47 protein-coding genes (1 of these 47 running past the window's edge) are annotated in these 57,671 nt (G+C 70.7%); 23 read left to right on the top strand and 24 right to left on the bottom strand.

Annotation, left to right across the window (positions count from 1 at the left end; genetic code table 11):
- Window positions 1–408, bottom strand: partial view of a peptidylprolyl isomerase gene (locus tag MT347_RS15465; protein WP_243502196.1) — the 5' portion only. The gene continues 279 nt to the left of window position 1, outside the view; 408 of the gene's 687 nt are visible here — the first part of the coding sequence; its start codon is at window positions 406–408; its stop codon lies beyond the left edge, outside the window.
- A 156-nt stretch (window positions 409–564) separates the two neighbouring features.
- Window positions 565–1,257 carry a Pr6Pr family membrane protein gene (locus tag MT347_RS15460; protein WP_243502195.1) on the bottom strand — a complete coding sequence of 231 codons (693 nt, stop codon included), beginning with the start codon at window positions 1,255–1,257 and terminating at the stop codon, window positions 565–567.
- A 108-nt stretch (window positions 1,258–1,365) separates the two neighbouring features.
- On the opposite strand from MT347_RS15460, the gene MT347_RS15455 reads away from it, so the two are divergent.
- Both MT347_RS15455 and MT347_RS15450 read left to right on the top strand, forming a co-directional pair.
- A complete protein-coding gene (locus tag MT347_RS15455) occupies window positions 1,366–2,652 on the top strand; it encodes an adenylosuccinate synthase (RefSeq protein WP_243502194.1) in 1,287 nt (428 codons plus the stop codon).
- The gene (locus MT347_RS15450; protein WP_243502193.1) at window positions 2,652–3,851 is read left to right on the top strand and encodes a beta-propeller fold lactonase family protein; all 1,200 of its coding nucleotides are present in this window, start codon (window positions 2,652–2,654) and stop codon (window positions 3,849–3,851) included. Before MT347_RS15455 ends, MT347_RS15450 begins: the two co-directional genes overlap by 1 nt.
- A 206-nt stretch (window positions 3,852–4,057) precedes the next feature.
- Here MT347_RS15450 and MT347_RS15445 read toward each other — a convergent pair whose 3' ends face one another.
- The 4 genes from MT347_RS15445 to MT347_RS15430 are packed head-to-tail and all read right to left on the bottom strand — an operon-like array spanning window position 4,058 to window position 9,177.
- Window positions 4,058–6,010 (bottom strand): glycoside hydrolase family 127 protein, encoded by a 1,953-nt coding sequence (locus MT347_RS15445; protein WP_243502192.1) that lies wholly within the window; start codon window positions 6,008–6,010, stop codon window positions 4,058–4,060.
- A 2-nt stretch (window positions 6,011–6,012) separates the two neighbouring features.
- On the bottom strand, window positions 6,013–6,921 hold the full coding sequence (locus MT347_RS15440) for a carbohydrate ABC transporter permease (RefSeq protein ID WP_243502191.1): 909 nt from the start codon (window positions 6,919–6,921) through the stop codon (window positions 6,013–6,015).
- Between the two features lies 1 nt (window position 6,922).
- The gene (locus MT347_RS15435; protein ID WP_243502190.1) at window positions 6,923–7,828 is read right to left on the bottom strand and encodes a carbohydrate ABC transporter permease; all 906 of its coding nucleotides are present in this window, start codon (window positions 7,826–7,828) and stop codon (window positions 6,923–6,925) included.
- A 53-nt stretch (window positions 7,829–7,881) separates the two neighbouring features.
- A complete protein-coding gene (locus MT347_RS15430) occupies window positions 7,882–9,177 on the bottom strand; it encodes a sugar ABC transporter substrate-binding protein (protein WP_243502189.1) in 1,296 nt (431 codons plus the stop codon).
- A 147-nt stretch (window positions 9,178–9,324) separates the two neighbouring features.
- Between MT347_RS15430 and MT347_RS15425 the strand changes: the two genes are divergently transcribed.
- From MT347_RS15425 to MT347_RS15400, 6 genes are all read left to right on the top strand, one after another.
- A complete protein-coding gene (locus tag MT347_RS15425) occupies window positions 9,325–10,359 on the top strand; it encodes a LacI family DNA-binding transcriptional regulator (RefSeq protein ID WP_243502188.1) in 1,035 nt (344 codons plus the stop codon).
- Between the two features lie 136 nt (window positions 10,360–10,495).
- Window positions 10,496–15,982, top strand: coding sequence for an Ig-like domain-containing protein (locus MT347_RS18470; RefSeq protein WP_243502187.1), 5,487 nt, complete (start codon window positions 10,496–10,498; stop codon window positions 15,980–15,982).
- A 139-nt stretch (window positions 15,983–16,121) separates the two neighbouring features.
- Window positions 16,122–19,154: a family 43 glycosylhydrolase gene (locus MT347_RS15415; RefSeq protein WP_243502186.1), complete on the top strand. Its 3,033-nt coding sequence runs from the start codon at window positions 16,122–16,124 to the stop codon at window positions 19,152–19,154.
- 85 nt (window positions 19,155–19,239) lie between these two features.
- A complete protein-coding gene (locus MT347_RS15410; protein WP_243502185.1) occupies window positions 19,240–21,534 on the top strand; it encodes a beta-L-arabinofuranosidase domain-containing protein in 2,295 nt (764 codons plus the stop codon).
- Window positions 21,535–21,552: 18 nt separating this feature from the next.
- Window positions 21,553–23,550, top strand: a complete 1,998-nt coding sequence (locus tag MT347_RS15405) for an Ig-like domain-containing protein (RefSeq protein ID WP_243502184.1) — start codon at window positions 21,553–21,555, stop codon at window positions 23,548–23,550.
- Window positions 23,551–23,633: 83 nt separating this feature from the next.
- Window positions 23,634–24,656, top strand: coding sequence for a substrate-binding domain-containing protein (locus tag MT347_RS15400; protein WP_243502183.1), 1,023 nt, complete (start codon window positions 23,634–23,636; stop codon window positions 24,654–24,656).
- Window positions 24,657–24,777: 121 nt separating this feature from the next.
- On the opposite strand, the gene MT347_RS15395 is transcribed toward MT347_RS15400, so the two are convergent.
- From MT347_RS15395 to MT347_RS15355, 9 genes are all read right to left on the bottom strand, one after another.
- Window positions 24,778–25,563: a glucosamine-6-phosphate deaminase gene (locus tag MT347_RS15395; RefSeq protein WP_243502182.1), complete on the bottom strand. Its 786-nt coding sequence runs from the start codon at window positions 25,561–25,563 to the stop codon at window positions 24,778–24,780.
- Window positions 25,563–26,495 (bottom strand): ROK family protein, encoded by a 933-nt coding sequence (locus MT347_RS15390; RefSeq protein ID WP_243502181.1) that lies wholly within the window; start codon window positions 26,493–26,495, stop codon window positions 25,563–25,565. The genes MT347_RS15395 and MT347_RS15390 overlap by 1 nt, the downstream gene beginning before the upstream one ends.
- Complete coding sequence (locus MT347_RS15385; RefSeq protein ID WP_243502180.1) at window positions 26,492–27,220, bottom strand: copper homeostasis protein CutC; 729 nt, start codon at window positions 27,218–27,220, stop codon at window positions 26,492–26,494. The genes MT347_RS15390 and MT347_RS15385 overlap by 4 nt, the downstream gene beginning before the upstream one ends.
- Window positions 27,217–28,701: a M81 family metallopeptidase gene (locus MT347_RS15380; protein ID WP_243502179.1), complete on the bottom strand. Its 1,485-nt coding sequence runs from the start codon at window positions 28,699–28,701 to the stop codon at window positions 27,217–27,219. Before MT347_RS15380 ends, MT347_RS15385 begins: the two co-directional genes overlap by 4 nt.
- Window positions 28,698–29,639 (bottom strand): carbohydrate ABC transporter permease, encoded by a 942-nt coding sequence (locus tag MT347_RS15375; RefSeq protein ID WP_243502178.1) that lies wholly within the window; start codon window positions 29,637–29,639, stop codon window positions 28,698–28,700. Before MT347_RS15375 ends, MT347_RS15380 begins: the two co-directional genes overlap by 4 nt.
- On the bottom strand, window positions 29,629–30,552 hold the full coding sequence (locus MT347_RS15370) for a carbohydrate ABC transporter permease (RefSeq protein ID WP_243502177.1): 924 nt from the start codon (window positions 30,550–30,552) through the stop codon (window positions 29,629–29,631). The genes MT347_RS15375 and MT347_RS15370 overlap by 11 nt, the downstream gene beginning before the upstream one ends.
- Before the next feature lie 14 nt (window positions 30,553–30,566).
- Window positions 30,567–31,856, bottom strand: coding sequence for an alpha-L-fucosidase (locus MT347_RS15365; protein WP_243502176.1), 1,290 nt, complete (start codon window positions 31,854–31,856; stop codon window positions 30,567–30,569).
- Window positions 31,857–31,929: 73 nt separating this feature from the next.
- Window positions 31,930–33,189, bottom strand: coding sequence for an ABC transporter substrate-binding protein (locus MT347_RS15360; protein WP_243502175.1), 1,260 nt, complete (start codon window positions 33,187–33,189; stop codon window positions 31,930–31,932).
- 173 nt (window positions 33,190–33,362) lie between these two features.
- Window positions 33,363–34,535 carry an ROK family protein gene (locus tag MT347_RS15355; RefSeq protein ID WP_243502174.1) on the bottom strand — a complete coding sequence of 391 codons (1,173 nt, stop codon included), beginning with the start codon at window positions 34,533–34,535 and terminating at the stop codon, window positions 33,363–33,365.
- Window positions 34,536–34,672: 137 nt separating this feature from the next.
- Between MT347_RS15355 and MT347_RS15350 the strand changes: the two genes are divergently transcribed.
- Window positions 34,673–35,572: an amidohydrolase gene (locus MT347_RS15350; RefSeq protein WP_243502173.1), complete on the top strand. Its 900-nt coding sequence runs from the start codon at window positions 34,673–34,675 to the stop codon at window positions 35,570–35,572.
- A 13-nt stretch (window positions 35,573–35,585) separates the two neighbouring features.
- Here MT347_RS15350 and MT347_RS15345 read toward each other — a convergent pair whose 3' ends face one another.
- On the bottom strand, window positions 35,586–36,710 hold the full coding sequence (locus MT347_RS15345) for an AI-2E family transporter (RefSeq protein ID WP_243502172.1): 1,125 nt from the start codon (window positions 36,708–36,710) through the stop codon (window positions 35,586–35,588).
- 79 nt (window positions 36,711–36,789) lie between these two features.
- Here MT347_RS15345 and MT347_RS15340 point away from each other — a divergent pair, with 79 nt between their 5' ends.
- The 4 genes from MT347_RS15340 to MT347_RS15325 all read left to right on the top strand — a co-directional run bounded on the left by MT347_RS15340 (window position 36,790) and on the right by MT347_RS15325 (window position 40,957).
- Entirely contained in the window at window positions 36,790–37,095 is a 306-nt protein-coding gene (locus MT347_RS15340; RefSeq protein ID WP_243502171.1) for a chorismate mutase, read from the top strand.
- A 416-nt stretch (window positions 37,096–37,511) separates the two neighbouring features.
- Window positions 37,512–38,912: a glycine betaine/L-proline ABC transporter ATP-binding protein gene (locus MT347_RS15335; protein WP_243502226.1), complete on the top strand. Its 1,401-nt coding sequence runs from the start codon at window positions 37,512–37,514 to the stop codon at window positions 38,910–38,912.
- Window positions 38,912–39,916: a proline/glycine betaine ABC transporter permease gene (locus MT347_RS15330; RefSeq protein WP_243502170.1), complete on the top strand. Its 1,005-nt coding sequence runs from the start codon at window positions 38,912–38,914 to the stop codon at window positions 39,914–39,916. The genes MT347_RS15335 and MT347_RS15330 overlap by 1 nt, the downstream gene beginning before the upstream one ends.
- Before the next feature lie 135 nt (window positions 39,917–40,051).
- Entirely contained in the window at window positions 40,052–40,957 is a 906-nt protein-coding gene (locus MT347_RS15325; protein ID WP_243502169.1) for a glycine betaine ABC transporter substrate-binding protein, read from the top strand.
- 144 nt (window positions 40,958–41,101) lie between these two features.
- Here the strand turns inward: MT347_RS15325 and MT347_RS15320 are convergent, their stop codons facing one another.
- Entirely contained in the window at window positions 41,102–41,833 is a 732-nt protein-coding gene (locus tag MT347_RS15320; RefSeq protein WP_243502168.1) for a YqjF family protein, read from the bottom strand.
- Window positions 41,834–41,880: 47 nt separating this feature from the next.
- On the opposite strand from MT347_RS15320, the gene MT347_RS15315 reads away from it, so the two are divergent.
- On the top strand, window positions 41,881–42,141 hold the full coding sequence (locus tag MT347_RS15315; RefSeq protein WP_243502167.1) for a DUF3253 domain-containing protein: 261 nt from the start codon (window positions 41,881–41,883) through the stop codon (window positions 42,139–42,141).
- A gap of 203 nt (window positions 42,142–42,344) precedes the next feature.
- Here MT347_RS15315 and MT347_RS15310 read toward each other — a convergent pair whose 3' ends face one another.
- Both MT347_RS15310 and MT347_RS15305 read right to left on the bottom strand, forming a co-directional pair.
- Complete coding sequence (locus MT347_RS15310) at window positions 42,345–43,076, bottom strand: hypothetical protein (RefSeq protein ID WP_243502166.1); 732 nt, start codon at window positions 43,074–43,076, stop codon at window positions 42,345–42,347.
- 33 nt (window positions 43,077–43,109) lie between these two features.
- Window positions 43,110–44,099 (bottom strand): hypothetical protein, encoded by a 990-nt coding sequence (locus MT347_RS15305; protein ID WP_243502165.1) that lies wholly within the window; start codon window positions 44,097–44,099, stop codon window positions 43,110–43,112.
- Window positions 44,100–44,271: 172 nt separating this feature from the next.
- On the opposite strand from MT347_RS15305, the gene MT347_RS15300 reads away from it, so the two are divergent.
- Complete coding sequence (locus MT347_RS15300; protein WP_243502164.1) at window positions 44,272–44,592, top strand: YciI family protein; 321 nt, start codon at window positions 44,272–44,274, stop codon at window positions 44,590–44,592.
- A 453-nt stretch (window positions 44,593–45,045) separates the two neighbouring features.
- Here MT347_RS15300 and MT347_RS15295 read toward each other — a convergent pair whose 3' ends face one another.
- Complete coding sequence (locus tag MT347_RS15295) at window positions 45,046–45,183, bottom strand: hypothetical protein (protein WP_243502163.1); 138 nt, start codon at window positions 45,181–45,183, stop codon at window positions 45,046–45,048.
- Window positions 45,184–45,253: 70 nt separating this feature from the next.
- On the bottom strand, window positions 45,254–47,593 hold the full coding sequence (purL, locus tag MT347_RS15290; protein ID WP_243502162.1) for a phosphoribosylformylglycinamidine synthase subunit PurL: 2,340 nt from the start codon (window positions 47,591–47,593) through the stop codon (window positions 45,254–45,256).
- Window positions 47,594–48,053: 460 nt separating this feature from the next.
- Here purL and MT347_RS18465 point away from each other — a divergent pair, with 460 nt between their 5' ends.
- Complete coding sequence (locus tag MT347_RS18465; protein ID WP_243502161.1) at window positions 48,054–49,049, top strand: glycerate kinase; 996 nt, start codon at window positions 48,054–48,056, stop codon at window positions 49,047–49,049.
- A gap of 84 nt (window positions 49,050–49,133) precedes the next feature.
- Window positions 49,134–50,384 (top strand): FAD-dependent oxidoreductase, encoded by a 1,251-nt coding sequence (locus MT347_RS15280; protein WP_243502160.1) that lies wholly within the window; start codon window positions 49,134–49,136, stop codon window positions 50,382–50,384.
- A gap of 48 nt (window positions 50,385–50,432) precedes the next feature.
- Here the strand turns inward: MT347_RS15280 and MT347_RS15275 are convergent, their stop codons facing one another.
- Together MT347_RS15275 and fdhD are read right to left on the bottom strand one after the other, a co-directional pair.
- Window positions 50,433–52,736 carry an FdhF/YdeP family oxidoreductase gene (locus MT347_RS15275; protein ID WP_243502159.1) on the bottom strand — a complete coding sequence of 768 codons (2,304 nt, stop codon included), beginning with the start codon at window positions 52,734–52,736 and terminating at the stop codon, window positions 50,433–50,435.
- A 67-nt stretch (window positions 52,737–52,803) separates the two neighbouring features.
- Window positions 52,804–53,682, bottom strand: coding sequence for a formate dehydrogenase accessory sulfurtransferase FdhD (fdhD, locus tag MT347_RS15270; protein WP_243502158.1), 879 nt, complete (start codon window positions 53,680–53,682; stop codon window positions 52,804–52,806).
- A gap of 300 nt (window positions 53,683–53,982) precedes the next feature.
- Between fdhD and MT347_RS15265 the strand changes: the two genes are divergently transcribed.
- The 6 genes from MT347_RS15265 to MT347_RS15240 are packed head-to-tail and all read left to right on the top strand — an operon-like array spanning window position 53,983 to window position 57,196.
- Window positions 53,983–54,459, top strand: a complete 477-nt coding sequence (locus MT347_RS15265; protein WP_243502157.1) for an Asp23/Gls24 family envelope stress response protein — start codon at window positions 53,983–53,985, stop codon at window positions 54,457–54,459.
- The gene (locus MT347_RS15260) at window positions 54,456–54,644 is read left to right on the top strand and encodes a DUF2273 domain-containing protein (protein WP_243502156.1); all 189 of its coding nucleotides are present in this window, start codon (window positions 54,456–54,458) and stop codon (window positions 54,642–54,644) included. The genes MT347_RS15265 and MT347_RS15260 overlap by 4 nt, the downstream gene beginning before the upstream one ends.
- Window positions 54,641–55,030 carry an alkaline shock response membrane anchor protein AmaP gene (locus MT347_RS15255; RefSeq protein ID WP_243502155.1) on the top strand — a complete coding sequence of 130 codons (390 nt, stop codon included), beginning with the start codon at window positions 54,641–54,643 and terminating at the stop codon, window positions 55,028–55,030. The genes MT347_RS15260 and MT347_RS15255 overlap by 4 nt, the downstream gene beginning before the upstream one ends.
- A complete protein-coding gene (locus MT347_RS15250) occupies window positions 55,030–55,611 on the top strand; it encodes a DUF6286 domain-containing protein (RefSeq protein ID WP_243502154.1) in 582 nt (193 codons plus the stop codon). The genes MT347_RS15255 and MT347_RS15250 overlap by 1 nt, the downstream gene beginning before the upstream one ends.
- Complete coding sequence (locus tag MT347_RS15245; protein ID WP_243502153.1) at window positions 55,608–56,195, top strand: hypothetical protein; 588 nt, start codon at window positions 55,608–55,610, stop codon at window positions 56,193–56,195. Before MT347_RS15250 ends, MT347_RS15245 begins: the two co-directional genes overlap by 4 nt.
- A gap of 20 nt (window positions 56,196–56,215) precedes the next feature.
- Window positions 56,216–57,196 carry an Asp23/Gls24 family envelope stress response protein gene (locus MT347_RS15240; RefSeq protein ID WP_243502152.1) on the top strand — a complete coding sequence of 327 codons (981 nt, stop codon included), beginning with the start codon at window positions 56,216–56,218 and terminating at the stop codon, window positions 57,194–57,196.
- 220 nt (window positions 57,197–57,416) lie between these two features.
- Here MT347_RS15240 and MT347_RS15235 read toward each other — a convergent pair.
- Window positions 57,417–57,671 (bottom strand): ABC transporter permease (locus MT347_RS15235; protein ID WP_243502151.1); only part of this gene is annotated, 255 nt, incomplete at its 5' end.

Raw genomic sequence — 57,671 nt, 5'->3', positions numbered from 1 at the left:
CCCGCGTCCGGTGCCGGTGGGGTCGCCGCACTGCAGCACGAAAATGCCCGACGTCGTGAGCCGGTGGCATTCGGTGTTCGAGAAGTACTGCTGCTGCGCGAGCGAGACGAAGCTCTCGACCGTGCAGGGGGTGCGCTCGCCGTCGAGCGTCAGGGGGATGTCGCCGGCGGAGGTCTGCAGCACCGCCTGCACCTCGCCGGTCGGCTGGTCGGTGCCCTCCGCAGGGGGAGTGACGTCGACGGCGGGCTGACCCGACGCGGGGTAGGAGCACTCGCCCGAGACGGCGCCTTCGCTCGGCGCGTCGGCGCTCGCCGCGGGGGCAGGCTCCGTCGTCGTCCCACCGGCGCATCCGGCGAGGAGGAGCAGGGCGGAGGCGGCCAGAGCCGCGGACATCAGTCGCGTACGCACGCGCTCCAGGGTAGAGCGCCCGGGGTGCGGCATCCGTCTCCCGCTCGGAGGAATGCGTCGAACTCGCAGTTTCGGCTGCGATTGCTGCGAGGACGACGCGATTGCCGCGAGGACGACGCGTTTCTGCGAGGACGACGCGTTTCTGCGAGAACCGCGTCAGGACGAACGGATGCCGCGCCAGCGGCCGACCGCCACGGCGCCGACGGCGAAGGCCACGATGACCGCCGCGATCACGATGACGTACACGACCACGCTGCCCCACCCGCCGGTGTTCGGGTCGAGGAACGGGTAGGGGTACCAGTACGGCGCCCCGGTGTTGGGGTTCGTTATCAGCGGGGCGCGCAGCAGCGTGTACACGATCCAGGCGACGGGGAAGATCGCCGCCGTCAGAGCCGCCCTCCAGCCCAGGCGCCGTCGGCCGGGAGCGAGGAAGAGGTCGAGCAGCAGGAAGAGGGGTCCCCAGACGTGCAGGATCTCGTTCGACCAGGGCACCGTCTCGGGCTGCAGCGGGATGCCGCGCAGGAGCAGGTTGTAGACCACCCCGGTGACGAGCATGTACGTGGTGACCCAGGCGAGAGCGGTGGCCAGCACCACGGGCTCGGGGCTGAGACGGCGTCCGCGCACGAAGAACCGCAGACCCACGATCAGCAGCACCACCGCGGCCGAGACGTTCGAGAGGATCGTGAAGAAGCTGAAGAAGTTCGCGACGACCGTGGTGACGTCCCGTCCGGCCTCGAGGGCTCCCGCCACCGATGACGCGAACTGGGCGATGACGGCGACCGCGATCATCGCCGCCGCCGCGATGCGCGCGATGCTCCAGCCCGTGGCCCACCCGTTCGAACGCTGCATAGCGCCAGGGTAGTGAGCGAGGGGGACCGCGGGGAGGGTTGCGGGAGGCCGTGTCGGACCCGCTCGATAGGATGGGGTGTACCGCCGGACAACATGCGAGGAGCACTCATGCCCGGAATCGTGATCGTCGGCGTCCAGTGGGGCGACGAGGGCAAGGGCAAGGCCACCGATCTGCTCGGTGAGCGCACCGACTGGGTGGTGAAGTTCAACGGCGGCAACAACGCCGGGCACACCGTCGTCATCGGCGACGAGAAGTACGCGCTGCACCTGCTGCCCAGCGGCATCCTGTCTCCGGGGGTGACCCCCGTGATCGGCAACGGCGTCGTCGTCGACCTCGAGGTGCTCTTCAACGAGCTCGAGGCCCTCAACGCCCGTGGCCTCGACACCACGCGCCTGAAGATCAGCGCCAACGCGCACCTCATCACGCAGTACCACCGCACGCTCGACAAGGTCACCGAGCGCTTCCTCGGCAAGCGCATGATCGGCACGACAGGTCGCGGCATCGGCCCCGCGTACGCCGACAAGATCAACCGCGTCGGCATCCGCGTGCAAGACCTCTTCGACGAGAACATCCTGCGCCAGAAGGTCGAGGGCGCCCTCGACCAGAAGAACCACATGCTGGTGAAGGTCTTCAACCGCCGCTCGATCACGGTCGACGAGATCGTCGAAGACCTGCTCGCGTACGCCGAGCGCGTCCGCCCGATGGTCGCCGACACGTCACTGCTGCTCAACGACGCCCTCGAGGCCGGTGACGTCGTCGTCTTCGAGGGCGGCCAGGCCACCATGCTCGACGTCGACCACGGCACTTACCCGTTCGTGACGTCGTCGTCGGCCACCGCCGGTGGCGCCTCGACCGGCTCGGGGGTCGGGCCCAACCGCCTCGACCGCATCGTCGGGATCGTCAAGGCCTACACGACACGCGTCGGCTCGGGTCCCTTCCCCACCGAGCTGTTCGACGAGAGCGGCGACTGGCTGCGCTCGCGCGGCTTCGAGTTCGGCACCACCACCGGCCGCCCGCGTCGCGTCGGCTGGTACGACGCCCCCATCACGCGCTACGCCACGCGTATCAACGGGATCACCGACCTGGTGCTCACCAAGCTCGACATCTTGGGCGGGCTCGAGCAGATCCCCGTGTGCGTCGCCTACGACGTCGACGGCGTGCGCTACGACGACCTGCCGGTTAACCAGACCGACTTCCACCACGCCAAGCCGATCTACGAGAACTACCCCGGCTGGAGCGAAGACATCTCCTCGGCGCGCACGTTCGACGACCTGCCGCTGACCGCGCAGGAGTACGTCCTGGCGCTCGAGAAGATGAGCGGCACGCGCATCTCGGTCATCGGCGTCGGCCCCGCGCGCGACCAGGTCATCGTGCGGCACGACCTCATCGACTGATGCGGTTCTGGGTCGGCGCCTACGCCCCCGACACCGGATCGGCGGAGGGGATCGGCATCCTGCAGGCGGGCGAGGCCGACGCTCCGGCGGCGGGCGGCCCGCTCGGCATGGTGGGCACGGCCGTCGCCGCGCCGGGTTCCGCATCGTGGATCGCCGCCCACCCCACCAACGGCATGCTGTACGCGGCGCTCGAGGCCGATGGCACCGTGCAGGCGTACCGCCGCTCGGGAGAGACGCGGCTCATCCCGGTCGGGGCGCCCGTCGACGCCGGGTCGGCGGTGTGCCACGTCGCCGTGGCACCGGATGCCACGTTCCTGGTGGCGAGCTGCTGGGGCGACGGACGGGTCGTGCGCATCGAGCTCGATGTCGCCGGTCGGCCCACGCGGCCCGTGATCGCACCCGAGGCGTCCGACCCCTACGGCGCAGCGCCAGACGAGGAGACCCTCTCCACCGGAGCTCGGGTGTCGGGCGCCGTCGTCCCGGATCTCGCCGCCGCCGCCCGTGCGCTGCGAGAGGCGGCGGGCGCGGAGTTCTCGCACCTCGTCCCCGACTACGACGAGGTGCCCGAGACCGACGCCGAGTCGGAGGAGGCCGCCGCCGGCGACCGCGTCTCGCGCGCGCACCAGGCCGTCTTCCTTCCGCACGGTCTGATCGCCACGACCGACATGGGTTACGACCTCGTGCGGTTCTGGCGCACGGCGCCGGACGGACTGCGGCTCGTGCAGGAGGTGGCGCTGCCCGAGGGGAGCGGACCGCGCCACGGGCTGTGGCATCCCTCGGGGCACCTCTACGTCGTGACCGAGCTCAGCTGCGAGGTCTTCGCGCTCGCCCCCGACCGCGCCGGACGGTGGCATGTGCGATCCGGTGAGCCGCTGCTCGGCACCCTCGACACCGACACCGCCGCCGAGCTGTGCGCGAGCCGCGACAACGCCACGCTGTACGCGGGTGTGCGCGGCAGCGACACCGTCGGGGTGCTGTCGGTGCGCGGGGAGGGCGAGATCCTGCAGCTCACCGCGCTCGCCGAGACGGGAACGCACTGGCCGCGGCACCACGTCGTCGTCGACGACACGCTGCTGGTGGCCGGGCAGCTGGCGCACGAGATCGTCTCGCTGCCGCTGGACACGCGCACCGGCGTCCCGGGGCGGGTGCGTCACCGCACCGAGTCGCCGTCCCCGACGCGGCTGCTGCCGATGCGCTGAGCGGTCGCCCGGGCCCGTCGGCGCCCGGCTCGCCGTTCCCCACCGATGGGCCGACGCCCCGCGTGCCGTCCCGAAACGACGAAGCCGCCCGCGTGCCGTTCCCCGGCGACGGTGCCGACGCCCCGCTCGCGGTTCCGGGAACGACGAAGCCGACGCCCCGCGTGCGCGCGGCGTCGGCCCGGTGGTGCGGCCCTCCGGCCCCGCACTCAGGTGGTCGGCATCCACACCCTCATCGTCGAAGGTCCGCGGTTTCCCCAGTCGTGGTACGGCACGAGGGCGACCCGCGTCGGTTCGGCATCGGCGTCGAGCGGACCCGCGCCGAACGGCCACCCGTCCGAGGCGGGCGCACGATCCGCGATGCTCACCCAGACACGTCCATCCCCCTCGACCGGAGGTGCCGTGACATCCAGGACGACCTCTCCGACATCCTCCGCCGTCGCCAGATCGACCGACTCGAGGGCGAGCACCTCGGGCCCTCGCTCAACGGCCACGCATCCGCGGATGGCGTCGATGCGGGGGTCCGGAACCACGATGCGCGGGGCCATGGGGAGCTCCAGTTCGACGACGTCGCCCGCGCGGAACTCGCGGCGTACGACGGCCCACCCGGGGGAGACGGGCAGGGCCTCGCCCACGACGTCGGCGCTGCCGACCCGCACGCGGGCACCGTCGGCCCACTCCGGAACCCGCAGCGAGAGCGTCCACGCGCCCTCCGTGCTGTGAATGACGGTCACGCGCACGGTGCCCTCGTCGGGATAGCGCGTCGCGACGTCGAGAGACACCTCGCGACCGTCGTCGAGGGTCGTGCGGATCTCGGCCGGTGCGTACTGGTGGATCTGGATGCCGCCGGCGTCGGCCGTCGCGACGTAGGCGTCGAGGCTGGCCAGCGTGCGCGCCACGTTCGGCGGGCAGCACGACACCTCGAACCACGGGGCGCGCAACGATGACGAGGCGCGCGGCGAGGTGGCATCCGGATCGGGCACGACGCCTGGAACGCGCTGGTGCAGGGTGTTGGCGTAGAAGAAGCTGCGTCCGTCGGCCGAGGGTGACGTGGCGACGACGTTGAAGAGCGTGCGCTCGATGAGGTCGGCGTAGGCCGACTCGCCGCCCGCGAGCAGGAGACGCCACGAGAACATCACCGAGGCGATCCCGGCGCAGGTCTCGGAGTAGGCACGGTCCGACGGCAGTTCCCAGTCGTCGCCGAAGGCCTCGTCCTGGTGGTGCGACCCCTGGCCGCCCGTGATGTACGTGCGTCGACCTCGCGTCCGCGACCACTGCGCCCGCAGCGACGCCAGCAGGTCGTCGTCGTCGCTCTCGACGGCGACGTCGACGGCTCCGGCGGCGAGGTAGTTGGCGCGCACGGCGTGACCGCTCAGTGCCTCGGCGTCGCGGACGGGGACATCGTCTTGGAAGTAACGGCGACCCCACTCGATGTCGGCGAGCGTCTCGTGGCCGCGACGGTTCACGAACAGCGCGGCTTGGGCGGCGTATCGGGCGTCGCCCGTCACGCGCGCAAGCTCCGCGAGAGCGGTCTCGATCTCCGGGTGCCCGCAGAAGGCCGGGATGCCGTCGGGCCCGAAGACCTCGCACACGAGGTCGGCCGCGCGGAGGGCGACGAGCAGAAGGCCGTCGTCGGATCCGGGTCGGGTGCGTTCGCGCGCCACGGCCGCCTGGAAGAGATGGCCGAGGCAGTAGAGCTCGTGGCCCCATTCCAGATCGGACCAGCGGGGTTGCTGCCCCTCGCGTCCGAACTCGGTGTTGAGATAGCCGTCGGCCTCCTGCGCCGCGGCGACCCGATCGACGACGCCGCGGAACGTGCGCTCGAGGTCGATGTCGTCGCGCCGGCCGAGCTCCCACGCCGCGGCCTCGAGGTACTTGTACACCTCGGAGTCACTGAACTCCCGACCGCGGCGTCCGGCGGGCAGCGTGCCGGCAGCGGCGCGATCGAAGTTGGGCAGCCAGCCCTCGGACTCGAGACGGCTGAGGATGTGGGACAGGGTGTGCGCCGCGTTCACGGCTTGACGCTCGCCCCAGAAGCCGCCGACGATGCGGACGTCGCCGAGGCCGAGCGGCCGGAGCCGCGATCGCGAGGGGACGACGGGGGCGACGACGGTGCGGGCCGTGGCGTGGTCGAGAGGACGGGTGGGAAGGGTGGTGGACATGGTCATCCCTTGAAGGCGCCGGACATGAAGCCGCGCACGTAGTGGCGTTGGAGGATCAGGAACAGGACGATGCAGGGCAGCGCGAGCACGACGACACCGGCCTCGGTCACGCCGTAGTCGATGACGCCCATGGTCTGGCCGCGGAGGTTCGCCACGGCCAGCGGCAGGGTGATCCGCGACTGGTCGTTGATCAAGATGAGGGGGGCGATGAAGTCGTTCCAGGCGGTGAGGAACGCGAAGAGGCCCACCGTGATGAGGCCGGGTTTCACGGCCGGGAGGAGCACGCGCCAGAGCGCCGAGAAGCTCGTGCAGCCGTCGACGAGGGCGGCCTCGTCGAGCTCGCGCGGGACGGATTCGAACGAGATGCGCATCATGAACATCGAGAAGGGCAGCTGGAACATCGTGAGGACGAGGGCGACGCCCACGAGGGAGTTCTGCAGGCCGACGGCGTTGAGGATGACGTACAGCGGGATGAGCAGGGTGGCGTACGGCACCATCAGGATCGCCAGCACCGACAGGAACAGCAGGTTCTTGCCGGGGAACGAGAAGCGCGCGAAGGCGTAGCCGCCGAGGAACGAGATGAGCAGGGTCAGCACGACCGTGAGGACCGAGACGAACAGCGAGTTGCCGAGGTAGACCCAGATGCCCGATTGGAAGTTCGCGAGCTTCTCGTAGTTGCCGAAGCCCCACCCCTCGGCCTGGTTCGTGCCGGCCTGAGGGCTGACGGAAGCCACTCCGGTCCACACCAGCGGGTAGAGGAAGATGATCGCCACGGCGCCCGTGAAGATCTTGCTGGGGAGTCCCCACAGGAGGGCGCCGCTCGGCCGCGGCCGTCCGCGGTAGCCGGGGGCGACGATGGCGCGGGTGCTGCCCGTCGCGGGTGTGCGGGGGCGGATCTCGGTCGTGGCCATGTCAGGCCTCCTCGGGACGACGGAACGCGCGCAACTGCACGGCGTTGATGACGACAAGGGCGAGCAGGATGATGACCGACAGCGCGGCGGCGATGCCGAGGCTGTTCTGCCCCTGGAAGGCGATGTTGTAGATGAGCTGCACCACGGTCATGGTGCTGTTGTCGGGGCCGCCCTTGGTGAGGATGTAGAACTGGTCGAACGCCAGCAGCGACCCGGTCACGCACATCACCGTCGTGAGGGCGAAGGTGGGGCGCAGCAGCGGCACCGTGATGTCGCGGAAGATCTGCCACCGCGACCCGCCGTCGATGCGCGCCGCCTCGTAGATGTCTTCCGGGATGCCCTGCAGACCGACGAGCAGCAGCAGCATGTAGAACCCGGCGAACCGCCAGACGATCAGGAACACTGTCGACCACAGGGCGCCCTCGGGGGAGCCGAGGAAGGTGATCCCCCACGACTCCATGAGCCCCGCGAACGGTCCGGCGATGGGGGAGTAGAGCACGTAGAAGAGGAGGGATGCCGACGCCAGGCCCAGGGCGCTCGGCAGCAGGAACGCCGTGCGCAGGAACCCCTTCCACGCCGTCGACTCCTGCACCAGGAGGGCGAGGCCGAGGCCCAGACCGATGAGCAGGACGGTGGTGATGACGGTGTACAGCACGGTGAACTGCACCGAGTCCCAGAAGAGGCGGTGGGTCACGGCATCCACGAAGTTCTCGGGGAAGTTGGGGCCGGAGTTCCCTCGCAGCAGGGGCCAATCGGAGCCGGACATCTGCAGGACGAGCAGGAGGGGGATGACGAAGAGCGCGACGACGAACAGGGCCGTCGGTGCGGCGTACAGCCAGCCCTGGACGGGACCGCCCAGGGCGGTTCGGCCGTACCGGGGGCGGCGGGGTGAGGTGGAGAGCGCCACGATGTTCCTTCCGGGGGTGCGGGGGTGCCGACGCGGCGACACCCCCGCGGGGATTACTGCGACAGGACGGCGGTGATCTCGTCGTTGTCGGCGTCGACGGTGTCGGTGCCGTTGAGCACGGCGTTGCGCACCAGCGTCAGCCACGGGCTGCCGGGAGCGTTGAACGCCTGCTGGAAGTTCAGCGCCACCGGGGTCTTGCCCTTGCCGGCGACCTCGTTGACGGCCACCTGGCGGGGGTCCTTCGCGGAGAACTCGTTGTCGGCGAGGTCGGAGCGGGCGACGGTGCTGCCGTCCTTGGCGAGGACGCCCACCTGCGCGTCCTCGGACGTGAGCCACGACAGGAAGTTCCAGGCCTGCGCCGATTGCTTCGAGTCCTTCGAGATGCCGACACCGTCGCCACCGACGAAGGTCGACTCACCGCCGTCGACGCCCGGGATGCCGGAGACACCCGCGTCGAAGGACAGGCCCGACAGCAGGGTGGCGGGGAACGGCATGATGCCGACGTTGCCCTCCTGGAAGCCGGCGACCCACGTGGCCCCGGTCTCGTCGGCGGAGCCGGGAGCGACGGCGCCCGCGGCGTCGAGGTCCTTCCAGGTCGAGTAGACCTCCTGGGCCGCGTCGTTGTTCAGCAGCGACTCGGTGCCGTCGGCGCCCAGCACGTCCTCACCCGAGGCCCAGATGGACGGGAACCAGGTGAAGAGCAGGCACCCGCCGCAGTTCAGGCCCGTCGAGGTGCCCGAGACGCCGGGCTTGTTCAACGCCTGCACCGCCTTGGCGGTCTTGGCGAAGTCGGCCAGGGTGGCGGGAGCCTTCTCGGGGTCGAGGCCCGCCTCGGCGACGAGGTCCTTATTCCACATCATCACCGACAGGTCGAGGACGAAGGGCAGCACGTGCTCCTTGCCGTCGAGCGTGCCCGCGTCGAGGTGGCCCTGGTTGATGGTGTCCTTGTACGACAGCCCGTCGACCTGCGCCGTGATGTCTTGGAACAGACCCTGTTCGACCCAGTTCGGGACGTAGACGATGTCAGCCGCGAACAGGTCGGGGAGCCCGCCCGAGCCCGCCGCCGCGCCCACCTTGGCGACGTAGTCGTCGTTGGGGACGACCGTCAGCTCGACCTGGTTCTGGTGGCTGGCGTTGTAGGCCTCGACGAGCAGCTTGGCCTGCTTCTCGAGGGGAGCGCGCGTCCACAGGGTGAGAGTCGAACCGTCGTCGGTGCCCTCGGCGGGGATGTCGGCCGGTGCGGTGGCGGTCGACCCGCCGGAACACGCGGCAAGGCCGCCGACGAGCGCGCTCGCGGCCAGGATGGCCGTCGCGGCCCGAAGGGCGAAGCGGCGCCGGGATGGGGTCATTGCAGTCTCCTCTAGCTCTTCATTGAGCGGACGCGACATTCGGGGTCGGCGCCGCTGGTCGGGGTGGGTCATCGAAATAACCGAAATCCCTTTCGGGACGGTAACGTGAGTTCTGCCGATCCGTCAAGACGGCGGAGGGTCACGAACATGAAACGGAAGCCGATGACGACCGATCCCGTGCGCGCAGCCACCCTGAGCGATGTCGCGCGGCGCGCCGGCGTCTCGATCGCCACGGCGTCCAAGGCGCTCAACGGTCGCGGCGACGTCGCTGCGGGAACACGCAAGCGGGTGATGGAGGCGGCCGCCGAGCTCGCCTTCACCCCCAACGCGATGGCGCGCGGCCTGCTGGCGGGTCGGACCGGCACGGTGGGTCTGCTCACGAACGACCTCGAGGGTCGCTTCGTGATCCCCATCCTGATGGGGGCCGAGGACGCGTTCGGGGCCGGCCAGATCAACGTCTTCCTCTGCGATGCGCGGGGGGACGCGATCCGCGAGCAGCACCATCTGCGAGCGCTGCTGAGTCGCCGGGTCGACGGCATCATCGTCGTGGGGCGCCAGACCGACCCCCGACCCTCGCTCGGGCAGGAGTTGCCGGTTCCCGTCGTCTACGCCTACTCCCCGTCGGACGACCCGCGGGATCTCTCACTGACGCCCGACAACTACTCGGGCGGGCGCCTGGCGGTCGAGCACCTGCTCGCGTGCGGGCGTCGTCGAATCGCCCACATCTCGGGCGACCCCTCGTACGCCGCCGCGCAGGACCGCCTGGCCGGGGCCCGTGCGGCGCTCGCCGCGGCGGGGTTGGACTTCGTCGGCGAGCCGATGTTCGCCGCCTGGAACGAGCACTGGGGCCGTGATGCCGCGGCGATGCTGCTCGAGCGGCATCCGGAGGTGGATGCCGTCTTCTGCGGCTCGGACCAGATCGCTCGTGGCGTGCTGGACACCGCTCGCGACCTCGGCCGCGACGTTCCGGGCGACCTCGCCGTCATCGGGTACGACGACTGGGAGCTGCTCACCGAGAACGCCCGGCCTCCGCTCACGAGCATCAACGCCAATCTGCAGCAGCTGGGCCGTCAGGCGGCCCAGCGCGTCTTCGATGCGATCGACGGCGTCGACGTCGGGGCGGGTACGCATCCGATGCCCGTGAAGCTCGTCATCCGCGGGTCGACCATCGCGCATCGCTGAGTCGGCCGATCCGTCGACCATTTCGCCGATGTTTCGAAATTACCGAAACCCATTGCGAAACAATCCTCGCCCTCGGTAGCGTGCCTCCCACGCACCCGCTGCTCATCGACGAGCGGCGCCGAGAGGAACAGACACTGTGGACTGCAATCCGACGACCCCCCGTCGCGTCGGGCGATCCGCGATCGCCACCGCGGCGATCGCGACGGTGCTGGCGACGACCTTCGTGGTCGCACCGGCACACGCCGCGAACACCGACATCGGCTACCCGACGTTCTCGGGAAGCCCGACCCCCGTCCCCGACACCGGAGTGACGTACACCCCCGGCAATCAGCTGCAGAGGATCTTCGACGCCGACCTCGCCGCTGGAGCCGGTTCGAACGCATCCACCGACTTCTGGATGGACGAGATGCTCGCGCGCACCGGCGACGCGGGCAGTTTCGGTGACAACAACCAGTGGCTGTTCACGCGCGGACGTGCCGCGTTCATGAAGGAGCACAACCCCGGAGTCCTCGGTTTCGGCGGACAGCTCGCGTACTGGGAGTCCATCGACGGTCGCTCCGGCTACACGATCACCGCCCGCGTCGGCGGGAACGACGTCGGCCTGACCGAGGACGTCTCGCAGCGCAAGCAGACGCCCAGCTACTGGCGGAGCGTCCACCGCGGCGGCGGCATCGAGGTCGTGCAGACCAAGTTCATCACCGACGCGAACGTGCTGGTGACCAACCTCGAGGTGCGCTCCACCGGCGGCGCGGTCGACGTCGAGCTCGTGGCCTCCTCGCCCTACGCCGTGACCACCGAGGGCGACGAGCTGGTCGGCCACGTGCAGGCGCTGAACGACCTCACGAAGCTGTCGCCCCGGTTCTCGGGCGACGGCTTCGTCCCCGCGGGGGAGAACCTGACCCGAACGCTGTCGGTCCCCGCCGGCGGCTCGGCCACGGCGAAGGTGCAGCTCGGTCTCGTCACCGACGAGATCGCGGCCTCGCGGACCGACTACGACGCCACGCGCGCGCAGTCCGCCGGCGAGGCGTACTCAGCGCACGTCAGGGCGTACAACAAGTGGTGGGCCGACAACGTCCCGTACCTCGACACCCCCGAGGACAACATCGACAAGACGCTGTACTACCGCTGGTGGCTCATGCGGTACAACTTCCTCGACGCCGACATGCCGGGCAACACCTATCAGTTCCCGGTCGCCATGGAGGGCGTTCTCGGGTACAACAACTCGATCGTGCTCACCACGGGCATGTTCATCGACGACCTCAAATACTTCCGCGACCCGATCTACTCCTACGGCCCGTGGGTCTCGACCGGTGAGACGAGCAAGAGCTACAAGTTCGTCGACAACCCCGGCGACCCGGCCAACTGGTCCAACAGCTACACGCAGTACATCTCCGAAGCGGCGTTGCGTTCCTACCAGCTCCACGGCGGCCCGACCGCGATCGCGAAGAACCTCGCCGAGTACGCCGAAGACGACGTGAAGGGCCTGGTCGACGCCTACGACTTCAACAAGAACGGCCTCATCGAATACAACTGGGGCGCCATGACGGGCAACGACGCGGATGCCGTGTCGTTCCACTGGAAGGGCGGCTACCAGGACCGCGCCGAGAACGCGTACCTGTACTCGAACGCCCTCGCGTCGGCCCAGGCCTACCGGACGGCCGGTGACACGGCCAAGGCCGACGAGATGGACGCCTTCGCGCAGAACATCAAGACGCAGGTCATGAAGGTGCTGTGGAACCCCGACCGCAAGCTCATCGAACACGCCATGGCCAACAACGGCGAGCACGTGCCATGGAAGGAGATCAACAACTATTACCCGTTCTCCGTCGGCCTCGTGCCCAAGCCGGGTGACGCGGACTACAACGACGACTACGTCGAAGCGCTGCGCCTCTTCGCGGACGACAAGCAGTACCCGATCTTCCCCTTCTACACGGCGAACCAGGCCGACCAGGCGGCGTATAACGCCACCGGCGGTCAGGGCAGCAACAACTTCTCCGTCATCAACTCCACGGTCACCTTCCGGATGCTGTCGAAGGTGCTGCGCGACTACCCCACCGACGCGATCGACGCCGAGTGGTACAAGAAGCTCCTCTACTGGAACGCGTGGTCGCACTACCAGAACGGCGGCGACAACCGTCTGCCCGACCAGAACGAGTTCTGGGCCAACGGCTCGGCGAACCCGCAGAAGATCGACTACCGCTCGTGGATCCACCACACGATCCTCGGCGCGACGAACTTCACCATGATCGAGGACGCGATGGGTGTGCGCACCCGCAGCGACGCCAAGATCGAGCTCGACCCGATCGACATCGGGTGGGATCACTTCACCGCGAACAACATCCGCTACCGCGACCGCGACCTCTCGGTCACGTGGGACGCCCCCGGCGGCGAGCGGCACTACGGCGACGACGTGCCCGAGGGATACTCCGTGTTCCTCGACGGCAAGCTCGCCTTCACCGTCGACAAGCTCTCGCACGTGGTCTACGACCCCGCCAGCGGCACCGTCGAGGTCGTGAAGGGTGATGCCAAGGTCACCACCGCCACGGCATCCACCGTCAAGGCGCCGCAGGACGTGCGCTTCGCCGACGACGCCCGCGTCGTCGACCTGTTCGCCAAGGCGGGCGCCGACGTCCGCACCGAGAGCACGGGCAGCGCCAACCTCGCGACCACGGCCACCGCCACCTTCTCGGCCGCCGGCCGGGAACCCGCCGGTGCGGTCAACGGCACGACGATCAACGAGCCCTTCTGGGGCACCGCGGGGTCGCCCAACGCGAAGGACTCCCTGACCGTCGAGCTCGGTGGGGACAAGACGTTCGACGACGTCCGCACGTACTTCTACGACAGCTCCTCGTCTGCGACGGCTGCCGGCTACGCCGAGCCCTCGGTCTACACGCTCGAGGTGCGCCGCAACGGCCAGTGGTCCACGATCCCGCAGCAGGCCCGCACTCCCGCCTATCCGCGAGCGAACTACAACCACGTGCAGTTCCCGGAGGTCACCGGCGACGCCGTGCGCCTCACGGCGACGCACGCCGCGGGAGCGAAGACGGGGGTGAAGGAACTGCAGGTGTTCTCCACCGGCATCGACGCTCCGGCATCCACCAACCAGGCCCCGCTCGTCACGGCGTGGCAGGACCGCCAGGGCTCAGCCGGTGGAGCGGCGGCGCTCGTCGGCACGGTCAAGGACGACGGTCTGCCGGGCGGCGAGCTCAGCGCGCGCTGGAGCGTGGTGAGCGCCCCCGAGGATGCCACGGTGCTCTTCGACGACGCCACGGCGGCCTCGACCACCGCTCGTTTCTCGGCCAAGGGCGAGTACGTGCTGCGCCTGTCGGCGACCGACGGCGAGCGGAGCGCCGAGACCGATGTGACGGTGCAGGGCGACGTGGCGACCCAGGGCGCGAACGTCGCACCCGAGGCGGCCGCGACCGCGTCCTTCACCGCCGGGTGGAACAACGTCAACGCGGTCAACGACGGGAAGATCCTCTACAACGGCGGTGCCAGCACCGACGTCTGGGGTACCTGGGCCGGCGGAGACAACCCCGCCACCCGCTGGGTGCAGTACGACTGGAACCAACCGCAGCGCGTCTCGGGTGTCGAGATGAACTTCTGGTCCGACCAGGGCGATCCCGCATCGAACCAGGGCGTGAACGTCCCGAGCGCGTGGAAGGTGCAGTACTGGGACGGCGCCGCGTGGGCGGACGTGCCGGCCGCGTCGGCGTACACCCTCGAGCGGAGCGCGCCCAACACCCTCACCTTCGGTGCCGTGACCACGACGCGCTTGCGCGCCACGCTCTCGGCCACCGGGTCGGGCTCGACGTTCGCCGGTGTCGCCGTCAGCGAGTGGAAGGTCTTCGCCGACGCGCCGACCTCGATCGAACCGGTCGACGTCCGCACTGCCGTGGGGACGAAGCCGACCCTGCCGACCACGGTGGACGCCACCTTCTCCGACGGCAGCCACGCCGACCTCCCCGTCACCTGGGCCGAGGTCACCGACGCACAGGTCGCCGGTGAGGGCAGCTTCCCGGTCTCGGGCATCGTCCCCGGTTCGCCGGTGCCCGCCAAGGCCACGGTGTGGGTGCGTGCGACGGCTCCCGGCCAGATCAATCAAGTGGATGCCGTGACCACGCGCACCCTCCCGGGTGTGGCGCCGGTCCTGCCGAAGACCGTGGGCGTGCTGTACAACGACGGCTCGCGCCAGGATCTCCCGGTGACGTGGAACGCGGTGGATGCCGCATCGTACGCCGCACCCGGCCAGTTCACCGTCGCCGGAACCGTGCAGAGCGATCTGCCCGGCACCAAGGCCGCTTCGGCCGCGGTGACCGTCGACGGCGGAGGCGCCGACACGAAGGCGCCGACGGTGTCCCTGCAAGTGTCGCCCGCTGCGCCCGGGTCGGGCTGGTACACCCAGGCCGTCACGGTGAACGCCACGGCCACCGACGACCAGGATCCCGCCCCGCGCATCGAGGTGCGCGTCGGTCAGGGCGAGTGGGGGGCCTACACCTCTGCGGTGACGGTGACCGATGACGGGTCGCACGTCGTACAGGCACGGGCCACCGACGCGGCGGGCAACACGTCGCCGGTGGCGGCGCAGACCGTCCGCATCGACACCACGGCCCCGGCCGTCGAGGTCACCGCCGACGCGGTCTCGCGAACGGTCAAGGCGACCGCCACGGACGCCGGTTCGGGAGTCGCCTCGATCGAGTACCGACTGAACGGCGGCGTCTGGTCGACCCTGTCCGGCACGGTGCTCGTCGGGCTCGACGAGACGAAGGTCGAGGTGCGCGCCACCGACAAGGCGGGCAAGGTCTCCGCGGTCGTGGAGAAGACGATGCCGAAGGCGGACGGCACGCAGAAGCGCAACGTCGCTCTGCTCGCCACGCCCACGGCATCCGGAACCGCCGCGTGGAACAAGGTGACGGGCCTGAACGACGACGTGCAGCCCACCTCGTCGGGCGACGTCACGCCGAACGACAACGCCAACGTCTGGGGGGTGTGGCCGGCCGTCACCGACCAGTGGGTGCAGTACGACTGGAAGGAGCCGGTGCGCATCGGCGAGCTGGGCGTGTACTTCGTGTCGAACATCGACGCGCAGGGCCTCGGCATCGATGTCCCCGCCGCCTGGAAGGCCGAGTACTGGGATGCCACGACCAGTGCCTGGGTCGCGGTGAAGAACGCGGGCGCGTACGGCACCGCGAAGGACACCTACAACACGGTGTCGTTCGACCCCGTGACCACGACGAAGCTCCGTCTCGCGCTCGACCCGGTCGGGACCGAGCAGGGCAAGGGCAGCGTCGGCATCAAGGAATGGCAGGTCTGGGAGCGTCCGGAGGCCGCCCAGCCCACGCTGGATGTCGGGGTGAGCGCGTCCACTCGCGTCATCGCCGGCAAGGCGTACGTGACGGCGACCGCGAAGAACAACGACGACGTCGCCGCCGACCTCGTGGTCACGACCCCGTACGGGGCCAAGACGTTCACGAGTGTCCAGCCCGGCAAGACGGTGAGCGTGTCGTTCAACTCGAGGAAGGCGACCATTCCGGCGGGAGTGGTCACGGTGACGGCCACGGCCACCGTCGACGACAAGAAGGTCACCTCGACCGTCGAGGCGTCGTACGGCGCGCAGAACTGACGCCGCGGGAGTGGGGGCGGGCTCCGCCGGCCCCCACTCCCCTCCGGAACCCCTCCCGGGTGCCCGCGCCGACCCCTGCGGTGCGCCCGGGAGGCTGTTCCCCCCTGATATCCCCGCGATCTCGAAGCGAAAGAAGCTCATGACCAGATACGCCGCTCGTCGGCCCCTCGCGGTGTTCGCCGTCGTGGGTCTCGTGGCCGGCCTGCTCGCGCTGGCACCCGCCGGCCCCGCCGCCGCCCTCCCCAACCCCCTGATCGGCGACGGATCGGTGTACTCCGCCGACCCGGCCACCCTCGTCGTCGACGACACGCTCTACGTCTACGCCGGCCGCGACGAAGCGGGCCCGACGACGAACGACTTCATCATGAACGAGTGGCAGTCGTTCTCCACGACCGACGTCGAGGGCGGCCAGTGGGAGAACCACCCGGCGCTGATGCGCCCCGAGCAGGTGTTCTCGTGGGCGACGCCCGGACGCGCCTACGCGGGCCAGGTGGTGCAGGGCGCCGACGACCGCTTCTACTGGTACGTGCCGGTGCACGAGGCCGGGAGCACCTCCGTCGACCCGTTCGGCATCGGTATCGCCGTGTCCGACACTCCGTCCGGCCCGTGGACCGACTACGTCGGCGGTCCGATCGTGTCGCAGAAGATCCTGGGCAACGACGCCCACAACATCGACCCCACCGTGTACGTCGGCGACGACGGCCGGGTGTGGATGTACTGGGGCAGTTTCAGCCGCCTGTTCGGCGTCGAACTGGCATCCGATATGAAGACCCTCATCGGCACGCCCACCGAGATCCGCGGCGGTGTCGACGGCTTCTTCGAGGCGGCCTGGCTGTTCCAGCGCAAGGGGACCTACTACCTCGCGTACGCGGCGAACACCGCGGGGCCCGACAGCTGGTGCACCCCCGCGGTCTATCACGCGTGCATCGCGTACTCGACGGCGCCGACGCCGATGGGACCGTGGACCTCGCAGGGGCGCGTGCTCGCGCCGGTGTCGTCCACCACCAGCCACCCCGCCATCACCGAGTTCCAGGGCGAGTGGTACATGGCGTACCACACCGCCGATGCGGAGGGGGGAAACCACTTCCGCCGCTCGGTCGCCGTCGACAAGGTCGAGTGGGACGACTCGGTGACGCCCGCGCGCATGAAGCCCGTCGTGACCACGCCGATCCGCGACGAGGACGCCCTCCCGTCTCCGAACGTGGCGCCGTGGGCGACGGCCTCCGCCTCGAACCAGCCCATCCCCACGCAGTACTGGATGGCGGCGCTGAACGACGGGATCGTGCGGCCCAACCCCCTTCCGCCGGACATGTGGGGTTCGTACTCCGCAGATCGTCCCGCGAGCCAGTGGATCCAGTACGACTGGTCGGAGCCCGTGCGCATCGATCGCGCGTCGATCCAGTTCTGGAACGACGCCCAGCCCGGTTCCGGCGACGGCGTCGCCGCTCCCGCCTCCTGGTCGCTGCAGTACTGGGACCAGGGTCGCTGGAACGACGTGCAGAACCCCAGCGGCTACCCGACGACCACGCGCCAGCTGCACGAGGTCACCTTCACCCCGGTGACGACGACGCGCCTGCGGGCCGTGATGAACGCCGCGCCCGGCAGGACCACTCCCGCGAAATACTCCGCCCTCGCGGTGGAGGAGTGGTCGGTCGGAGCCGTCTCCGCCGACCGCTACGAGCCGGCGACCACCCGCACGCTCGTCGGCGAAGCGCCCGAGCTTCCCGAGACCGTCGCGCTCGTCTACGGCGCTGATCGCGTCGCCGCACCGGTGAAATGGGATGCCGTCGACCCGGCGTCGTACGCGAAGACCGGCACCTTCACGGTGTCCGGCACCGCCCAGGGCTACGCCGCCGGACGCGTCCAGGCGACCGTGACGGTCGTCGGCGCCGACACGTCGCCCGACACCGCGGCACCCGAGGTGGGTATCGAACTGCGCGGACCCAAGGGTGCCGGCGATTGGTACGTCGGCCCCGTGACCGCGCGCGTCACCGCGACCGACAACCGCGACGTGCGTTCGCGCATCTCGGTCGGCATCGACGGCGGCACGCTGACCGAGACCGCGGACGTGCGTCGCGTCGACACCGTCGTGACCGGCGACGGCGCGCACAGCGTGATCGCACGAGCGACGGATGCCGCGGGCAACGTCTCCGCCGATGCCACCGCGGCGTTCCGCATCGACGCGACCGCGCCGCAGGTGGCGGCGCAGCTCGACGCGAACGCGCGATCGGTGTCGGCCACGGCGACCGACGCCGGATCCGGGCTGTCGGGTCTGGAGTACGCCATCGACGAACCCACCGCGTGGAAGCCGCTCACGGGCGCCGTGGCGGCGCCCGACCTGGAGCGGCACGTCGTGTACGTGCGCGCCACGGACGTCGCGGGCAACGTCTCGACGCCGACCGCGATCACCATCCCGCGTTCGGCCGATGCACCGATGACCGGCAACGTGGCGCGATTCGCCACCGCGACCGCGTCGTCGGCCTCGGGCTGGGCTCCCGTCGACAATGTCAACGACGGGTCGACCACGACCAACTGGGGCACCTGGCCGCGGGTCGGGGAGCAGTGGGTGCAGCTCAGCTGGGAGCGCCCGGTGCGCCTGGATCGCGCGGGTGTGCAGTTCGCCCGGGATGCCGCCGATACCGCCAACGCGGGGCTGATCCCGCCCCGGTCGTGGGTGCTGCAGTACCGCGACGCCACCGGCGCCTGGCGCGATGTCGTCACCGGCGACGGCTACGGGCGATCGTCCGACGCCCCCAACGAGGTCCGCTTCGCCGCGGTCGAGACGACGGCCCTGCGCACCCTCATGCAGTCGTGGGGTGCGCAGGAGGGCCAGGGCTCAGCCGGAATCCAGGAGTTCGAGGCGTGGGCCGCCGATGCACCTGCTCCCGCGCTGGCGATCGAGGCGTCGGCGTCGACGCGGATGATCGCGGGGAAGGCCTACGTGACCTCGACCGCGAAGAACGACGACGACGTCGCCGCCGACCTCGTGATCACGTCCCTCTACGGGACGAAAACGTTCACGAACGTCCAGCCCGGCAAGACGGTGAGCGCGTCGTTCACCTCGCGGAAGTCGTCCATTCCGGCGGGAGTGGTCACGGTGACGGCCACGGCCACCGTCGAGGGCGCGCAGGTCACCTCGACCGTCGAGGCGTCGTACGGCGCGCAGAAGTGACGTCGGGAAGGGGGCGGGTCCGCCCGCCCCCTTCCTCCTCCCCGGCAGCATTGCCCTGTTCCGCTCGATGAAGAGAAGAGACACCGTGACCCCCATCGATCCCCCCGTTCTCACCCGACGCGCCCTGCTCGGCTCCACCGCGGTGGGTGGCCTGATCGCCGCGTCCGGCGCGCTGACGGCGCCCGCGGCGGCCGCCGCCGTTCCTTCGGCCTCCGCTTTCCGCCGTGCGGGACTCCGGCACTCGGCCGCGGTCGTGCGGGCCGCGGCGCGCGAGGTCGTGCCCGACGCGTGGGCGCTGCAGCCGTTCCCGCTGAGCGCGGTGACCCTCGGACAGAGCGTCTTCACCCGTGCGCAGAAGCAGGCTCTGATCCTCAACCGCGCCTACTCCGTCGACGCCCTGCTGGCGGTGTTCCGCCGCAACGCGGGACTCGACACCCGTAGCGCCACCCCACCCGGCGGGTGGGAGGAGTTCGGGCCCGCGCCCGACGATCAGCGCTGGGGGCCGTCGGAGTACCGTGCCGGTCAGAACGCGCGCGGCGCGGGCGGACTGCTCCGGGGCCACTTCGCCGGGCACTTCCTCAGCGGGCTGTCGATGGCGTACGCCTCGACCGGCGAGGGCGCGCTCGCGCAGAAGGTCGGCGCGTTCGTCGCCGGGCTCGAGGAATGCCGGGCCGCTCTGGCCGCGCAGAAGGTCGGCACCGCGTCGAGGTACTCGCATCCGGGTTTCCTCTCCGCCTATGGCGAGTGGCAGTTCTCGGCCCTCGAGAACTACGCCCCCTACGGCGAGATCTGGGCGCCGTACTACACGCTGCACAAGATCGTGGCGGGCCTGCTCGACGCGCATGCCTACACGGGGAACGCGCTCGCGCTGACCCTGGCCGAGGGGATCGGCCACTGGGTGTACTCCCGCCTGTCGAAGTGCGCGCCCGCGCAGCTGCAGAGGATGTGGTCCCTCTACATCGCGGGCGAGTGCGGCGGCATGAACGACGTGCTCGTCGAGCTGTACTGGCGCTCTGCCGACCCGGCCCGAGAGGAGTTCCTGCAGGCGGCGAAGCTGTTCACGTACGACGCCCTGGTCGATGCGTGCGCCGACGACCGCGACACGCTCGACGGCCGGCACGCCAACCAGTACATCCCCACCTTCTCGGGCTACCTGAAGCTCTACGACCAGACGGGGGAGGAGCGCTACCGCACGGCCGTGGAGAACCTCTTCGGCATGGTCGTGCCGGGCCGTGCGTACGCCCACGGCGGCACCGGGGAAGGCGAGCTGTGGGGCCCCGCGAACGCCGTCGCCGGCGACATCGGAAAGCGCAACGCCGAGTCGTGCGCCGCGTACAACATGCTGAAGATCGCGCGCTCGCTCTTCCTGCACCATCAGGACCCGGCGTACATGGACTACTACGAGCGCACGGTGCTGAACCACATCCTCGGCGGCCGCCGGGACGCTGAGTCGACCGTCAGCCCGGAGAACTGCTACATGTTCCCGGTCAACCCCGGCACGCGCAAGGAGTACGGCGACGGCAACATCGGCACGTGCTGCGGCGGCACCGCGCTCGAGAGCCACGTGAAGTACCAGGACACGATCTACTTCCGCTCGAAGGCCGGCGACGCCCTGTTCGTCAATCTCTACATCGCCTCGACCCTCGACTGGAGCGAGAAGGGGCTGACGCTCGTCCAGACGTCGTCGTACCCCGAGACGGACACCTCGACCCTGGAGTTCACCAGCGCCCCGGCGGGATCGTTCACGCTGCACGTGCGCATCCCCGCGTGGGCGCGCGGAGCGACGGTCAGCGTGAACGGCGAGCGGACGGATGCCGACACCGCGCCCGGAACGTACGTCGCCCTCACCCGCTCGTGGGCGAAGGGCGACAAGGTCACGGTCACCATCCCGTTGAGCCTCCGCGCCGAGCCCACCCCCGACCGCCGTGACATCCAGGCACTGGTCTACGGCCCCGTCGTGCTCACGGCCATCGACTCCTCGACGCGCTACGCGACGCTCGCGCTGTCGTCGCGGGCGGGGCTCGACGGCTCGATCCGCCGGGGGGTGACCAAGCGCAGCGGCAACGTCTTCGTCATCGACGGGCGCACGTTCGAACCGGCCTACTCGGGGAAGGACGTGACCTACCACATGTACTTCCAGCGATCCGAGCCCACCGTGGCCTTCGCCGGCGTCGACGCCAAGGTACGCAATCCCACGCGCGGTCAGAACGGACCGAGCCTGCTCGACGAGGTGTGGGCGAAGGCGCCGTTCGCCGACCGCGCGGCCTTCCTGGAGGCCGTGCGCTCCGTGTCGCAGTCCTTCACCGAGGCCGACCTGCTCACCGCCCGCGACCGCCAGAAGGTGCTGCTGGCGGCCGGCCGTGCCCCCATCGACGCCTGAGAAAGACCGGACCCCCTGATGCCTCACCCTCTCTCGATCCCCCGCGTGTCCGCGGGCGTCGTCGCCCTTGCCCTGGCGTTCTCGGCGTCGACGATCGCGCCCTCACCCGTCGCCGCGGAAACCGCGGGCAATGTCGCCGCGGAAACCCCGGGCAACATCGCCGTGGCGACCGGGGCGCACGCCCCCGACGTCGCCGTCAGCTACGTTCCCCCGTGGAACTCCGCGGCGGCGCTCAACGACGGCGCCTCCGCGCCCACGAACGACCTGGGCGCGATGTGGGGCACCTGGGGCGTCTCCCCGGCCCCCGAGGCCGATGTCGCGACCTACACCTGGGACGACCCGGTGACGGTCTCGGCATCCACGCTCTTCCTCTGGCAGAACCTGGGGGTCGGCGACGGCGGGGTCCGCATCCCGGCGGAGTGGTCGCTGGAGTATCGGGATGCCGCCGGCGAGTGGGAGCCCGTGAGCGGCGCCGACGTGGCGTACCCGCTGCCCGCCTTCGACCCAGCGCAGCCGACGACCTCGCTCGCGCCGGTCGATGTGGCCTTCGACGCCGTGACCACGCGCGCACTGCGGCTCACCCTCGAGCGGCAGGTCGTCGACGGGATGCCGTACGCGACGAGCGTCATCGAGTGGGAGGTCACCGGCATCGCCGCCCCCGACGATCCCGATCCCGAGCCCGGCGATGGATTCGTCGCCGCCGAGGACGTCGCCGTCCGCACCACCACCGGTGCGCTTCCCACGCTGCCGGCGCGGGTCTGGGTGATCGGAGCCGACACGCCCCTGCGCGAGAGCGCGGTGACGTGGGATGCCGTCGCCTCGGCACAGGTCGCCCAGGCCGGCACGTTCACCGTGTCGGGGCGGGTCAGCGGTTTCGATGCGCAGACGGTGACGGCGACCGTCTTCGTCGCCGACGTGCTCTCGCAGACCATTGCCTCCATCGACTACACCTCGGTCATCACCGCCCCGGGCGTGGCGCCGGTGCTGCCGAAGACCGTGCGCGCCGTCTACGACGATGCGACGGCCGCCAGCGGCATCCCCGTGACGTGGGGGTCGATTGCTCCGGAGTCGTACGCCGCGGCCGAGGCGATGTTCGATGTGACGGGTTCCGTCGCGGGCTTCTCCTCCGGGGCCGTCGCGACCGTCTTCGTCGTCGCGCCGGTCGATCAGACGACGCCCCTGGTCAGCATCGCCTTCGACACCGCCCCCGAGGGCTCGGGGTGGTACGTCACCGCGCCCAGGGCGACGGTGACGGCGCAGAAGACCGCGGCCGACATCGCCTCGATCGAGATCAGCACCGACGCGGGCGCGACCTGGCGGCCGTACACCGACCCGGTGTCGGTGGACGGGCAGGGTGAGCTCACCGTCGTCGCACGCGCGACCGCCGTCGACGGCGCCGTGGGCGAGGCACGGGCCGACGTGAAGGTCGACACCGTCGCGCCGGTCACCGGCGATCGGATCGAGGTGGTCGGCGGCGTCTCCGCCGTCGTCACCCTCGCCCCGACCGATGCCGAACCGGGGTCGGGTCTGTCGCGGACCGTCTGGTCGGACGGACCGGATGCCGACCCGGCGGGCGCGTCGAACAACATGTACGCCACCTACGAGAAGCCGTTCTCGGTCGAACTCACTGAGGCCCCGCGCTTCGTGCACGTGCGCTCGCAGGACGTCGCCGGTAACGAGGAGTCCACCCGCACGATCACGCTCCCCGCGCGCACGGCGCCGCCCGCGACCGTCCTGGTGATCGAATCGTCGGCGTCGACGCGGATGATCGGCGGCAAGGCGTACGTCGCGGTGAGCGCGGTGAACCGTTCGCCGGTGCCCGTCGAGATCCACATCCGCACCGCCTACGGGGAGAAGACCTTCGCCACGGTGCAACCGGGCAAGAGGGTCAGCGCGTCGTTCACCTCGAGGAAGCCGTCCCTTCCCGCGGGGGCGGCCACGGTGACGGCCCGTGCCACGGTCGACGGCACGCAGGTCACCGAGACCTCCGAGGCCCCGTACGGCGCGCAGGACTGACATTCCGTGAACGGGGGCGGGTACGCCCGCCCCCGTTCACCCCCGGGAGCGACACCTCCCCTTCGCAGGATCGGACGATCACGATGACCCAGCCTTCGAGCCGCGGATGGCAGCGGCCCAGCATCTACGACGTCGCGCGCCGGGCGGGTGTCTCGCACATGACCGTGTCGCGGGTCATGAACGAACACCCGCAGATCCGCGAAACCACGCGCACGCGTGTGCTGCAGGTCATGGAGGACATGAACTACACGCCGAGCTCGATCGCCCGTGCGCTCGCCACCCGGCGTGCCCGGCGGATCGGGGTGCTCATCGACGGTCCCGTCCAGAACGGCCCGAACAGCACGCTGCGGGCTCTGGAGACCGCCGCACGTGGGGCCGGCTACGCCGTGAGCGCGTTCTCGAGCGATCATCCGGATGCAGCCCGGATGGACGCCGGCGTCATGGAAGCGGTCACCGAGGGGGTCGACGCGCTCTGCGTCATCGCCCCGCGCGAGTCCTCGCTCGCGCTGCTCCGTCGGCAGACCACGAACCTTCCGACGATCGTCGTCAAGGCCGAGGCGAGCGCGTCGTGGCACACGGTGGGGGTCGATCAGCGGGAGGGCGCGCGACTGGCGGTCCGGCATCTCGTGGGGCTCGGGCACCGCACCATCGCTCACCTGGCCGGCCCGACGGACTGGTTCGACGCCAGAGAACGCGCTCAGGGCTGGCGAGAGGCCCTCGCGGAGGCAGGGCTCCGCGAGGGGCCGTGCGTCATCGCCGATTGGGGTTCCGAGTTCGGGTTCCAGTTCGGTCGCACGTACGACCTGGGCGAGACGACGGCCGTGTTCGCGGCGAACGACCAGATGGCGCTCGGTGTCATCCACGGGTTGCACGATCGCGGCATCCGGGTTCCGCACGACATCAGTGTCGTCGGCTTCGACGACCTGTCCGATGCGCGCCACTTCCTCCCTCCCCTGACGACGGTCCGGCAGGACTTCTCCGCTCTCGGCGCGTCGGCGCTCCGGCGGATCGTCGCCGCTATCGAGGGCGCCGCCGAACCTCGGCACGACACGATCCCTCCCACACTCGTCGTGCGGGAGTCGACGAGCGCACCTCTTCGGACGTGATGTCACGCCCCGTGCGAGGGCGGCACCGGACGGCTCCGCCGGCAGACCGGGAGCGCCGGCGTGGGGCGCGCCGGTGACGGACGCCTCCACCGGGAGACGCGGAGCGCGCTGCGGCGTTCGCTCAGAACGATTGCGCGGAGGGCTTCAGAGCCCAGGCCTCGCGGTAGGCCTCTGCCTGCGTCAGCTCCCGCGCGGCATCCTCGTCGGCCAGCACCGTGACGTGCGGATGGAGCTGAATCGCCGATCCGGGCAGGCTCGCCGACACGGGACCCTCGACGGCACCGGCCAGCGCGGCGCTCTTGTCCGCCCCGAAGGCGAGCAGGATGAGATGCCGTGCCTCGCGAATGGTGCCGATGCCCTGGGTGATGCAGTGGACGGGGACATCGCGCGGATCGGCGAAGAACCGCGCGTTGGCGTCGCGGGTCGAGGCGGCCAGCGTCTTCACCCGCGTGCGCGACCCGAGCGACGACCCCGGTTCGTTGAAGCCGATGTGACCGTTGCGTCCGATGCCGAGGATCTGGATGTCGACACCGCCGACGGCGGTGATGGCGCGGTCGTACGCCTCGGCGGCGGCGAAGGGATCAGCGGCGCCGCCGTCGGGCACGTGCACGTGCGCCGGGTCGAGACCGAGCGGTACCGTCACGGTGCGTTCGATGACGGCGGCATACGACTCGGGGTGATCGGCGGGCAGCCCCACGTACTCGTCGAGCGCGAATGCTCGGACACCCGACGTGTCGGTGCCTTCCGCGGTGAGGCGCCGGGCCAGGTGACGGTAGAAGAGCTCGGGGGTGGAGCCGGTGGCGACACCCAACACGAGCCGAGGTCGGACAGCGATCGCGCGGGCGACGTGATCCGCGGCGAGCCGTGACGCCTCGTCGGCGGTTCGGGTGACGACGACCTCGGCCATCAGACGGTCTCCGTCCGCTCGAGGCGGCGCTCGCCGCTCATCCGGTGCCCCGCGGTCACGACCGCACCCCACGCCCCCGCCCACGTGCCGAGCTGCGCCCGGACGATGGGGGGCACGGCGTGGAAGGTCGCCTGACGGTGGGCCTTGTCGACCGCGGGGTCGATGATCCAGGTCGGCGAGTTCGACAGACCGCCGCCGATGACGATCACGCCGGGGTCGATCATGGCCATCACACTCAGCAGGCTGTGAGCCAGAGCCGTCGTCGCCTCGTCGAGGATCGCGCGGGCGGTGCCGTCGCCCCGCTCGGCGGCGAGCACCACGTCGAGGGCGGTGGACGACGCGTCGACCCCGCGGGCGCGGTCCCAGCGTGCGCCGAGGCGCGTGCCGCCCAGGAGCGATTCCAGACAGCCCGATTGCCCGCACGTGCATTTCTCACCGCGCCCCGCGGCGAGGTGCCCGATCTCTCCCGCACCGCCGTGCGCGCCCTTGCGGACGGCGCCGCCGACGACATGGGCGCCGGCGATTCCCGTTCCCAGGGCGAGCACGAACACGTCGTCGGCTCCGCGTCCGGCGCCGAGGACCGCTTCCGCGATCGCGGTGGCGACGCCGTCCTGCACGGCCACCCCGGCGATGTCGAGACGGTCGGACAGCTCGCGGGCGGGTGCCAGTCCCTCCAGCCAGCGCATGTTCGCGCTGGTCGCCACGACACCGGACGTCTCGTCGAGGATTCCGGCGACGGTGATGCCGAAGGCGTCCGCGCGGTCGCCGGCGAGGAACGTCCGTGTCAGCACGGCCAGTTCGTCCATGGCGCCGGGTCCGCGGGGGGTCGGCGCGTCGTCCGTGCGTACGTGCTCGAACCGCCCGCCGACCTCGCGCGCGAGGAGCAGCTTGACCCGTGTTCCCCCGTTGTCGACTCCCAGAAGAAGCGTCATCTCGCCTCCTCGGTCGACCGCAGGATGCCGAACAGGCGACGGGCCTCGTCGGGGTCGACGGTCTCGTACCCCCCACCGTCGATGGCTGCGGAGCCGAGCGCGACGCCGGGGCGGCCGGCAACCGAGCGCTTGGCCGAGGCATGGACGGCGTCGACGCCGGTGGCGGCGATCCGCGCCGCGTTGTCGGAGCGCACCCCGCTGCCCGCCATGATCTCGATCGCCCCGCCCGCCCGTCGCACCAGTCGCCGCAGGACGTCGAGCGCGTCGTCTGCCCGGGCGGCGCCGCCCGAGGTCAAGATCCGGGTGACGCCGATCGCGGCGAGCCGGTCGAGACCGGCGTCGAGGTCCGACAGATTGTCGAAGGCCCGATGGAATGTCACGTCCGCGCCGCCCGCGACGGCGAGGACGCGATCGACGAGCTCCTCGTCGATCGCCCCGTCGCGCAGGCCGCCGACGACGACGCCGGCCGCACCCCGCGAGCACGCCCACCGGGCGTCGTCGACGATGAGGGTCCGCTCGGCGTCGTCGTACTCGAAGTCGCCCCCGCGTGGGCGCACCAGGACGTGGGTCGCGATGCCGGCGGCGGTCGCGGCCTCGATGAGCCCGACCGAGGGGGTCAACCCCCCGAGCGACAGCGCAGCGCACAGCTCGACGCGGTCGACGCCGAGCGTCGCTGCGACACCGATGCCCGCGGCATCCTGCACGGCCATCTCGAACGCGGTCATCGCAGAACCACCGCCCTCAGGTCGGGATCGGCATCGAACGCATCGAAGGGGAACATCGGTCGCTCGATGCGGCGGTGACCCAGTCGATCCAGGTCTTGGTCGACCGGCCCCGGGGTGAGGGCCAGCGTCCAGCCCGCGGCGATGGCGTACAGGGTGGGCTCGAGGTAGCCGATCTTGGTCACGACGATGTCGGTGGCCGAGGGGTCGATGCCGAGCCGGCGGAAGTCCTCGACGGCGTGGAACGCCTTGCGCCGTTCGGTGACGATCACCCGGAGTGCGCCGATGCCGATCACGACGACGCGCCCGGCGACCGGATCGTCGTGCCGGTGGAGCAGCACGCCGACGAGGCGAACGGGTCCGCTCACGCGGTCGTCGACGCGGGCGCCGGCTTCGAGGTCGACCGCCGAGCCCACGGCGACGCCGTCGAGGGAGGCGACGGCGGTGGCATCGAAGATCGACGCCACGGCGACGGAGAGGCCGTCGTCGTCGCCGGTCAGCCGGTCGTCGCGGAGCAGTTCGTGCAACGCCCAGGTGACATCGCCCGAGCCGCCCGCTCCCGGGTTGTCGCCGGAGTCGCTGACGAGGTAGGGCCGGTCCCCACCGGAGGCGCGGTGTGCGAGCCCCGCGGTGATGCCGTCGGCGAGCGACCCGGGCGGTCCGACGAACGAGAAGTCCGCGCGCGCGTCCCACAGCGCGCGAGCCAGCGTCTCGGCTTGCTCGACGATGGTCGGTTCGTCGGAGCCGCTGACGAGCACCGTGGCGTGGCAGCGGGGTTCGTCAGCCCAGGCGTAGCCGATCCAGATCGACGCGTCGGTGACCCCCGGCATCCGCTCCACGTCGCCGAGACGGGCGTAGAGGCTCTTCGCGGGCTCCACGCGGGTCGAGGTCTTCTCGCCGGGGAGCAGGATCGGCACGCGCACCCACGCGCGTGCGGGGCGCTCGTCGCGGCCCACCCACTCGAGGAGGGTCCGGGCGGCACGCTCCCGCGTCTCGTCGGCGTCCTCGTGCGGCGCCAGGCGGAAGCAGGTCGGCAGGTCGACGGCGCGGGCGAAGCGCTCCGAGACGTTGCCGTGCAGATCCATCGGCGCGACGACGAGGGGCTCGGCGCCGATCACCGCGCGCACGGCCTCGAGGAGGTCGCCCTCGGCGTCGTCGAGGCCGTCGACGCCCATCGCTCCGTGCACGTCGAGGTACACGGCATCCACGTCTCCGACCTCGGCGAGGCCGGTCACGATCCGGGAGCGGAAGTCGTCGTAGACGTCGCGTCGCACCTGCCCCCCGGGGATGGAGCGGGCGTAGAACACCCCGATCCACTCGGCGGCGTCGCCCAGGGGCGTTCCCGCCGCGAGGAACGGGTACCGCGTGAGCACGTCGGCACCGCGGAGCACGACGAAGTCGTCGTGGCCGGCCCGGTGGGCCGCGTATGCGCTGGACTCGATGGCCACGCCGGCGATGGCGATGCGGGGGCGTCGCTCGCTCATCGTCCGCCCAGCCCCGACGTCGCGATGCCCTTGACCAGGTGCTTCTGCAGGGCGATGACCAGGAGGGTGGTGGGGATCATCGAGATGATCGTCGCCGCCATCTGCAGGTCCCAGCGCGTTCCGGACTGCGTGGCGAAGCTCGCCAGGCCGATGGGCAGGGTGCCGAGGGTGTTGTAGTCGTTGACGGTCACGAGCGGCCACAGGTAGCTGTTCCAGTAGTTGAGGAACGTGAAGACCGCCAGCACGGCCAGCGCCGACCCCGCCAGGGGCAGGATCACCTGCAGGAAGGTGCGCACCGGTCCCGCCCCGTCCATGCGCGCGGCTTCTTCGAGCTCGAACGGGATGCCACGGAAGAACTGCCGCATGAGGAAGGTGCCGAAGGCGGTGAAGGCCCAGGGGAGGATGAGCGACTGATACGTGTCGACCCAGCCGAACCACTGCATCACGACGAACATGGGGATGACGAGCACCTCCTGCGGCACCATCAGCGTGCCGAGGAACAGGACGAAGACCACGTCGCGCCCGGGCCAGCGCAGGCGTCCGAAGGCATAGCCGGCCGTCGCCGACACCGCGAGGACGACCAGCACCCCGGCGATCGAGACGATGAACGAGTTCGCGATGTAGGTGGTGAAGGGCGCGAAGGTGAACACCTCGAGGAAGTTCTGCCATCGCACCTCGGTGCCGACCAGCGTCGGCGGTGCCAGCAGCACCTCGTTCGAGGGCTTCAGCGCCGAGAAGAAGGCGTAGATCAGCGGGGCGGCGAAGACCACGGCCGCCACGATGACCGCGGCGTACGCGCCGATGAGGCCGAGGCGTTCGCCGCGCGACGCCGGCTGACCGCGTCGGCGGCCGCGTCGACCACCGCGCGGGCCCTCGACGGCGGTCGCGGGCGACAGCGGAGTCGGTCGGTGAGTCTGTCGCAGGGTTTCAGTGCTCATAGTGCACCCACCTCTTCTGCGCCCGGAACTGCAGCGCTGTGATGCCGATGATGATGACGAACAGGATCCACGCGCCCGCGGCGGCGAGACCGAGGTCCTGGAACTTGAAGCCGGTGTTGTAGATGAACATCACCAGCGGCACGGTGGACGTGCCGGGGCCGCCGCCGGTCAGCAGCTGCGGCTGCGCGAAGACCTGCATCGACGAGATGATCGTCATCACCGCGGCGAAGAAGATCGCGGGCGAGATGAGCGGGATGATCACCTGCCCGACGAGACGGATGCCACGGGCCCCGTCGATCTGCGCCGCCTCGACGACCGAGGTCGGAACCTGCTCGAGGGCCGCGGTGAGCACGAGCATGTTGTAGCCCATGCCCGCCCAGACGCTCATCGCCACGACGGCGAGCATCGCCCAGTTCTGGTCGACGAGGAAGTTCGGCAGCTCCCACCCGAAGAGCGAGACCGTCATGCCGTTGAGCAGCCCGTCGGGCTGCAGCACCAGGCGCCAGATCAACGCGCTCGCCACGATCGGTGTGACCACGGGGATGAAGAACAGGACGCGGAAGACGGCGCGGCCGCGGATGCGGGGCCCCAGCAGCAGCGACAGCCCGAGCGCCACGACGAGGTTCAGCGGCACGTAGAGCAGCGTGAAGACCGCGGAGTTGCGCAGCGCGGGCCAGAAGTCGGGCGACGAGGTCAGCAACGTCACGTAGTTGTCGAGGCCGACGAAGGCGCGCTTGCCGAAGATCGGCCAGTCGAACAGGCTCATGACGATCGCGAGACCCACGGGGAGGACCGTGAACACCGCGAGCCCGAGCACGGCCGGGGTGATGAAGCCGAGCGCCTGGCGGCGTTCCCTCGTCTCGATCGTGCTGCGGCGCCGTCGCCGCGGGGCGATGGAGGATTCGGTGACCATCGGATGGCCTTTCGTCAGGAGGAGGGCCGCAGCCGCAGCTCGATCACGGGGAGCGCGACCGACGGCGGCTGGACGGGGAGCTTGAGCGTCAGGGTCCCCGGCGCCGGGGCCGCGGGCTGGAGGTTGAAGGCTTCCTGGTCGGCGGGGATGTTCTCGAACAGCACCTCGGACCCGTCGTCGAGGAAGCGCGCGAATTCGACCCGGTCGGCGAGGTCGGGCAGGTGCAGCAGACCGAAGGGCCAGTCGAACAGGTGCGCGTACAGGCGGTCGCCGCGCTGCGTGTAGACGACGCCCGACGGCGCGGTGAAGCGCGATGCGCCGGCCCCGCGGATGGCATCCGCGTGGCGGGTCATCCAGTCGCCGACCTCCGACAGCAGGGCGGCGTCGCGTGGGGCGATCTCCCCGCGGCCGGTGGGTCCGACGTTGAGCAGCAGGTTGCCGCCCAGTGCCACCGAGCGGGCGAGCATCCGCACCAGCAGGGCCGCGCTCTTGCTGTCGTGGTTGTCGCGGTGATAGCCCCAGCTGCCGTTGATCGTCTGGCAGGCCTCCCACACGAGCGGCACGCCGTCGCGCTCGAACGGGCGGACCGGCTGGTACTGCTCGGGGGTGACGAGATCGGCGGGGATGCCGAGGCGGTCGTTCACCACCATGTCGGGCTGCAGCTCGCGGCACATCGCCAGCAGGGTCCCGGCATCCCAGTCCTCGGGCGACTTGCCGGGCAGGCCGTCTTCCTCGGCGGGCTCGGTGAAGTCGAAGAAGAGGTAGTCGAGCGGACCGTAGCCCGTGAGCAGCTCCCGCACCTGTGCGTGCAGGTACTGGCGGTAGACCGCCATATCGCGGTCGGCGTTTCGCGCGGCGACGTCGGCGACGCTCCGCTGGGGGTGGTGCCGGTCGATCGTGTAGTGCGGATGAGACCAGTCGAGCAGAGAGAAGTAGACGCCGACACGCAGTCCCTCGGCGCGCAGGGCCTCGACGTATTCGCGCACGAGGTCGCGGCCGCAGGTCTCGACGGCGTTGAACGGCGTCGTGGCGGTGTCCCACAGGCAGAAGCCCTCGTGGTGCTTGGCGGTGAGTACGACGTAGCGGGCGCCGGCCTGGCGAGCCTGGCGGGCGAGGGCCCGGGCGTCGAAGAGGTCGGGATCGAAGAAGCGGGCGTAGCGGGCGTAGTCGGTGGCTTCGATCCGCTCATAGTTCTGCACCCACTCGTGCCGGGCGGCGACGCTGTAGAGACCGAAGTGGACGAACATCCCGAAGCGGTCGTGGACGAACCAGTCGGTGCGGTCGTCGGTGCGGGCGTCGGTCATGCGGTGCTCCTGCGTTACGAGGGGGACAGGGGAGGGGGAGGCGGTGTCGGGCACACCGCCTCCCCGGAGGGGCTTACTCGCCGAAGCGGGCTTCGAGGCCCTCGAGCACAGACGACATGGTCGCCTGACCCGTGTAGACGCTCACGAGCTCGTTCGGCATCGCGGTCGCGACCTGCGTCCACTGGTCGGTGACGCGCTGGGCGACGGCCCCGTCGAACGCGGCGGTGAACGCCTCGGAGAGGTTCTCGCGGGTGGCATCCGGAAGCGCGGTGAAGAACTCGGGCTGGCTGGCGAGCTGCGCCGGGTACCCACCCTGCGCCGCGATCACCGACTGCACGTCGGGGCTCGAGAGGGCGCCGAGCACCTTGAGGGCGGCTTCCTTGTTCTCGCAGTTCGCGGCGATGCCGTACCCCGAACCCAGGGCGACGCCGTAGGCGCCGTCGTCGCCGCGGGGGATGCGCACCGCGCCCGCCGTGAAGCCGAGGTCGGCGCTGGTGAGGGTGGATGCCATCCAGGTGCCCTCGATGATCATCGCGGCCTTGCCGTTCTCGAACTGCGTCGTCGTCCAGGCCGAGTCGGAGGCGGAGGGGACCGCGTCGGAGACACCGAGCTGGGTGACGAGGTCGCCGTAGCGGGCGGCTGCCTCGACGAAGTCGGCGTTGGTCATGTCGAGCGCGCCGGACTCGTCGACGGGCTGCAGACCGCTCTGGGCCATCGGGAGCGAGAGCCACTGGAACTCGTCGACCGAGACGGCGAAGCCCTTCGCGCCGGCCTTGGCGGTGATGTCGCTCGCGGCCTTCTCGAAGTCGTCGATGGTCCAGTCGTTGGTGGGCAGCGCGGCGCCCGCCTGGGCGAACAGGTCGGCGTTGTAGAACAGCAGCATCGCGGCGGTGTCGTAGGGCAGGCCGTACAGCGTGCCGTTGTTCTCCATGACGCTCAGGGCGCCCGGGTTGTACGCGTCGCGCGAGATGCCCATCGTCGACAGGTCGTCGTCGGTGAGCTCGTCGAACACCTCGGTGTAGCCGGCGAGGCGCTGACCGTTCATGCCCGTGACGCAGGCGACCTTGCCCGACGCCATGTTGGCGTTCAACTTCGTGAAGTAGTCGGCCCAGGGCGCCGTTTGCAGCTCGATGTCGATGTCGTCGCCGACGAGGTTCTGGGCGACGGCCATCTGGTCCTTGAGCTTCTGCTCGGACTCGGTGTCACCGGCCCACATGTTCCAGACGATGGTGGTCTTGCCGCCGTCGGCCGCGTTGCCGCCGGAGGCGCAGGCGGTGAAGCCCATCGCCGCGACGGCGATGAGGCCCGCGAAGGCGATCCGTTTCTTGTGCATGGGGTTCCTTTCGGGAGAGGCTGCGAAGTCGGGTCCTCCGACAGCCGAGAGACATCGGATGATTGGGTCTTGTCGGGAGGCTAGCGGCGCTGGACCACGCGGCTTCGTTCCTTAACGCACTTGTTACACAGATCGGATGAAGTCGGTATTTTGACTTCAATACGTGAAATAAGTCAGACGCTCACGCGTGTCAGATCGTCGATGGAGGCTGCCGAGAGCAGCTCGTCGCGAACGAGAAGGGCGGCGCCGCGCGCACCGATGTCCCAGCCCTCCACCGACGCCGACACCTCGAGGGACGAGGTCGACAGGGGGAGGCAGAGGTCGTAGATGCTCGAGCGCACCCCCGCCACGAAGGCGTCGGTGGTGGCGATGATGCCGCCGAGCACGAGCCGTTCCGGATTGAAGAAGCCCACGACCGTGGCCAGCACGCTGCCGGTGCGCAGACCCGCCTCGCGCAGGAGCCGGGTGGCGAGCGGATGCCCGTTGCGGGCGAGGTCCGACAGCTCGGCCACATCGTCGACGCGGATGCCGCCCGCGGTCATGGCTTCACCGATGGCGCGACCACCCGCGATGGCGTCGAGGCAGCCCACGCGACCGCAGGCGCACGCCACCGTGGAGCCGGCGACGGCGATGTGCGAGACGTCGCCCGCCACTCCCGTTGCTCCGCGGTACAGGGCGCCCTCGACGATGATGCCGACGCCGATGCTCGAGCCCGCTTTCACGACGAGCATGTTCCGCGCCCGTCGACCTCCGGCGATGTGCTCGCCGAGAGCCATGGCGTTCGCGTCGTTTTCGCAGCGCACGGGAACCCCCGCGATGCCGCCGAGGATCGCCGAGGCGTCGATGCCGTTCCATCCCGGCATCCGCGAGGGCGAGATGATCCGGCCGTCCGGTACGCCGACCGGCCCGGGGACTGCGAGTCCGATGCCCGCCAGGGTCACGGCCTCCCCGGCCGCTTCGACGAGCGAGAGGACCTCCCGATGGATGCCGCGCAGGACCACCTCGGGCGCCCGGGAGATGTCGAGGCTCACCCGATGACGGGCCACGCGGGTCTCGCGGAGGTCTTCGAGGATGATCGTGGCGTGCGCGGCCCCGAGGTCGATCCCGGCGATGACCCGACCATCGCGCGCGAGGGCGAGGTTGCGCGGACGACGGCCGCCCCGCGAGGCGGTCTCGCCCGCTTCTTCGATGACGCCCAGGGCGAGCAGCTCGTCCACGCGCAGCGTGATGGTCGACGGCGCCAGGCCGGTCAGCCGGGAGAGATCCGAGCGGGACCGAGCCAGACCGTCGCGGATGAGCGAGAAGACACCGCCCGTCGAGGCGAGGTGACGATAGGGGGCGCTCATGGGGTTCTCCGGTCATGTCGACGTCGGTGACCAGATCATCGCACGCGCTTCGCCCCCGTCCTGCGTGAGGCCGGACCGCACGGGCGCGCCGACTCGGGGCGGGCGGCGGGTCACCGGACCTGCGCCATACTGCACGCATGCAGCGCAGACATCCGATCGTCGGTCCGACGCAGGGGACCGGGACCCGCACACGCGTCGTCGACACCCACCTGCACCTGTGGGACCCCACGCGCCTGTCGTACACCTGGCTCGAGGGTGAACTCGATGCGCTCCACGGGCCCGAAGAGCTGCGGGAGGCGTGGCGAGGGCGTTCCGCCCCGGACGAATACGTCTTCGTCCAGGCGGAGTGCGACGCGGAGCAGGCCCTCGACGAGGTCGCGTGGGTGTCCTCTCTCGCGCCCGACTGCGGCGTGCGAGGGATCGTCGCCCACGCTCGTCTCGAGCGCGGGGCGCTCGAACTCGACACGATCGACCGCTTGTCCGCCCACCCTCAGGTCGTCGGGGTGAGGCGCTTGCTGCAGGATGAGCCCGCCGGATTCACGAGCGGCGCCGCTTTCGTCGAGGGCGCGAAACTCCTCGCCGAGCGACGACTCGCGTTCGACGCCTGCGTGCGCTCCGATGCACTCGGCGAGGTCGCGGCCCTCGCGGACGCGGTGCCCGAGCTCGACGTCGTGCTCGACCATCTCGGCAAGCCCGAGGTGGGCAGCGGCGCGCGCCCGGTCGACCCTCGAGGTTCGCGCTGGCATCAGGACCTCGTCGACCTCGCACGGCGCCCGTCGGTGCGGGTCAAGCTCTCGGGTCTGCCGGCCGAGTCACGGGGGCCCTGGACGCGCGCCCAGATCGAGCCGTTCCTCGACATCGCCCTCGAGGCCTTCGGCCCGGATCGCCTCGTATACGGCGGTGACTGGCCGGTGTCGGAACGTCGCCGCCCGCACGCGTGGCTCGAGGCGGTCACCGCGTGGGCGGACGACCGCGTCGGGCCCGAGGGGACGGATGCCGTCCTCGCGGGTAACGCCGAGAGGCTCTATTTCTCGTAGAGCGGGCGCTCGCCTACTTCTTGGCATCCTGACGCGGGATGACGATCTGCTTGATGATGAGCAGGATGGACGCCGTGACGGGTATCGCGACGAGGGCCCCCAGCAGGCCGAGCAGGGTGCCGCCGACGAGCGCGCCGATCACGACGAGGGCGCCGGGCACCGAGATGGTGCGGTTCATCACGCGGGGCGTCAGCAGATATGCCTCGATCTGCATGTACACGAGGTAGACGATCGCGAAGATGAGTCCGGCGGTCGGGCTCACGATCAGGGTGAACACCGTGGCCGTCGCCCAGAACAGCACCGAGCCGACGAGCGGGATCAGCGTGATCCCGAACGCCAGGGCCGCGAGCAGCGCCGCGAACGGCTGCTGCAGGATGGTCAGCACGATGAACGCGAAGACGGCGTTGCACAGCGCCAGGACGACCATGCCCGCGAGGTAGCCACCGACCGAATCCGTGATCTGCCCGGTCATGTCGGAGACCGTCGCGCGGCTGCGCGCGGGGGTGAGCCGCACGAGGCTGTTCTTCATGCGGGGCAGGGATGCCAGGAAGTACAGGCTCAGCACGAGCACGATGATGGCGCCCGAGATGAAGGTGCCGATCGTGATGCCGACCTGGAGCAGGCCGCCGCCGATCGCGGCGATGTTGGCCGGGTTGGTCGCGAAGCTCTGCACCTCTTTCAGCACGTCGCCGAGGCTGTCGCCGAAGTTGGCCTCGACCCAGCGCACGGCGTCGCTGTCGATGAGGTCGTTGACGAAGGACGGGATGTCGCCGACGAACTGCTCGACCTGACGAACCACCGGCGGGATCAGCAGCCACAGCGAGCCGGCGAGGATGAGCGCCAGTCCGCCGAACACGATCAGGATCGACCACGCTCGCGACAGGCCGCGGCGCACGAGCATGCGCACGAGGGGGTCGAGCGCGAGGGCCACGAAGAGGGCGATCGCGATGTAGATGAGGACGGTCGACAGCTTGCTCAGCGCGATCGCGAGAAGGAAGGCCGTCAACCCGCCGAGGGTGAGGAAGAACCCCGCCGGGTAGGGTCGGGCGATGGCCGACCAGACCGGCTTGTCGCGAGACGTGGCGGCTCCCGCCTCGGCGCCCGCGGCGGTGGGATCGGGACGCGTCGATCGGCTCATGGTCACACTGTAGGACTCCCGGGTCGCGGCGGACGCCGCATCGTCGGCACGGTAAGGTCGGAGCGATTTGGGAGGACACATGACCGACGCCGATCCCTCGACGATCCTGCAGGGGTTGCGCGGCAGCATCGACAACATCGACGCCGCGCTGATCTTCCTCCTCGCCGAACGTTTCCGCTGCACGAAGCAGGTCGGGGTGCTGAAGGCGAAGCACGGGATGCCGGCCTCCGATCCCGCGCGCGAGGAGCAGCAGATCGCCCGACTCATGCGCCTGGCCGAAGACGCCGATCTCGACCCGGCGTTCGCTGAGAAGTGGTTCAACTTCGTCGTCGCCGAGGTCATCCGCCACCACCGTTCCGCCGCCGCGCAGCCGCACGCCGACTGAGGCGTCGCGCGGGGGCGGGCCGCCCCGTCGACGGTGACGGAGCAGCGGTGTGACACGCCCGGGACGACGCACGCGCGGCTCCCCGAACGGCATCCGCGAAACGTCGACGCACACGCGCCCGCGTGCCACACGGCATCCGGAATCGCAAGACGCTGCGCGATTTGCCAGCCGATTGATCAGCGTGAAACGTTGGTTCAGGCCCGTTGAGGGCCGCCCACCCGACCAGTCCGCGGTCGCGGGTGCCGTCTCGGGGGAGTCGGTTCCGCGAGCGTACGGTCGGCGGCCAGGGTGCCGGACCCGATGTCCGGTGCCGACGCGCTCCACCCCCCGGAGGGCGCCGACGGCTGCCACCCGGGCGTGACCGCTGCGGCCACCCGAAGGCCGCTGAGGTGCACACAGTGACCCATCCGCCTGCCCTGCAGACGCCCGCCTCCACGAGGCCCGCCCCGACGACCCCCGCTTCCGCGAAACCTGCCCTCGCGGCGAAGAACCTCTACAAGGTCTTCGGCCGCGCCCCCCAGGCCGCCGTCGACAGACTCCGCTCCGGCGCCCGACGCGACGAGATCTCCGACCACGGGACCGCCGCCGTCATCGACGCGAGCTTCGACGTCCAGCCCGGCGAGATCTTCGTCATCATGGGCCTCTCCGGCTCCGGCAAGTCCACCATCATCCGCATGCTGAACGGGCTGCACGAGGCCACCGCGGGAACCGTCGAGGTGCAGGGCGACGCCCTCACCGGTGTCGGCGCCGCGCGCCTGCGCTCCCTGCGCCGCGACCGCCTCGCGATGGTGTTCCAGCACTTCGCGCTGCTGCCGCACCGCACGGTCGCGGCGAACGTCGCGTATCCGCTCGAGCTCCGCGGCGTCGGCAAGACCGCGCGCCTCGCCAAGGCGAACGAGATCCTCGCCCTCGTCGGCCTCGAGGGATGGGGCGACAAGCTCCCCTCGGCCCTGTCGGGCGGTATGCAGCAGCGTGTGGGCATCGCCCGCGCCCTCGCCGCCGACACCGACATCCTGCTGATGGACGAGGCCTTCAGCGCCCTCGACCCGCTCATCCGGCGCGAGATGCAGGAGCAGCTGCTCGAACTGCAGCGGACGCTGAAGAAGACCATCGTCTTCATCACCCATGACCTCAACGAGGCGATGTTCCTCGGCGACCGCATCGCCGTCATGCGCGACGGGCGCATCGTGCAGATCGGGACGCCCGAGGACATCCTCACCGACCCGGCGAACGACTACGTCGAGCAGTTCGTGCAGGACGTCGACCGCGCCCGCGTGCTCACCGCCGGCAACGTCATGGAGCGCGCGCGTCCGCGCGTCGACGCCTCGGCCGGCCCGCGCGTCGCGCTCCGGCACATGCGCGACGCGTACATGTCGGCCGTGTACGTCACCGACCGCGACCGCAAGCCGCTCGGCATCATCACCGATCGGGATGCCATCAAGCTCGTGCGCGCGGGGGAGAACTCGCTGCGCGGCACGCTCAAGCCTCTGCCGCAGAGCGTCCGCGAAGACGACGTGCTGATGAACCTCTTCGTGCCGTCGGTCGAGTCGCCCCTCCCCCTTGCCGTGCTCGACGCGGACGGGCGCCTGACGGGCGTCATCCCGCGCGTCACCCTCCTGGCCGCGCTCGGACCCGGACCCACCTCCACCGAGGAGCTCACCGTGCTGCCCCAGCCCCTTCCCTCCGCCGAGATCGACGCGGCGCTCGAGGCCGCGGACGGTGACCCGGATGCCGAAGGCGCGGCGTTCGCGTCGACCTCGGGTTCTCGCGGTGTCGCCGGCGGAGCCGCGGCATCCGGAATTCAGGGGGTGCGCTGATGGATGGCTTCCGCCTCCCGGTCGGCTCCTGGGTGGACGCCGGTGTGGACTGGCTCCGCGACAACCTCGCGGGCGTCTTCGACGTCATCGCCGTCACCGTCCGCTTCCTCGTCGGCGGACTCAGCGACGTGCTGCTGGCCGCACCGATCGTCGTCGTGATCGTCGTCGCGGCGCTGCTCGCCTGGCTGTTGCGTTCGTGGAAGCTCGCGCTCGGCACGGTGATCGGCTTCGCGCTCATCCTCGCCATGGGGCAGTGGGTGACCGCCATGCAGACGCTCGCGCTCGTGCTCGTCGCGACGGTCGTCGCCGTGGCGATCTCGGTGCCGCTCGGCATCTGGTCGGCGCGCAACCCCACCGTGCGCGCCGTGCTGAAGCCGATCCTCGACTTCATGCAGACGATGCCCGCCTTCGTCTACCTGATCCCGGCGATCACGTTCTTCAGCATCGGCGTCGTACCCGGTGTCGTCTCCACCGTCATCTTCGCGCTGCCCCCGGGCGTGCGGCTGACCGAGCTCGGCATCCGCGGCGTGGACTCCGAGACGGTCGAGGCCGGACACGCCTTCGGCGCCACCCCGGGGCAGATCCTCCGCGGCATCCAGTTGCCGCTCGCGATGCCCACGATCATGGCGGGGGTCAACCAGGTCATCATGCTCGCGCTGTCGATGGCGGTCGTGGCCGGCATCGTCGGCGCCGACGGCCTCGGCAAGGAGGTCGTGCAGTCCATCTCGACCGTCAACCTCCCCAAGGGCGTCGAGGCGGGGCTCAGTGTGGTCGTGCTGGCTGTGTATCTCGACCGCCTCACCGCCGCGCTCGGCAACCGGGCCGACAACGGTTCCTCGCTGCTGGGCGTGCTCGCCCGACGCCGCGCGGCGCGTCCCGCCGATGTCGTCACGGCGGGGGCCACCGCGGCCCCGCACGCCGACGCGGCCGCGGCGGATGCCGCACGTGAGGCCGAACGCGAGAAGGCCTCGCCGCGCCGCGCACCGGTGTCGTCGGGGCGCTGAGCCCCCGGCATCCCCCCTTCTTCCGCGTGTGAGTCGCCAGGATTTGTCGCTTCGCCACCTGCCGAAGCGACAGATCTTGGCACCTCGCGCGGGAGAACTACGCAAATCACTGACGTTCAGGAAGAGAACAACGCAATGAACACGCGACACCTCACCACCGCCCTCGCTCTCAGCACCGTCGGCGCCCTCGCGCTCGCCGGCTGCGCCAGCGGCAACCAGGCCGAAGGCGGAAACGGCGGTGGCGGAGACAAGGGCACGATCACCCTCGGCTTCCTGCCCTCGTGGACCGACGGCCTCAGCACCGCCTACCTGCTCGAGGACCAGCTCGAGAAGCTGGGCTACACGGTCGAGATGCAGACGCTCACCGAGGCCGGTCCGCTGTACACCGGCCTCGCGCAGGGCGACGTCGACATCTACCCCTCGGCCTGGCCCGAGCTCACGCACAAGTCGTACATGGACACCTACGGCGACGAGATCGAAGACCTCGGCGCGTACTACGACGCCGCCAAGCTCACGATCGCCGTGCCGAGCTACGTCGACATCGACTCGATCGACCAGCTCGCGGCCGATGCCGCGCGCTTCGACGGCCGCATCTACGGCATCGAGCCGGGCGCGGGTCTCACGAAGCAGACGCAGGAGACGATGCTGCCCGGCTACGGCCTCGACGCGGACTTCGAGCTCGTCACCTCGTCGACCGCGGCGATGCTCACGGAGCTCGACAACGCGATCGCGGCGCAGAAGGACATCGCGGTGACGCTGTGGCGTCCGTTCTGGGCCAATGACGCCTACGATGTCAAGGACCTCGCAGACCCCCAGGGGCTGATGGGCGAGCCCGAGGCGCTGCACTTCCTCGGTACGTCCGGCTTCGCCGAAAAGTACCCGGATGCCGCCGAGCTCATCGCCGGCATCCAGCTCGACGACGAGCAGTACGGCTCGCTCGAAGACCTCGTCGTCAACGAGTTCGGCGAGGGCCGCGAGGCCGAGGCCGTGGACGCGTGGCTCGAGCAGAACCCGGCCGCGTTCTCGACGCAGCGCAGCTGACGCTCCGCTTCGCGGCGGCCCCCTTCGTTCGGAGGGGGCCGTTGTGCGCGTCCTCGCAGAACGGGCGTTTGCTCGCACTTTTCTGCCGGGATTCTGCGAGGAGACCGTCATCCTGCGGTCATCGCACCGCCCCGCCGTCGTGGGTCACCCGATCGCGTGGGCGCCCGTGAACCGGGTGATGAACCCGGGGTGGCCCTCCGGCATCGCCAGCACCGAATCCGGCGCGCGCCCGGCGAGCTGGGGGAAGCCGGAATCGGCGACGAGGTCGTCGTCGAGGTCGTCGAGCTCGGCGGAGACGAGGGGCCACGGCTCGTGCGTGTTCGCCGCCCAGATCGTGCGCCCGAGGTGCCGCTCGTGGAACCCCCAGCGGGCGGTGACGAAGCGCGACAGGGGCGTGTCGACCGTCTCGGAGCCAAGGGTCGCGCGCAGGCGCGTACCCGGATGCCGACCCCCGTGGCGCCGCGACCGGAACTCGATGCGAGAGCCGTCGGTGCGCACCCCGGCGCGAGCCCACCGGTAGGGGAGGCCGAACAACGCCCGAGCGGCGAGTACGGGAGCCAGGTGTTCGGCCTCGAGGGTGCGGAAGACGACTCCGCGTCGCCCCTCCTCGTCGATCGCGTAGGTGCGCACGTTGATCTCGGTGAAGGTGCCGAGAAGGGGCACCGGCGGCAGCGGGAGGAAGCGGAACTCGCTCAGCACGAACGGCACGAGTCCGACCCAGGCGGAGCCGTCGTGGACGTCGGGACGCGTGCCCGGGGGCAGAAGGGGCGCGACCTCGGCCGGATCGACCCGCCAGTGCACGAACACGGCGCGATTCCAGCGTTGCGCGATGACGGCGCGGCCGGGGAGGCCGGGGGCGTGGCGCTCGGTGATCACCGGGTCATTCTGACCCCGACGCCGAGCCGCGGAGGGACACTGGACAGATGGCCCCGTCATCTGGTGCAGACCCGCGGCTCGTGGCATCCATCCGCGACCTGCTGGCCGCGCGCGACGCCGACAAGACGATCTGTCCCTCCGAGGCCGCGCGCGCCGTCGGGGGCGACGACTGGCGCGATCTCATGCAGCCGGCGCGCGACGCTGCCCACGAACTGGTGGGCCTCGGCGAGGTCGAGGTGACGCAGAAGGGCGAAGTGGTCGACGTGACGACGGCGCGGGGGCCGGTACGGATCCGCCGGAAGCGGTGACGCGGCCGGGCCGTGTCCATGAATGCTTCGCAGGCCACGGGCCTTGCGCCGCGGGCCGAGGGGGGGTGGGGCTTTGTGCCGCGGGCTGTGGGGCGTTGGGCGAGGTGACGGCGCCTCGCAGATCCGTGCGCATCTCGCAGAGTCCCGCTCGAAGAGTGCGAGAACGGCGCCATTCTGCGAGACCCGGGACGGGCAGTCGCCCGTCAGACCGCCGGCTCGGGTGGCGGGGATGCCGGGACGCTCGGTGTGCGGGGGAGTTCGAGCGCGACCTTCTTCTCCAGCACGTCGACGGCCTCGTCGGAGAGGAGGATGAGCCCGTCGAGCTCTTCGCGCACGCGGCGGTACGCCAGCTGGCGCTCGTTCGGCGTCGCGGCCTGGTCGGTCGCGACGATGAGCAGTTGCTTGGCGGTGTCGAGACGCTTGCGTTCGTCGGCGGTGAAGGCGGCGTCTTTCACGCGTCGAGCGTCGCGCTCGGCCACGTCGAAGGCGACCTCGTAGTCGGTGACGGCGTCGCGGTACTCCCTGAGGCGCTCCGACGAGAGGGTCTCGCCCTCATCCGGGCGCAGCTTGTCGGCCGCTTTCTTGGCACGCAGGAACGCGGCCGTCAGCGGCTGGCGTCCGTCGCTCATCGCGGGGTAGGTGATGAGCTTCGTCGCGTCGAGCTCGTACTCGAGCCAGCGGTGCGTGACCTCGTCCTGCGCGGCGACCACACGTCCTTGCAGGCCGACCTCGCCCGTCGGCGGTGCCGACTCGATGATCGCCGCGGGTGCCGGAACGGACCCTTGGGCCTTCAACAACTCCAGCTGCTCGCGGTGGCGGCGCCGGGCGGTGACTTCGCGGTGCTTCACGCGCGCGTTGATGGCGCCCATCGTCATCCCGAAGACCGGGAACACGAGCCACCAGTAATGTCCGGCGAAGGTCCAGAACTCATTCACGGCGCCATGCTACGCCGCCGGGCTCTCGCTCTCTCAGGATGCGGGCGGACTCGGCCGGTCTCGTGCGGGGGGCGGCCAGATCGGGCTCTCCTGGGGCGCGCGAGGCCCGGCATCCGGGCTCTTCTTCTGCGTGCGTTTCGCGGCGCGCTCGGTCCATTTGTCGGCCGCGGCGCGGCCCATCGAATCCATCGAGCGGGCCAGGGCGCGCTGGGCGGTCTCGGCGAGATCGGATGCCACCCGGCTCCAGGCGTCATTGCCCTCGACGCTCGGCTGTCCGCCACTGTGACGGGCCGCCCGCTCGGCACGATCGAACGCGTGCGAGGTGCGGCGAACGGCGTCGCGGTAGGCGAGGAACTCGGCCGGCTCGAGGCGGGTCTGCGCCGACGCGGGGCGCAGCCACTGGGCTCGCTCGTGCGCCCGTAGGAACTCTGCGAGAAGAGGGGAGCGCGAGTCGCTCATGGCGGGGAAGTCGATCGCGAGGCCCGGGTCGGTCTCGTAGGCCATCCACCGCGCGAGGATCGCGTCGTGCTGGGCGAGGACGTGCACCACGGGCAGCGGAGCGCTGCCCGAGCGGATGGCGGGGAGCATGGCCTTGGCAGCCTTGACCCCGGCGCGCCGCGCGCGGACCTCGGCGGCCGCCGCGCGCAGATCACGCTGCGCGTCGACGAGACGCGCGCGTGCGGCTGTGACCGCGTCGGCCGAGACCCGGGATGCCGCCCGCTCGGCCTGAGCGCGCACCACCTCGGCGTCGGCGACCTTCACGTCGGCCCGGCCGCGGGTGACGGCGTTTCGGGCGATCTGCAGGTCGAGCTGGGCGGCATCCAGCTCGAGGCGACGCGCGGCGGCCTTGCCGAGGGGGCGCGAGGCCCAGGCGCGGGCCGCACGGTCGCCGGTCGAGGTGGCACCGGCGGGCAGAGCGCGCTGGCGGGTTCGGCGCACGCCGACCCAGCCGAGTGTGCCGGCACCGGCCGCTGCGGGGCCGATCCACCACCACTCGGTGAGAAAGATCACCAGTGGTTCCACGCTCCCATGCTACGTCGGGCCACTGACATCGCGCCGGGCGTCGGGCTGTTTCACGCGCGGACGGGGTGGCAACCGCCGGCACGGATCGCCTCGCCCCCCTCGGCGGACAGGCCGCGGCACGTGCCCTGTCGCGCAGTCTGTGGGAGGGTGGGCGCAACTGAGGGAGGTCGGGATGAAGGTCATGCTGCTGATGTGGTCGGACGACAGCTACTCCGGCGGCGGTGACGCCGCCGACTACGCCGCCTGGGCCGAGTTCGAACAGGTGCTGCGCGGCGACGGAGTGCTCACCGATTCGGGCCACTTCGCCGAACCCGTCGACGCACGAACGGTCGTCACGTCGATCTCCGCCGAACCGGATGCCGCGCTGGAACCGTCACCGGCCCTGGCGGGGTACTACCTGCTCGAGGTCGACGGTCTCGATACCGCCTCGGCCTACGCGCGCCGCGCGCCGCTGTACGGCACGGTCGAGGTCCGCCCGCTCGTCCAGTACTGACGCACCGGAGGTGTCCCCGGGGAGGCCTGGCGTGTGCCGGGGTGTCGCCGGGGAGGCTGGGCGTGTGCCGGGTGTCGCCGGGGAGGCTGGGCGTGTGCCGGGTGTCGCAGGGGAGGCCTGGCGTGTGCCGGGTGTCGCAGGGGAGGCCTGGCGTGTGCCGGGTGTCGCCGGGGAGGCCGGACGTGCGCCGGGTGTCGCCGGCGAGGTCGGCTCGGTATCGGGTGTCCGCTCGGCGTGCCGGGTGTCGGCCGGGAGGCGGGTTCCGTACCGGGTGTCCGCTCGGCATGCCGGGTGTCGGCCGGCACGCCGGCTGCGTGTCGGGCATCGCCGCCGGAGCTCCTCCGCGTCGGGCATCGTCGCCGGAGCTCCTCCGCGTCGCGCGTCGCCGCCGGAGCTCCATCCGTGTCGGAGGTCGCCGCTCGCCCGCTCCGTGTCGAACGGCCGCGCGCGTCCTCAGCCGAGGAGCAGCGAGATGACGGTGGCGCCGCCACCGGTGAGGACGAGGGCGGCGATCACGACCCACGCGGTGATCTTGACGCGCTTCTGGCGCTGGTCGCTGAACACGGTCATGTCGTCGTCGTCATCGGTCATCGCGCGTCTCCTCTCTTCGGGGTGATCGATCGGTACGTGTCGGGAGCAGTTCGGCGCGAGCCCTGCGGCGTCAGGCCACGGGCTCCGAGACGGTGGGACCGAAGACCGCGGGCAGCGTCTCGTTCGACAGGCGGCGCAGCTCCGACAGGGCGACGGTGAACACATCCTGGATCTCGAGGGATGCCTCGGTGCCCGGCTCGACGTCGGTCACGCCGATGCGCAGCACCGGGTAGCCACGGCCGTTGCAGAGGCCCCGGAACTTGACGTCCTCTTCGCGGGGCACGCTGACCAGCACGCGGCCGGTCGACTCGCTGAAGAGGGCGGCCGTGGCATCCACGCCGTCACGCTCCATCAGCTCGGTCAGCCACACGCGCGCGCCGACGCCGAAGCGCATGACGCCCTCGGCGAGGGTCTGTGCGAGCCCGCCCGACGACAGGTCGTGCGCGCTCGACACGAGCGACTGGGACCCGGCGGCCTGCAGCAGCTCGGCCAGCTTGCGCTCCTGCGCGAGGTCGACCTTCGGGGGGCGACCGCCGAGGTGGTCGTGGATGGTGCCGGCCCACTGCGAACCGTCGAGCTCGTCGGCGGTGGTGCCGAGCAGGTAGAGGTTCTCGCCGGCATCCTGCCAGCCGCTGGGGATGCGCGCGGCGACGTCGTCGATGATGCCCAGGACGCCCACGACGGGGGTCGGGTGGATCGGCTGGTCACCGGTCTGGTTGTAGAACGAGACGTTGCCGCCCGTGACCGGGATGCCGAGCTCGAGGCATCCATCGCTCAGACCCTCGACGGCCTGGCTGAACTGCCACATGACCTCGGGGTTCTCGGGGCTGCCGAAGTTGAGGCAGTCGGTGACGGCCGTGGGCACGGCACCCGTGACGGCGACGTTGCGGTACGCCTCGGCCAGGGCGAGCTTCGCGCCGTTGTAGGGGTCGAGCTGGTTGTAGCGGCCGTTGCAGTCGGTGGCGATGGCGAAGCCGAGGCCGGTCTCTTCGTCGACGCGGATCATGCCGGCGTCGTCGGGGAAGCTCAGCGCCGTGTTGCCGAGCACGTAGTAATCGTACTGATTGGTGATCCACGAGGTGTCGGCGAGGTTGGGGCTCGCCACGAGCGTCGTGAACTGCTCGCGCAACACCTCGTTGTCGGTGGCGCGGGGCAGCGTCGCGGAGGAGTCGTCGTTGAGCGCGTCGATCCACGTGGGATAGGCGACCGGGCGCTCGTAGACCGGGCCGTCGACCGCGACGGTCGAGGGGTCGACGTCGACGATGCGCTCGCCGTACCAGTCGATGACGAGGCGACCGTCGCCGGTGACCTCGCCGAGCACGCTCGTCTCGACGTCCCACTTGCCGACGACGGCGAGGAACGCGTCGAGCTTCTCGGGCGCGACGATCGCCATCATGCGCTCCTGCGACTCCGACATGAGGATCTCTTCGGGCGTGAGCGAGGGGTCGCGCAGCAGCACCTTCGAGAGTTCGACCTTCATGCCGCTGTCGCCGTTGGCGGCGAGCTCACTCGTGGCGCACGAGATGCCCGCGGCTCCGAGGTCTTGAATGGCCTCGACGAGGTCGTCTTTGTACAGCTCGAGGCAGCACTCGATGAGCACCTTCTCGGCGAACGGGTCGCCCACCTGCACCGCGGGGCGCTTGGTGGGACCGCCGTCGGCGAAGGTGTCGGATGCCAGGATGCTCGCGCCGCCGATGCCGTCGCCGCCCGTGCGGGCGCCGAAGAGCACGACCTTGTTGCCCACGCCGGTGGCATTGGCGAGCTTGATGTCTTCGTGGCGCATGACGCCGACCGCGAGGGCGTTGACGAGCGGGTTGCCCTGGTAGACCGCGTCGAACACCGTCTCGCCGCCGATGTTGGGCAGGCCCAGGCAGTTGCCGTAGAACGAGATGCCGCTGGTGACACCGTGCACGACGCGCGGGGTGTCGGGGTGGTCGATGGCGCCGAAGCGCAGCTGGTCCATGATCGCGACGGGGCGCGCGCCCATCGAGATGATGTCGCGGACGATGCCGCCGACCCCGGTCGCCGCGCCCTGGAACGGCTCGATGTAGCTCGGGTGGTTGTGCGACTCCACCTTGAAGGTGACCGCCCAGCCGTCGCCCACGTCGACGACGCCGGCGTTCTGGCCCATGCCCACCATGAGGCGGGTCTTCATCTCGTCGCTGACCTTCTGGCCGAACTGACGGAGGTAGATCTTGCTCGACTTGTAGGAGCAGTGTTCGCTCCACATGACGGAGTACATCGCCAGCTCGCCACTGGTGGGGCGGCGGCCTAGGATCTCGCGGATCTGGGCGTACTCGTCGCTCTTGAGACCGAGGGCGCCGTACGGCTGATCCTTCTCGGGCGTCGCGATCGCGTTGTCGACGGTGTCAGCAAGAGCTGTACGGGCGGCGGGGTTCGGGGTGGTCACGCGGCTGAGCTCCAAGATCGCAGGGGCCGGACGGGAGTCAGTCTAGTTGGGCGCGCCGACATTGCCCGGGGCCGGGTCGAGTGGGGGCCGGTGGTGGGGGAGACCCGAGGCCGAGCGTGGGGCCGGGGTCGGGTGGGACCGGGTGTCGGGCGGAGGCCGGGGTGCGGTGGGTGCGCAAGGTCAGCGATCTGCGCAGGGTCAGTCCGATTCGCGGCATCCGGGCTGAGATCGTGCGAATCGCTGAGGTTGTGCACCGCGGGAGCCGCCCCGACGCCTCCGCGTCCCGCCTCCCCGCCTCCCGTCCCGGCTCACCGTCCCGCCTCCCCGTCCCGCCTCCCGTCCCGCGGCTCACCGTCCCGGCTCCCCGTCCCGGACACCCATTCCCACCCCGTCCGCCCCGCCGACGCGATCTCCGCGCGGCGGTAGGGTGCACACACCCGCTCCCCAACGGAGGTGCCCCGTGCGCGTGGTCATCGCCCCCGACAAGTTCAAGGGCACGCTCACCGCGGCTGAGGCGGCGGATGCAATGGCCTCGGCCGTTCGCGAGCGATGGCCCGATGCGGTGCTGACGGTGATCCCCATGGCCGACGGCGGCGACGGGACCCTCGACGCGCTCGGGGGAGCGAACCGCCACGCCACCGTGACCGGGCCCCTGGGGAGACCGGTCGACGCCGCCTGGCGCCTCGACGGCGGGCTCGCCGTGATCGAGTCGGCCGCGGCATCCGGGCTCGTGCTCGCCGGCGGAGCGGAGGGGAACGATCCGTGGGGCGCCACCACCCGCGGCGTCGGCGAACTCGTCGCTCGAGCGATCGACGCGGGAGCCGAGCGGATCGTCGTGGGCATGGGCGGGTCGGCGACCACCGACGGCGGCCGCGGCGCGATCGAGGCGCTGGGCGACCTCGTGCCGTTCGCGCCGGGGCGGGTCGTCGTGCTGACCGACACGACCGTGACGTTCGACGACGCGGCCCGGGTGTTCGGGCCGCAGAAGGGCGCGGATCCGGCATCGGTCGAGCGGCTCACCGTCAGGCTCGGGGCGGATGCCGACGGCCTCGCCGTCCGGTTCGGCCGCGACCCGCGGAGCGCACCGCGCACGGGAGCCGCCGGCGGGCTGTCGGGGGCGTTGTTCGCGGCGGGCGCCGACCTCGTCGACGGCGCGGCCTATATCGCCGGCGTCCTCGCGCTCGAGACCGCCGTCGCCGCGGCCGATCTCGTGGTCACCGGGGAGGGGGCGTTCGATGCCACGAGCCTCGCGGGCAAGGGGCCGGGGCATGTGCTCGCGCTCGCCGCGTCGCATGGCGTGCGGTCGGTGGTCGTCGCGGGCATCGTCGCGGACGAGGTGCGGGGCACAGGCGTCGTCGCGCTGGTCGACGTCGTCGGCAGGCAGCGGGCACTCTCACACCCCGCGGACGCCGTCCGTGCCGCCACGGGGAAGGCTCTCGCCGCTTTTCATCCCTGAGCGGCCCGGGCGGAGACTCCTCGACCCGCGGGCTGGCCGACGCCGCGTTCGGGGAGCAGAATGGCCCGCGTCGGAAGGACGGACATGGCCGATGAGCCCCACCGCACCACGTGCGTCATCGCCGGCGGCGGTCCCGCCGGCATGGTGCTCGGCCTGCTGCTCGCGCGTGGCGGCATCCGGGTCACCGTGCTCGAGAAGCACGCCGACTTCCTCCGCGACTTCCGAGGCGACACGGTTCATCCCTCGACGTTGCGGCTGCTCGACGAGCTGGGACTGTTCGACCGGTTCGATCGCCTACCGCAATCGCGCGTGACGCGGTTCCGGCTCCCCGGCCCCGACGGACGGGAGGTCGTGCTCGCCGACATGGGTCGCGTGCGGGCACCGCATCGCTACATCGCGATGGTGCCGCAGTGGGATCTGCTCGACATGCTCGCCGAGGCAGCGCAGGAGGAACCGTCGTTCACGCTCCTGACCCGGCACGAGGTCACCGACGTCGTGCGCGGCGGCGGCCGCGTGCGCGGTGTGCGCTATACCTCGCCCGACGGCGACGGGGAACTGCTCGCCGACCTGACGGTGGCGTGCGATGGACGGTGGTCGGTCGTCCGCCGGGCTCTCGATCTCCCCGCGTGCGACTTCCCCGTGCCGTTCGACATCTGGTGGTACCGCATCGACACCGCTCACCACCTCGATGACGCCCTTGTTCCGCGGGCGGTCGGGCGCCGCATGTGCATCGCGATCCCGCGGCGCGGCTATGTGCAGATGGCTCTGATCGGGAAGAAGGGCACGGATGCCGCGCTGCGCGCAGGCGGTGTCGACGCCGTGCGCGCCCTCTCCGCGGAGTTGCTGCCCGAACTCGCCGGCGACGCACGTGCGATCGCCTCGATCGACGACGTGAAACACCTCGACGTGCAGCTGAACCGGCTCCGCCGCTGGCACGCGAACGGCGTCCTGTGCATCGGCGACGCCGCACATGCGATGTCGCCGATGGGAGGAGTGGGCATCAACCTCGCCGTTCAGGACGCCGTGGCCACGGCGCGACTGCTGGCCGAGCCGTTACGTCGGGGTGCGCTCTCGGGCACGGGATCCGGTCGCGTGATCGCGCGTGTGCAGCGGCGCCGACGTCTGCCGACCGTGATCATCCAAGGCGTGCAGCGCATCCTGCACGCGCGGGTGATCGCCCCCGTCATCCGCGACGGACGGCCCCTGAGACTGCCCCGGGGCATGGCGAGCCTGCTGAGGCGTCTGCCGATGCTCAGCGCGATCCCCGCGTACCTGATCGGGATGGGTCCACGGCCCGAGCGCGCGCCCCGATGGGCGCGGCGCTCGAGCCGCTGAGCGCCGCGGAGCCCCGTGCGGTGCGCCCCACCGCGCACGCGGGGCGCGTCAGCCCGCGGTCTTCGCGATCCGCACGCGGATGTCCTTCATCAACGGCTGGTCGCTCTGGCGGCTGTAGTCGTCGGGGCCGAGCAGCACGTTCAGCTCGGGGAAGTACCCGGCGGCGCTCCCGCGCGGGGTGTCGTACTGAAGCGCCCGGAAGGCCGTGACGCTGCGCACAGACCCGTCGCGAGAGGTGGCGACGATGTCGACCAGGTCGCCCTCGGCGATATCGCGCTCCTTCATGTCGCGCCGATTCATGAACACCAGCTCGCGGATGTTCCGGACCCCGCGGTAGCGGTCGTCGGCCGAGTAGATCGTGGTGTTCCACTGGTCGTGCGAGCGCATGGTCTGCAGCACCAGCACGTCGGCCTCCGCGGGGATGACGTTCGGCAGATCGGCCCGCGAGAATTCGGCCTTGCCCGACGGCGTGCGGAAGTCGCGCTCGCGCGCGGGCTGCGGGACGCGGAAACCGTAGTGCTGGCGCACGAGTTCGTTGAACCCCTCGAATCCGGGGAGGACCTTCGCCATCGTGTCGCGGATGCGGTCGTAGTCGCCCACGTACCACTCCCACGGCGTCGCGGAGTCCGGCATCGACGCACGGGCAATGCGGGCGATGATCTCGGGCTCGCTCAGCAGGTGCGGCGACGCCGGGCGTCGGGAGCCGAGCGAGAGCATGACGGAGCTCATGGCATCCTCGGTCGAGATCGACTGCGGACCCGCCTCTTGCACGTCGCGCTCGGTGCGTCCGAGGCACGGGAGGATCAGCGCCTGTTTCCCGTGGGTGAGGTGGCTGCGGTTCAGCTTGGTGCTGACGTGCGCGGTGAGCTCGCAGCGCCCCATGCCCTCGGCGGTGAGCGTGGTGTCGGGGGCGGCGCGGACGAAGTTGCCGCCCATGCCGAGGAAGACCTTGAGGTCGCCGCGGTGCAGCGCCGCGACCGTGTGCACGGTGTCGAGACCGGGCTCGCGCGGGGAGGTGATGCCGCAGACCTCGTCGAGCTTCGCGAGCCACTCCTCGGTGGGCTTGTGGTTGATACCGCACGTGCGGTTGCCCTGCACGTTGCTGTGGCCGCGGACGGGAGAGGGGCCGGTGCCCGTGCGTCCGACGTTGCCGCGCAGGAGCAGCAGGTTGACGATCTCGCGCACGGTGTCGACGCCGTGCTGGTGCTGGCTGACGCCCAGGCACCAGCTGATGACGCACCGTTCGGAGGCGAGGTAGACGGCTGCTGCGGCGCGGATCTCGGCCTCGGTGAGGCCGGCCTGCTCGACGAGCTGGTCCCAGTCCGTGGCCTCGACCAGCGAGCGGTACTCGTCGAGCCCACTCGTGTACTCGTCGAGGAACGCCTGGTCGAGGGCGGTGGGGTCGGTCTCGGAGGCCTCGAAGACGACCTTGGCCATGCCGCGCACGAGCGCGAGGTCGCCTCCCGGGCGCACCTGCAAGTTCATCGTGCTGGTCGGGGTGCTGTGGAACGTCGCCATGTCGACGATCTCGTGCGGCACGATCGTGCGGGTCCCCGCCACCTCGCGCAGCGGATTGACGTGCACGACCTGCGCGCCGCGGTCGATGGCCTCGGCGAGGCTCGTGAGCATGCGCGGGGCGTTCGAGGCGGCGTTCACGCCCAGCACGAACAGCGCGTCGCACGACGCCCAGTCCTCGAGGTCGGCGGTCCCTTTGCCCGTGGCGAGGGATGCCGTGAGCCCGCGACCCGAGCCTTCATGGCACATGTTGGAGCAGTCGGGGAGGTTGTTGGTCCCGAGTTCGCGGGCGAACAGCTGGTACAGGAACGACGCTTCGTTGCTGAGGCGGCCGGAGGTGTAGAAAGCAGCCTGATCGGGGGATTCCAGCGCCGTGAGGTGCTGCGCGATCAGGCGGAACGCGTCGTTCCACGAGATGGGCACGTAGTGGTCGGTCTCGGCGTCGTACGCCATCGGACCGGCGAGGCGTCCGGCATCCTCCAGCTCGAAATCGCTCCACTGCGACAGCTCCGTCACGGAGTGTTCGGCGAAGAACTCCTTGCCGACCCGCTTGTGCGTCATCTCCCACGTGACGTGCTTGATGCCGTTCTCGCAGATGTCGAGGGCGACGCCCTTGTCGTCGGGCCATGCGCATCCGGGGCAGTCGAAGCCGCTCTTCGGGTGGTTCATCGTGAACATCGCCTTGGTGCCGGCGAGGGGCTGGCGCTGTTCGAGCAGCACCTTGCCCACGGTGAGGGCGGCGCCCCAGCCGGCGGCGGGATGCTCGTAGGCACCCGTGCTCGACCAGTCCCCGTCGACCTGCGGCCCGAGGCCTCCCTGACGTGGCTTCTCGGTCATCAGTCCAAAGGACTCACCCATGTCGACCCTCCGGTGGTCATGGCGCCGGGCTCGTGGCATCCGGTCGTCAGCGTACGCTCGCGGTCTCGTGCTCCGCCGGGGTTGTGGACGGCGCGACGATGCGATTCGCCCGCGTGTACAGGTTCATGCTCGACCCGCGCACGAACGCCGCGAGGGTGAGACCCGCGCGCTCGGCCAGCTCGATCGCGAGGGAGGAGGGGGCCGAGACGGCGGAGAGCATCGGGATGCCGGCCATCACGGCCTTCTGCACCAGCTCGAAGCTGACGCGGCCCGAGACCTGCAGCACGGTTCCCCGGAGCGGCAATCGGTCGTTCAGCAGCGCCCACCCGACCACCTTGTCGACGGCGTTGTGTCGCCCCACGTCTTCGCGGGCGACGAGCAGCTCCCCGCTCGCCACGTCGAAGAGGGCCGCGCCGTGCAGCCCGCCGGTCTTGTCGAAGGTCTTCTGCTGTTCGCGCAGCCGGTCGGGGAAGGCCGCCACGTCGTGCGCCGACACCGTCAGCGGGTCGGTCGACACGTCGTAGGTCGACACCTTCTCGACCGCCTCGATGGACGCCGTGCCGCACACCCCGCACGAGCTCGTCGTGTAGAACGACCGCGCGATGTCGGGGGAGGGAAGGGCGACACCCGGCGCGAGCGTGAGGTCGAGCACGTTGTAGGTGTTGCCGTCGGCGCCGCCGGTGCCCGGCCCCCCGCAGTGGATCGCGCGGGCGAACTGGTCGCCCCGGCTGAGCACGCCCTCCGACACGAGGAAGCCGGCGGCCAGCTCGACGTCGTGGCCCGGCGTGCGCATGGTCACGGCCAGGGGGGAGCCCGCGACGCGGATCTCGAGCGGTTCTTCGACCGCGATGGCATCCGGTCGCTGGCGGTTCACGCCCTCGAGGGTGATGCGCGTGACGCGACGAGACGTGGTGAGACGGCCCATGTCAGTCGCGCCCGCGGGGAGGGAAGAGGGACATGGGGGAAGCGTACGCCGGGCCGCCGACACCGGGTCGCGTGGGGGAGGTGATCCGGCGACGGGAGGATTGCCCGGCCCTGCGGCATCCTCCGCTCCCCGGATCACCTGCCGTCGCGGTCGCGACGCGCATCCCTATTCGCGCGAATACAGATCTCGGAAGTTTTTTCAAGTCCGACGTGACGTTAACCCGACCCGGTACGTCTTAGTCATGTAGGTCGAAATACCTACCCCGGAGCTTCCGGGTCACGAACTCCGAAAGGCATCGACATGGCTGAGAACACCACCCCCGCCGCCCAGAACGTTCCCCAGGCGGCGTCGCGCGTGAACCGTCCCCTGAACGCCCGCGGACAGGACGCCCACACCGAGGGCAAGACGACGATCGCCGAGGGCGTCGTCGCCAAGGTCGCCGGGATCGCGGCCCGTGAGGTCTCCGGCGTGTACGCGCTCGGTGGCGGCGGAGCCCGTGCGCTCGGTGCCATCCGTGACGCGATCAACGCCACCGACCTGACGCAGGGCGTCAAGGTCGAGGTCGGCGAGTCGCAGGCCGCCGCCGACATCACCATCGTCGTCGAGTACGGTGCCCCCATCCAGGAGGTCGCCGACCAGGTTCGCTCGCGCGTCGCCGGTGCCATCAACCGCCTCGTCGGTCTCGAGGTCGTCGAGGTCAACGTCGACGTGAACGACGTCCACATCCCGGGCGACGACAACAACGACGACGACAGCAACGAAAAGCGCGTTCAGTGAGCGCCACGACGAAGGGCGCCCTCGTCGGGCTCGTCCTGGCCCTCAGCGCCCTGATCTTCGGCTTCTGGGGATTCGTCCTCGTCGCCCTCTTCATGGCGATCGGCGTGGTCGTCGCCCGCATCACGGCGGGTGAACTCGACTTCGGCAACATCGTCAACGCCTTCAAGGGTCGGAGCACATCGTGACCACCGTCACCGCTTCCCCCGGGGCCGGCAACCGTGCGGTTGCCGGCCCCGGCCTCCCCGCGGGCCGCGTGCACATCGCGGATCGCGTTCTGCAGAAGACGGCCGAACGGGCTGCTGCCGACGTGATCGGTGTGGATGCCAAGAACGTGCACGTCGAGATCGTCTCGGCCCGCGACACCGCCGCGGTGCGGATCACCTCGCCGTTCCCGGTGCCGCGCCTCGACGACACCGAGGCCGTGCGCGGCGCGACCCCCGTGCTCGAAGCCGCTCGCACGGCCCAGAGCGAGCTGCGTTCGCGCCTCACCCGGCTGTTCGGCCGCGAGATCTCGCGCGTCGACCTGACCATCTCGGGCGCCTCCGCCCCCCAGCGAAAGCGAGTGCTGTGATGACTGACGCCGTCCTCCGCACCGTCGTGAGCCGCGAAACCCATTCGCCCCGCACCGTGGCCATGCTCGTCGTGGTCGTGCTGCTGCTGCTCGTCCTGGCGTATGCCGCGGTCGAGATCATCTTGAGCCTCGTCGGCGCGCAGCCGCTGCTGGTCGCCCCGGGCGAGGCTCTGAACGCCGTCGTCGCCGCTCCCACGGCCCTGATGCCCGTCGCGTTCATCGTCGGCGGCGTCGTGCTGGCCGTCCTCGGCCTGCTCGTGCTCATCCTGGCCCTCAAGCCGGGCCGCCTCTCGCGTCACGAGATGCAGTGGGGAGAGCGCGCCGTCGTCGTCGACAACGGCGTCGTGGCATCCGCCATCGCCCAGCACCTCAGCAACGAGTCCGGCATCGCGCGCGACGACATCGTGGTGGGCGTCGCGCACCGCTCGGTCGATGTGACCGTTCGTCCGCCGGTCGGCATCCCGGTCGACGAGGCGCAGCTGCGCCACATCGTCGACGAGGAGATCGCCGCTTACAAGTTGACGCCCGCCGTGCGTTCCCACGTGCGCGTGGAGCGTCCCGATACCAAGGAGTCCCGATGAATGCGACGCGTCGCGGTCTGAACCGCTTCGTCCTCTTCCTGGTCGCCGTCGTGCTGCTCGCCGCGGGCGCCCTCGCGCTCGCCGTGGGCCTCCTGCCCGGAGGGACCGACACCTGGACCTCCGTGACGGGCGGTTTCCAGGGCTGGCTCGAGTCGCTCGGACGCGAGTCCGCCGGCTGGGGTGCGGTCGCCGCCTTTGTTGTGCTGGCCGTCATCCTCATCGTCATCGCGTCGTCGGCCGTGCGCGGTCGCCGTCACGCGCCGCTGCAGTCCACCGGCAGCGCGGGCGCCGAGGGCCGCATCACGGTCTCCGACGGCTTCGCCTCGGAGGCGCTGAAGAACGCTCTCGCCGAGCGCGACGAGATCCTGTCCTCCCGCGTCACCGCCGGCGAGGTCAACCGGGAGTCGGTGCTGCACGTCGCGGTGACCCCGCGCCAGAACACCTCACCCCGACAGGTCGCCGAGCACGTCGACACCCTCGTCACCAACCTGGCGACGCTCACCGGACAGAACCTGCGCGCCTACATCTCCATCCACACGGGTCTGCGCGCCAAACTCGCGCGCGACAACACCCGCGTTCACTGACACCCCCACGAGGAGACGTCATGACCACCATCGATGCCACCATCGACCCACCTGATCTGGACGCGGCGGCGACCCTTGTCGCGACGGCAGCGGGTTCCGTGCCCGGCGTGCACGCGCTCGGCAGCTTGCTGGGCCGCGCGTCCGACGCCGTTCGCGAACGCGTCGGACTCTCCCGCACCGCCCCCGGCGTCAAGATCGACACCGACCGCACGGGCTCGGTCGCCGCGACCGTCTCGCTCGTCGTCGATTACCCGCACAAGCTGCACGCGGTCTCCGACGCCGTGCGCACCGCGGTCCGCTCCGCTCTGGAGCCCCTCGGGCGCGGAGAGATCGACGTGAACGTCGTCGTGACCGGCGTCTTCGGTCCGTTCGACCGCGACGTCGTCGACGAGGCCGAAGAGAAGGCGGATGCCGTCGCGGCCCGTGCATCGGAGGTCGTCGACGACGTCAAGGCCCGGTCGAAGGATGCCGCGGCCCGCGCCTCGGCGGTGGCTGATGATGTGAAGGCCCGGACGTCGGCGGCCGCCGACGACGCGAAGGCTCGTGCTTCCGTGGTGGCCGACGATGTGAGGGCCCGGTCGAAGGATGCCGCGGCCCGCGCCTCCGCTGTCGCCGACGACGCGGTGGCGAGGTCGAAGGACCTCGCGGCAAGCGCCTCGGAGACCGTCGACGTCGCCGTGTCGAAGGCGAAGGACGTCGCCGCCGGCGCGGCGGCCGCCGTCGATGAGACGGTGAGGGCGGCCCGCGAGCGTGTCGCCTCGAACGACTCGAGGGCGGACATCGACGCTGTGGATCGCGTGACCGACGGCCTCGAGCCCGAGCGCCCCGCAGAGGCCGTTCCCGCCGCTGAGCGTGGCGACGTGCGCGACGTGGTCGCGGACGCTCTGGAGGACGCCGCGGTCGACATCGCGATCGCCGCCGACGAGGTGCGCGCCGACGACGAGACCCCGGCGACGGACAGCGTGCAGTCGGTCGTGGAGGACGATCGCCGCAGGTCCTGACGCAAATCGACTCCCCGCAAGGGCGCTCCGGCTTCGGCGGGGCGCCCTTCGTCTTTCACGAGTCTCGAAGGGACCGGGCGCGCGGATACGGCCGACAGGGCCCTCGTCCCCCTGGACGCTGGGTGGACCGGTCTCGACCGAGCCGGACGAGTCAGGCGGCGACTCCGCCACTGTTCGAGATGAGGCGCAGGCTCGATGAGCTCACGTCCTCGGGCGACACCTACGCGCCTCTCAGCGCGGTGACCGGTTCGATCTTGCTTGCTCGAAGGGCGGGAATACCGCCGGCGAGCAGCCCGATGACGGCGCCGAGGAGTGCGCCGCCGGTGGCGATGAGGGGGTCGAGGACGGGTGTCCACTGTTGGACGACGGATATCAGGACGACGGAGAGCACACCGACCGAGGCGCCGATGAGCCCGCCCAGCAGGCCGATGACGACCGATTCGACGACGAACTGCCCGGCAATCTGTCTGCGGGT

Origin of the sequence: Microbacterium sp. VKM Ac-2923, assembly GCF_022815605.1 — a bacterium.
In the GTDB taxonomy this organism is placed as follows: Bacteria; Actinomycetota; Actinomycetes; order Actinomycetales; family Microbacteriaceae; genus Microbacterium.
Note: the sequence above shows the minus strand (reverse complement) of the source record. Positions and strands in the feature narration are given on the sequence as shown.

Excerpts from the sequence above, each read along its gene's own strand:
- MT347_RS15460 (WP_243502195.1), bottom strand. The coding sequence starts at position 1,257 with ATGCAGCGTTCGAACGGGTGGGCCACGGGCTGGAGCATCGCGCGCATC.
- MT347_RS15455 (WP_243502194.1), top strand. The coding sequence starts at position 1,366 with ATGCCCGGAATCGTGATCGTCGGCGTCCAGTGGGGCGACGAGGGCAAG.
- MT347_RS15450 (WP_243502193.1), top strand. The coding sequence starts at position 2,652 with ATGCGGTTCTGGGTCGGCGCCTACGCCCCCGACACCGGATCGGCGGAG.
- MT347_RS15445 (WP_243502192.1), bottom strand. The coding sequence starts at position 6,010 with ATGTCCACCACCCTTCCCACCCGTCCTCTCGACCACGCCACGGCCCGC.
- MT347_RS15440 (WP_243502191.1), bottom strand. The coding sequence starts at position 6,921 with ATGGCCACGACCGAGATCCGCCCCCGCACACCCGCGACGGGCAGCACC.
- MT347_RS15430 (WP_243502189.1), bottom strand. The coding sequence starts at position 9,177 with ATGACCCCATCCCGGCGCCGCTTCGCCCTTCGGGCCGCGACGGCCATC.
- MT347_RS15425 (WP_243502188.1), top strand. The coding sequence starts at position 9,325 with ATGAAACGGAAGCCGATGACGACCGATCCCGTGCGCGCAGCCACCCTG.
- MT347_RS15415 (WP_243502186.1), top strand. The coding sequence starts at position 16,122 with ATGACCAGATACGCCGCTCGTCGGCCCCTCGCGGTGTTCGCCGTCGTG.
- MT347_RS15405 (WP_243502184.1), top strand. The coding sequence starts at position 21,553 with ATGCCTCACCCTCTCTCGATCCCCCGCGTGTCCGCGGGCGTCGTCGCC.
- MT347_RS15400 (WP_243502183.1), top strand. The coding sequence starts at position 23,634 with ATGACCCAGCCTTCGAGCCGCGGATGGCAGCGGCCCAGCATCTACGAC.
- MT347_RS15395 (WP_243502182.1), bottom strand. The coding sequence starts at position 25,563 with ATGGCCGAGGTCGTCGTCACCCGAACCGCCGACGAGGCGTCACGGCTC.
- MT347_RS15390 (WP_243502181.1), bottom strand. The coding sequence starts at position 26,495 with ATGACGCTTCTTCTGGGAGTCGACAACGGGGGAACACGGGTCAAGCTG.
- MT347_RS15385 (WP_243502180.1), bottom strand. The coding sequence starts at position 27,220 with ATGACCGCGTTCGAGATGGCCGTGCAGGATGCCGCGGGCATCGGTGTC.
- MT347_RS15380 (WP_243502179.1), bottom strand. The coding sequence starts at position 28,701 with ATGAGCGAGCGACGCCCCCGCATCGCCATCGCCGGCGTGGCCATCGAG.
- MT347_RS15375 (WP_243502178.1), bottom strand. The coding sequence starts at position 29,639 with ATGAGCACTGAAACCCTGCGACAGACTCACCGACCGACTCCGCTGTCG.
- MT347_RS15370 (WP_243502177.1), bottom strand. The coding sequence starts at position 30,552 with ATGGTCACCGAATCCTCCATCGCCCCGCGGCGACGGCGCCGCAGCACG.
- MT347_RS15365 (WP_243502176.1), bottom strand. The coding sequence starts at position 31,856 with ATGACCGACGCCCGCACCGACGACCGCACCGACTGGTTCGTCCACGAC.
- MT347_RS15360 (WP_243502175.1), bottom strand. The coding sequence starts at position 33,189 with ATGCACAAGAAACGGATCGCCTTCGCGGGCCTCATCGCCGTCGCGGCG.
- MT347_RS15355 (WP_243502174.1), bottom strand. The coding sequence starts at position 34,535 with ATGAGCGCCCCCTATCGTCACCTCGCCTCGACGGGCGGTGTCTTCTCG.
- MT347_RS15350 (WP_243502173.1), top strand. The coding sequence starts at position 34,673 with ATGCAGCGCAGACATCCGATCGTCGGTCCGACGCAGGGGACCGGGACC.
- MT347_RS15345 (WP_243502172.1), bottom strand. The coding sequence starts at position 36,710 with ATGAGCCGATCGACGCGTCCCGATCCCACCGCCGCGGGCGCCGAGGCG.
- MT347_RS15340 (WP_243502171.1), top strand. The coding sequence starts at position 36,790 with ATGACCGACGCCGATCCCTCGACGATCCTGCAGGGGTTGCGCGGCAGC.
- MT347_RS15330 (WP_243502170.1), top strand. The coding sequence starts at position 38,912 with ATGGATGGCTTCCGCCTCCCGGTCGGCTCCTGGGTGGACGCCGGTGTG.
- MT347_RS15325 (WP_243502169.1), top strand. The coding sequence starts at position 40,052 with ATGAACACGCGACACCTCACCACCGCCCTCGCTCTCAGCACCGTCGGC.
- MT347_RS15315 (WP_243502167.1), top strand. The coding sequence starts at position 41,881 with ATGGCCCCGTCATCTGGTGCAGACCCGCGGCTCGTGGCATCCATCCGC.
- MT347_RS15300 (WP_243502164.1), top strand. The coding sequence starts at position 44,272 with ATGAAGGTCATGCTGCTGATGTGGTCGGACGACAGCTACTCCGGCGGC.
- MT347_RS15295 (WP_243502163.1), bottom strand. The coding sequence starts at position 45,183 with ATGACCGATGACGACGACGACATGACCGTGTTCAGCGACCAGCGCCAG.
- MT347_RS15280 (WP_243502160.1), top strand. The coding sequence starts at position 49,134 with ATGGCCGATGAGCCCCACCGCACCACGTGCGTCATCGCCGGCGGCGGT.
- MT347_RS15275 (WP_243502159.1), bottom strand. The coding sequence starts at position 52,736 with ATGACCGAGAAGCCACGTCAGGGAGGCCTCGGGCCGCAGGTCGACGGG.
- fdhD (WP_243502158.1), bottom strand. The coding sequence starts at position 53,682 with ATGGGCCGTCTCACCACGTCTCGTCGCGTCACGCGCATCACCCTCGAG.
- MT347_RS15265 (WP_243502157.1), top strand. The coding sequence starts at position 53,983 with ATGGCTGAGAACACCACCCCCGCCGCCCAGAACGTTCCCCAGGCGGCG.
- MT347_RS15250 (WP_243502154.1), top strand. The coding sequence starts at position 55,030 with ATGACTGACGCCGTCCTCCGCACCGTCGTGAGCCGCGAAACCCATTCG.
- MT347_RS15245 (WP_243502153.1), top strand. The coding sequence starts at position 55,608 with ATGAATGCGACGCGTCGCGGTCTGAACCGCTTCGTCCTCTTCCTGGTC.
- MT347_RS15240 (WP_243502152.1), top strand. The coding sequence starts at position 56,216 with ATGACCACCATCGATGCCACCATCGACCCACCTGATCTGGACGCGGCG.